This is a genomic window from Kaistella sp. SH40-3, assembly GCF_030686865.1.
Lineage (GTDB): Bacteria > Bacteroidota > Bacteroidia > Flavobacteriales > Weeksellaceae > Kaistella.
Genome location: NZ_JAQYUS010000003.1, coordinates 346,027 through 403,697, shown reverse-complemented (window position 1 = coordinate 403,697; position 57,671 = coordinate 346,027). Strand labels below are relative to the sequence as shown.

Annotated in this window: 23 protein-coding genes (1 of these 23 running past the window's edge); 13 read left to right on the top strand and 10 right to left on the bottom strand. The window is 37.8% G+C overall.

The features are described from left to right. Window positions 1–579: 579 nt before the first annotated feature. The 8 genes from PUH65_RS07600 to PUH65_RS07565 form a co-directional block, all read right to left on the bottom strand. Window positions 580–1,347: a TSUP family transporter gene (locus PUH65_RS07600; RefSeq protein WP_305519303.1), complete on the bottom strand. Its 768-nt coding sequence runs from the start codon at window positions 1,345–1,347 to the stop codon at window positions 580–582. 468 nt (window positions 1,348–1,815) lie between these two features. Then, window positions 1,816–3,174, bottom strand: coding sequence for a PQQ-dependent sugar dehydrogenase (locus PUH65_RS07595; RefSeq protein WP_305519301.1), 1,359 nt, complete (start codon window positions 3,172–3,174; stop codon window positions 1,816–1,818). Between the two features lie 808 nt (window positions 3,175–3,982). Beyond that, on the bottom strand, window positions 3,983–6,019 hold the full coding sequence (locus PUH65_RS07590; protein ID WP_305519298.1) for a DUF4838 domain-containing protein: 2,037 nt from the start codon (window positions 6,017–6,019) through the stop codon (window positions 3,983–3,985). Window positions 6,020–6,213: 194 nt separating this feature from the next. After that, window positions 6,214–7,077 (bottom strand): YaiO family outer membrane beta-barrel protein, encoded by an 864-nt coding sequence (locus PUH65_RS07585; protein WP_305519297.1) that lies wholly within the window; start codon window positions 7,075–7,077, stop codon window positions 6,214–6,216. Between the two features lie 19 nt (window positions 7,078–7,096). Then, a complete protein-coding gene (locus PUH65_RS07580) occupies window positions 7,097–8,548 on the bottom strand; it encodes a glycosyltransferase (protein ID WP_305519296.1) in 1,452 nt (483 codons plus the stop codon). Between the two features lie 10 nt (window positions 8,549–8,558). Then, on the bottom strand, window positions 8,559–9,473 hold the full coding sequence (locus tag PUH65_RS07575; RefSeq protein WP_305519295.1) for a HEAT repeat domain-containing protein: 915 nt from the start codon (window positions 9,471–9,473) through the stop codon (window positions 8,559–8,561). 145 nt (window positions 9,474–9,618) lie between these two features. Next, the gene (locus PUH65_RS07570; RefSeq protein ID WP_305519294.1) at window positions 9,619–10,008 is read right to left on the bottom strand and encodes a PleD family two-component system response regulator; all 390 of its coding nucleotides are present in this window, start codon (window positions 10,006–10,008) and stop codon (window positions 9,619–9,621) included. 123 nt (window positions 10,009–10,131) lie between these two features. After that, window positions 10,132–11,814 (bottom strand): PQQ-binding-like beta-propeller repeat protein, encoded by a 1,683-nt coding sequence (locus PUH65_RS07565; RefSeq protein ID WP_305519293.1) that lies wholly within the window; start codon window positions 11,812–11,814, stop codon window positions 10,132–10,134. 999 nt (window positions 11,815–12,813) lie between these two features. Between PUH65_RS07565 and PUH65_RS07560 the strand changes: the two genes are divergently transcribed. Further along, window positions 12,814–14,244, top strand: coding sequence for an OmpA family protein (locus PUH65_RS07560; protein ID WP_305519292.1), 1,431 nt, complete (start codon window positions 12,814–12,816; stop codon window positions 14,242–14,244). Window positions 14,245–14,537: 293 nt separating this feature from the next. Here the strand turns inward: PUH65_RS07560 and PUH65_RS07555 are convergent, their stop codons facing one another. Together PUH65_RS07555 and PUH65_RS07550 are read right to left on the bottom strand one after the other, a co-directional pair. After that, entirely contained in the window at window positions 14,538–17,096 is a 2,559-nt protein-coding gene (locus PUH65_RS07555; RefSeq protein ID WP_305519291.1) for a M4 family metallopeptidase, read from the bottom strand. Window positions 17,097–17,949: 853 nt separating this feature from the next. After that, complete coding sequence (locus PUH65_RS07550; protein ID WP_305519290.1) at window positions 17,950–18,933, bottom strand: lipoate--protein ligase; 984 nt, start codon at window positions 18,931–18,933, stop codon at window positions 17,950–17,952. Between the two features lie 288 nt (window positions 18,934–19,221). On the opposite strand from PUH65_RS07550, the gene PUH65_RS07545 reads away from it, so the two are divergent. The 12 genes from PUH65_RS07545 to PUH65_RS07490 all read left to right on the top strand — a co-directional run. Beyond that, window positions 19,222–24,060, top strand: coding sequence for a choice-of-anchor D domain-containing protein (locus tag PUH65_RS07545; protein WP_305519289.1), 4,839 nt, complete (start codon window positions 19,222–19,224; stop codon window positions 24,058–24,060). A 794-nt stretch (window positions 24,061–24,854) separates the two neighbouring features. Continuing rightward, window positions 24,855–28,919, top strand: coding sequence for a T9SS type A sorting domain-containing protein (locus PUH65_RS07540; RefSeq protein WP_305519288.1), 4,065 nt, complete (start codon window positions 24,855–24,857; stop codon window positions 28,917–28,919). A gap of 773 nt (window positions 28,920–29,692) precedes the next feature. Next, a complete protein-coding gene (locus PUH65_RS07535) occupies window positions 29,693–36,781 on the top strand; it encodes a T9SS type A sorting domain-containing protein (protein WP_305519287.1) in 7,089 nt (2,362 codons plus the stop codon). A 671-nt stretch (window positions 36,782–37,452) separates the two neighbouring features. Beyond that, entirely contained in the window at window positions 37,453–42,159 is a 4,707-nt protein-coding gene (locus tag PUH65_RS07530) for a GEVED domain-containing protein (RefSeq protein ID WP_305519285.1), read from the top strand. Window positions 42,160–42,476: 317 nt separating this feature from the next. Beyond that, window positions 42,477–46,997, top strand: a complete 4,521-nt coding sequence (locus PUH65_RS07525; RefSeq protein WP_305519284.1) for a GEVED domain-containing protein — start codon at window positions 42,477–42,479, stop codon at window positions 46,995–46,997. 1,390 nt (window positions 46,998–48,387) lie between these two features. Next, window positions 48,388–51,708, top strand: a complete 3,321-nt coding sequence (locus PUH65_RS07520) for a choice-of-anchor D domain-containing protein (RefSeq protein ID WP_305519282.1) — start codon at window positions 48,388–48,390, stop codon at window positions 51,706–51,708. Between the two features lie 468 nt (window positions 51,709–52,176). Continuing rightward, window positions 52,177–52,449: a hypothetical protein gene (locus tag PUH65_RS07515; RefSeq protein ID WP_305519280.1), complete on the top strand. Its 273-nt coding sequence runs from the start codon at window positions 52,177–52,179 to the stop codon at window positions 52,447–52,449. Window positions 52,450–52,511: 62 nt separating this feature from the next. Further along, the gene (locus tag PUH65_RS07510) at window positions 52,512–53,120 is read left to right on the top strand and encodes a sugar transferase (RefSeq protein WP_305519279.1); all 609 of its coding nucleotides are present in this window, start codon (window positions 52,512–52,514) and stop codon (window positions 53,118–53,120) included. Further along, entirely contained in the window at window positions 53,117–53,728 is a 612-nt protein-coding gene (locus PUH65_RS07505) for an acetyltransferase (RefSeq protein ID WP_305519278.1), read from the top strand. Before PUH65_RS07510 ends, PUH65_RS07505 begins: the two co-directional genes overlap by 4 nt. Beyond that, the gene (locus tag PUH65_RS07500; RefSeq protein WP_305519277.1) at window positions 53,728–54,855 is read left to right on the top strand and encodes a DegT/DnrJ/EryC1/StrS aminotransferase family protein; all 1,128 of its coding nucleotides are present in this window, start codon (window positions 53,728–53,730) and stop codon (window positions 54,853–54,855) included. Before PUH65_RS07505 ends, PUH65_RS07500 begins: the two co-directional genes overlap by 1 nt. A 116-nt stretch (window positions 54,856–54,971) precedes the next feature. Then, a complete protein-coding gene (locus tag PUH65_RS07495; protein ID WP_305519275.1) occupies window positions 54,972–56,912 on the top strand; it encodes a nucleoside-diphosphate sugar epimerase/dehydratase in 1,941 nt (646 codons plus the stop codon). A gap of 43 nt (window positions 56,913–56,955) precedes the next feature. Next, on the top strand, window positions 56,956–57,671 hold the 5' portion of the coding sequence (locus PUH65_RS07490; RefSeq protein WP_305519273.1) for a polysaccharide biosynthesis/export family protein. 25 nt of this gene lie beyond the right edge of the window; the window shows 716 of its 741 coding nt (coding positions 1–716); it begins with the start codon at window positions 56,956–56,958; the stop codon falls past the right edge of the window.

Here is a 57,671-nt window from a genome sequence, read left to right as displayed (position 1 = left end):
CCCCTTCAGGGCTGAATTGGAAACGCTTGTATTATCCATAGGGCTTCGCCCTATGCTGGTCGATGTCCCTACTTCGTAGCTGAAACTCCTAAAAGATCACTGCCTGTACTCATGAGCGTTGTGGACTCCGCTGTCGGTCAAAATCAACCCCCTGAAACCTTTTTTATGAACCTTTTTCCAAAACAGAACTTCACACAGAATTCCTTTTTTCTTTTTTCTGGCAGCAATGATTTTAAATATTTATTATAGGTCAGGTGCTCCACGAAACCTCCTTTTGCCCCAGCCCTAAAGGGTGGGAGATTTCTGGAGTTGGATATTAATTTATTACTCTCGAAATATTGTATGTTTCTATTAATAAACCTAATATTTCGATCTTATCTTTGCTAAAAGTCTTTCACCCTTTAGGGTCGGGAAAAAAGACTTTTAGGGCCGGAAAAAAGAGACTTTTAGGGATTTGTGGTAGGTGAAAATCATCCTGAAAATGGTTAAAGTGCTCAAAAGATAGCAAGAGGAATTTTCTATGAATAAAACGCCTGCTCATGATGCCTCAAAAACTTCCTAAACCATTCGAAACAAAAGCTATGTAAACATCACCTCATACCCGAATCTGGCAATCGACAGAAATATGACCAGCATAAACACATAGCGGATAAATCGGTTTCCTCTTTTAATCGCCAGTTTGGCGCCCATAAAGCCGCCCAATGCGTTACATGCCGCCATGGGAAGAGCAATGGACCAGATGATTTTTCCTTTCAGTAAGAATAGCGTAATAGAGCCTGCATTGGTGGCTAAATTAATCAGTTTAGCGTTGGTATTGGCATGAAGGAAATCCATGCCTAAGAGGGTGACAAAACCAAGAATAAAAAACGTGCCTGTTCCTGGACCGATGAAACCGTCATAAAACCCCACTGCAATACTCACGATACATCCGTTGATGACAGCGGTATGCCACGGAATCTGCTTTTCTTTTGCCTGCCCGAAGTTTTTTTTGAAAAACGTGTAAACAGCAAGAGCGATCAGGATGAATAATAGCACGGGTTTTATGAAATCGTTGCTGACGACCGTTAAAAGTTGCGATCCTAAAAATGCTGAAACAAATGCAATGAGCGACATGATGCCCAGCAACTTCCAGTTGATTTTTACATATTTAAGATATTGGCTGGTCGCGATAGCCGTACCGCTGAATGCAGGAATTTTAAGGGTTCCGATTACCGTAGAAACAGGAAGATGCGGTAAAAAAACCAAGGCCAAAGGAGTCTGAATTAGTCCGCCACCACCCACGATAGCATCAATAAATCCGGCACAGAATGCCGCGCCGCAGAGGTAGAATAAGAGTTCTGTTTCCAACAGTTTACATTTTTTTTCAAAGGTAAGTTTTAAAAGCGAAAATCTAAGGGTGGCCTTACGATTCCTATGGTTTATATCCTTACAGTAGCAGATCTTGGTACATGACGGCTGGTTATTTTAGTGAGACGGAAAAGAGTAGGGCTTTTGTGCAACTTTACATCTTTGTATCTCTCAAAATCATCCAATGGAAAGGCGTTAATAAACAGGTCGTTATAGGTTGGGTAGAATTAATGTATATGCATATATTTGAGTTGCTCACCATTATAAACGATGAGCATAATATGGCCGCGACTTAACGATTTCTATACTATTTTCACTCCTCGCACCAACAGGGATTTAATGGTGACAAGTGTATCGAAAGTCTGGCATAAAATGGCTATTAGTGTTAAATAGCGGCACGGATTGCAAATCTGCGCCATCAGACAAGTCTGCGCCATCGGTTACAAATCCCCGCTATCGGACTTACTTTTATTTAATTATTACTTTCTGAGAATAAATTTTAAGATGGTCAGATGAAATGGTAATGAAATAAATTCCCGATTTTAAGGTCGAAATATCGATGCTTAGATCGTCTTTAACCTTGGTTTCCAAAACTTTTCTTCCTTCAGCATTATTGATTTCTGCAGTGTTATTGTTGGTTTTTAAACCATCAATAAAAATCGTTCCAGAAGCCGGATTCGGATACATCTTAAAGGAACGCTGTGGGTGTTCTCCAGTTGCCATCGTCGTGGTGCTTATTTTGTAAATTTTGCCGTTATTTACGGAAGCTGCATAAAGTTCTTTGCCTGAATCTTCTCCGAATGTGGCAAAATTATTCCCTGTAAAGGCAGAGGTCCAAACTACAGAATTGTCTGCATTTAAAATTCCGATTTGGGAGGAACAGTAATCAGCAAAGATATATTTACCAACTAAGTCCGGGTAGGCAGTTCCGCGGTAAACATAGCCGCCTGTTATCGAGCATTTGCCACCGGTGTGATTATATACTGCAATAGGAAAAGTCATGGTGGAAAAGTCTGCACAGCCGGTTGTATTATAGGCACTATTGCCTTCGTAGCAGCGCCATCCATAATTGATGCCCGCCTGCGTTATCGGCATTCTGTTGATTTCTTCCGTCTGACTTTGCCCTACGTCGGCGATCATTGCATTTCCTGTTGCTGCATCGAAAGAAAACTTCCACGCGTTTCTAAGTCCATAAGACCAGATTTCATCCGCACCATCAATTCCCACAAATGGATTATCTGGTGGAATGTTATATGCTGCGGTAGAGTTTACATCAACTCTGAGTATTTTTCCCAACAGCGAATTTTTGTTTTGGCTGTTATTATTAGGATCTCCCGCACTTCCGCCGTCGCCTGTAGAAATCCATAATTTTCCGTCTGATGCAAAATGCATGCTGCCGCCGTTGTGGTTTTCAAAAGGTTTCGTGATATTGAGTACTATTTTTTCAGAAGCAGGCTCTGCTGTATCCGGATCTGCCGAATTCACCGAATATCTTGCAACGGTGATATTGCCCGCAGTGTTGTTGTAATATACGTAGAAATAACCATTGGTGGTATATTGGGGATGAAAAGCCAGCCCCAAAAGTCCTCTTTCTCCACTGAACGTTATTTTCGTGCTGATGTTCAGAAATGCAGTGGAATTGACTGTTCCGTTTGGCTGAATAATTTGGATGATTCCATTCTGCTGAACAACAAAAAGTCTGCTGTCATTGGCATGTGCGATCTCAACAGGACTTGTTAATCCTGAGGCAAATTCGGCAAGTACAATATCTTGTGAATAGAATAATACTGCAGAAAAAATTCCTGATAGAAGGAGTATTTTATTCATAATAAGTTGGTTTTTACGGTTTTGTGAGGTTAGTTGTTATTTTTATAAATAAAATATTAATTATGATTTATTGGGAATTTCCCGAGGTTGCGGATTTATTTTCCCGATGCCGAGGATTTGTAATCCGTGACTTTTTACACAGTATGTCTTTTGAGAAAGTATCTATAAATTATGAAGCAGTTATTTTATCTGCTTTCCGTAGCGGCGAATTGTAAATCCGCGCGATCTATTTGCGAATAACAAAAAAAAGGAACACTTCAAAAACGGATCCTTTTCTTTTTAATCAACTGTGTTTTACCATTACAAATATATTTATTGATTCTGTATCTGGTCAGCGTTAATAAACCTGATTTTAACTATTTAATTTAGTTTTATTTAACTAGTAATTTGAAGTGGCTGTTAAAATAGTGGGTGGATTATGGTTCGTAGTGAAATAAAGTTATTATCTGACGGCAACAATAAAAAAGGAGTTTAAAATTAATTAAACTCCTCAAACACAAATGATGAAAAAAAATATGAGTGTTTTGCAACACGTCATTACTTCAAATATATAAAATTATTTTGATTTGAAAAAATGAATGGAAGGGTAGGAGTGAAACAGGCACGTTGGTGGGTGAGGGATTCGGAGCAACGTGATTTGAAAAATAATTTTAATGTTAATTTCTTTTGTCTTTTCAAGACTTGGATCTCGTATTTTTATGTTTTATTTGTGTCGTCGAATCTTCGATTTCAAGACAAAAGAATATAAAAAAAAACTGTTGCGAAAAACTTTGTTGCGAAAAGTGTCTGACTTTGAACCTTGTTTCTTTCATTCTACCCCTATTTCTGAAACACCCATCAGCGGTTTTTTATTTTTACCCGTTTTCCAACTGGGCAGCGAAGGAATAGCGACAGCCGAAACTTTTAAAAACCGAAAATTCTCCTTTACTGAAAAGCGGGCTTTGTGGGTTCCTGTAGTGTACTCCTCTTCGGTAAGGAACTGAATTTTCTTTGCCAATTCCCTATAAGTCATGCCATCTGTGGAGCCCTGGATATGCACCGATTGTGGCAGAAAGATCCAATGTTTTTGATCTTCCAGAAAGTCAACAGTTATCGTATGCACCTGTTTTTCTTCAGAAAGATCCAGAGTCACTGAAAACCCATTTTCAAACAGCAGCCAGTTGTAACTGAAATCCTGAAATCCGTACATTCCGTCGGTGAGGGTGGCTTGTTTTTTAGCTGGATAATCGGGGATAAACGGAGTATGGAACTGCACGTTTGCACCTAGGGCCTTATTCTCAATAATGCCATTTTCAAAAATACGCTCCCATTCCTTGTAATAATCTGCGGGTGAGGCGCCTCCTTCCGAAAGTTCCTTTACACCAGAAGATTCAGCATTTTTTACAAATCTTTTTACTCTTAAGGGCAATCCTTCTCTGACGTTTAATTTACCGGAGCTGTTTCTTGTGAAGATACCATGTTTTTCAAGGCCGTAAAAGCGTGCCTGCTGTAGGTAAGTGTAATCAAACGCTAAACGAAGTTTTTGAATTCTTTGGCGGATCGTCGTGTTTCCTGCCAATTTTTCTGCCTCATCAAATTGGTTACTGAAGTCCTCCATATTCTCGGGCGTCAGATAGGAATTGTACTCATTTACTGGATTGCCATATATATCCAGGCTTCGGCCCGAGTCCTGAAGCGCTGCTTTCAGTTGGAGCATATATCCTTTAATGACCGGTGCGGCTTTCCCATAATAGCCATTAAGGAATTCATCGGTCAGGTCTGCGTCGCTCAGGTCGGCATCCCAAAGTTTACGGGAAAGGATATAAGTTTTCAATTCATTTTGATCGACGTAGGTGTGCCCGCCCATCTGTGCGAAAATTCCGCTGATCCCTTGGTTTTGATAGTAGGTCATATTCCCGCCGATATTGTGCACGTCCGGAAAAGGTGCTAAATAATGGGTAAACTGGGTATAATAATCCCAAATAAAAATACGGGAAGTCAGGCTTTGCCAACCCTTTAAAATTGTTCTGAAACTTGCTGCAGAAGGTTCTGTAGAAACCGGATGATTTCTGTAAATGTCTATATTACTGAGGAAAACGACAACATTGCTTCTGGGTTTCGTTTTTAGAGGTGGTTGCAGCGCAGCACCATACGCCAGGGTCGTGAAAGTTTTTTCTGGATAATGTGCTGCGACTTTATTCACAAAGCGAGTAAGGGAGCCCTGCGGACCTCCTTCCTCATCATCGGTCTTTCGACAAAGGTCGCATTCGCAGTAATTGTTGTTGTCATTGGGACTTACTGACCAGTATCTGGCCGTTGGATTTTCCTTAAAGTAATGGTCCAGCGTATTATAAGTAAGTTGCAGAACGTCTTCACTGGACAGGCACAGTTGATCCGTACGGCGCTTACCATCGACCAGGGAAAAATATTCGGGATGGCGGCTGAATAGGGAAGAAGGGACCAGTTTGCTGAAGGAGTGTCCCCATAACCCCCATAAATCATCCAGGTGATGTAGTCCGTACCATTCCATATATTCGGGGTCATTTTCTGCGGTGCTGTACACTTCCCGATACTCAAATGAGGGAGTCTTTTCCACGTAAATCGGAAACTGGATTTTCAAATTCGGGATTTTGGGACACTCTGCTTTTTCGTTAGGCGCCCATTTTCTGCAGTGCAGATAATGCGTTATAAAGTAATAAACACCATAAAGCGTACTCTTTCCATCTTCGCCGCGGATCAGAATTTCCTTTCCTTTACTTTTAATGGTAAAACTTTCTGCGGAATTTTCTTTTTCTGGAACAGAAGTCTTCCCAATATTGATGTACGGTTTTGACTCTTCTCTGATTCGGGTAATAGGGAGTTGCACGCGGGTAACCCGATAAAAATAGTGCTGCAGTACTTCAGCAGCTTTCTGCTCTGTGGCAGAAGCATTTTCAGCAAGGAGTATCTGATAGCTGGAATAACCGCCCTGCGCGAGTTGCACGCCCTGTTCGGCAGCTTTAAAAAGACTGCTCATCGAAATGGTTAAGATTAATAAAAAGAAGTAGCGCATCTATTGATTTAGAAATCATAAAATAAATTGAGATAAAAATCGAACTGATTAAATTTTCGACCGATACTGTAATTATTTCTGTTGTAAACCGAGGAGGCTGAAAGTTTGAAAGGTTTTAGGTTTTTTTCATATCCCAAACCTACAAAGAAAGATTCATTGCTGATGAACCCCTCTGAGAAATCAATGTTTTTGCTGTCCGGTGCATTACCAAAGCCGGTCATCAGAGAAAAATAATCTCTTTTTTCATTAAAGAAATTTTTCCAGGATAAGATATTGGCGTAATAAAATTCGTTCTGTGTAAAGGTGAAGAAATTGCGGAACGTTACTAAGTTATTCCCAAATTCCTTGGCCGCACCTATAACGGGTGTAAAAAGACTGAAGTTTTCTGCAGATAAATACTTAACTCCAGTTTCGAGTTCCCATCCCTTCTTCAATGCGCTGTAAAAGGAATAAGAAGCTTCGAAGCCGGGAAACATTTTTTGATCGGAGACGCTTGCCCCAACAAAAGAGTAATGTTTTTTACCGTGTTTGATGTAGGCTTCCAGATCGTATTTGGTACTTGACGTTTTTGCACGCGCCCTGATGTTGACCCTTCCGATGACCGTCACGTTTTCATTATTAATTCTCCTCAGATACTGCACAGAAGTGATGCTCATTGTCGATAAGCCACTGTCATAAACGCTCTGAAGATGCATGATGCCGATTTGATTCTGCTTCTTCTCAGAAAGAGAATCTTTTTGTTGTTTTACAGAAGTTCCTATTAAGGTTGTTCCCTGATTTTGGATAACCATTGCTGAATCAGAAGTCTCGCTTTGGGCGAAAATTGCTCCAGAAATAAACAGGGTGAAAAAAAGAAGTGTTTTACAGTCCATTTTTTTAACTTGATTTGAATTAATTGTTTTTAGAAAATCCCTTTCTCGTCATTTCTCCCCATACCTTTTTCTTACCGATCAACTCATCATAATACCCCCTGAGGCCACAATAGATAATGAGCGGATGATATAAAAAAGGTTCCAGAAAAGCCATCGCGGAGATTCCTAAAGTGGTGCTTCCCGATTTATAATAATTAAATATTTTTCGGTCCATGAACACTGAGGAAAAACTTAAGGCGATATAAAAAGTCATTATGGTAAATGTCGTCATTAATAACCCTACTAAAAGCGTTTTATAAATAAAAAGAAAATAGAAGAAAATTAGAATACCGCTAATTTCGACAAACGGAGATAGAAATTCAAAAAAAAGATTGTAGGGGTAAATGATGAAGCCCATTTTTCCGTATTTGGGATTGAATAAAACCCTGCGGTTCTTTTTTAAAATCTGAAATAGTCCGCGTGCCCATCGTACACGCTGCCTGATAAGAATTTTCAAAGTATCGGGACCTTCCGTCCAGCAAAGCGTCTGAGGGATACTGCGGATACAGTATTCCTGCTTGTTCTCCTGCATGTGAACCACCAGGCGGAATATCAAATCCATATCCTCGCCTAAGGAATGTTTATCATAGCCGCCAATATTTAAAACAATTTCTTTATCGAAAAGGCCCAATCCTCCGGAGATATTGGGCAAAGCATTCATATAAGACCAGGCCATTTTTCCGAGGATAAAAGAACGGATGTATTCCAGTTCCTGAAAACGAACCAGGATATTTTTCGGTGCTTTAATCTCTTCAAGAGTTCCGCGGTTCACAATACTGCTGTTGGACATTCGAAGGGTTGCGCCCACGCCAATGCACCGTTTCTTTTCATTGAGCACAACTTCCATCATGAGATTAAGTGCATCAAAATCTAAAATACAGTCCACGTCGATGTTTAGAAAATAATCATACTTCGCAATATTTAATCCGGCATTGATGGCATCTGCTTTTCCGCCTCCATTGATTTTGTCTACGACAACCAGACTCTTATACGCTAAATCCCGCGAACGGTATATTTTTTTAATAGGCTCACAGGGGATAATGGTCTCGAAAACATAATGGCTTTCAACAAGATCGAATTTTGCAATCATTTTTTCTAATGTATCATCTTTACTTCCATCGTTCACCACGATCAACTCAAATTTATGGTAGTTTAGCGACAGTAGGGAATGCACATTATCAATTATGGTCACTGATTCATTATAAGCTCCCGTAATAATACTGATGCCTGGTGCATCATTCATTACCGATAACTGTAAGCCCTGGTTGAACTTCCGAATAAAAAGAAACCTTCTGATTGCAATATAAGATACGATATTGATGATCAAAAAAGTACTGAATACCAATACTGCTATGGAAGTAATAAAAAGATAAAAACCCTTCGAATATAAAATGTTTTCAATGAAGTCGATGAGATAATTAATAAAGTCCATCAAAATAGTGTTATTGATTATGAATGTGTAATTCCTTCTCCAGGGTCGGGAAATTAACCGATGGGATCATAGATTCCGAAGTGGCCCGCTTTAAAGCAATAATGATCGCTTTTCTTAAATTAACGCTACTTTCTTTTTCTAAGGCTTCTTTTAGAAAATCGGTTACCTGTACTGTATGGTGGGTCATGTATCCAAGGCTTTTAATAATTTCTCTTTTACACCTTATGTCTTTTTCTATGCCATATAGTTCCATTAATATCGGAGGGGAGGTATTATAGTTTAGTTTTCCTAAATTATTAATCATTTCAAACCGAAGTGCACAATCAGGCGTAGTTAGCATTGGGTGTATCTTTTCGGCAGCATTTTGCTGATAATAATAAGAGGCTAAATCCATTGCTAAAATAATGACCGTGGGTTGGTATTCCGGACTAATCCATTGAGCGAAATGAGGTTTCCTAAGGTCAGTTCTGTTAATGATCAATTGGAAATAGGTGAGGTTCTTCCATTTTGTAAATGAATCTTCATTAAAGCTGAAAAAGTCGTAGATGTTATCATTATATATTGTTAACGTATAAGAATTGGCCAGTTCTCGAATCATGCTGTTTTTACTTTTTTGAAACCTTACCATTGTTTCGCGTTTTACCGGTACTTTAAATCTTGTGAGTTCATCTATTGCGTGAATGATCCTGGAAGTAGAGCTGCTCGAGAGTTCTTTTATTTTTTGTTCCTGCAGACCAAGTAAACTATAAATTTTCACGATATTTTTACCTTCATTTCCATCCAGAAAACAGGAGTAGTGCGTGAGGCATTCAATAAAAACTTTCCGAATCCTTTTTTGTCGTTGAACGCCCAATGCTATGAAAGGGGCTAAGTCGTTCAGTTCAATATCGCTCTTATCCAACAGGAGTTCACGAAGTAATTTCATCAACCTGGCCTCTAACTTTTCTTTCCTCTTCTTATAAATTGAGGAAGATAAATTGTAGAGATAAACTAAAATTACCCCCAGTACAATGATAAAAAAATTGAACAGGATCAAATACAACAGATACCGGGGAAAGTCTGAAAGGAATCTATTCACGATCCTCTTTTTTTATGAGTTCATTCAGTTTTGCAATTCTACAGATCATCTCCATTGGCTGAAAAGGCTTCTTAATCATATCGTCAATGCCCATTTGATAAAGCCTGTACATGTTGTCTGCCGTGAAATTATTGGAGATAACGACGATTTTGGTGTGTTGTAAGTCTTCTCTGCTGCGAATTAAACTGATGATTTCGAATCCTGAATAATACTGAAGCAGAATATTAATAATTAAGATGTCGAATTTTTTAGTGTTTAATAAATCGAGTGCACTTTTTCCGTCTGATACGGAAATGGTGTCATACCCTTCTCTTTTTAAAACATGTAGGATGGAGTATCTGATGATTTCATTTTTCTCCACAATTAATATTTTGTTCTTCATAGAATTACGTCAACGCAAATATATTAATACACAAGTTAAGCAATTTTTCCATATCCATAAAAATGAAAAAGAGAAGCCACTTTAGGGGTGACTCCTCTTTTAAAATTATGTATTCTTTCGGAATTATAATTTATGATTTGTATCTGAATAGGTTCCTGTTATCGTAGAAGTCCCATTCTTAGTCACTTTCCCGTGGATTGTAATGGTTGATCCGGTTCCTACAAATTCGATTTTAGAACCTTGGTTTAAAGTAAGGTCGCCGAAAATAGTTACGTTACCCTTAACTTTTAATGTTCCGTTACTGTTCAAAGTCATATTCCCGTACGTCGTTAAATCACCTTCCAGGTTGAACAGTGAACCACTGTTGATATTTAAAGCATTCCAAGGGTTCTGCTGACTTCCTTGGTAGAGTTTCCCATACATATTGAAGGTCGCGTTGCTGTTGACATTTACTCCTTCCGTCGCGGTAAGCGCTCCGCACCAACTTAGCATTTGGTTAACGTTTATCCCTTTAAGGCTTTTGGTGCCTCCAAACTCAAGGGTTTGTCCTGAGTTTACATTCAGCCATTCTCCGCCTGTATATTGTGCATAAGAACTGCAGTTGACCACTCCGTTTTCGGGAGCAACATATTTAATAATTTTCAGTCCTGTTCCGGAAGCCACAAAAATATAGTCACCTTTACTCATTACATAGTTCGAAGAACCCTGTAAATCAATAGATCCCAATAGATCCAGTTGTCCGGCTTTGTTTTCATAGACATATAAACCGGCTCCTCCATTGGCCACAAATACTTTATCTGCATTCACAGAAACACCGTTGGTTACAATGTCCTGCTCATCCACACCCGGTACTGCTGTCGGTAAAGGAAGAGTCTGAATTTTCGTTCCCGAGTTCAAATTATAAACCGCTACGCCATTTTTACCCTGAGAAACCAAGAGTTTTTCGCCCATAAAATCGATGGTTCTCTTTGCTTCTGCGATATCGGTATACGCCGCAAAAGAAGAAACTGGAGTCAGTCCGTTGGCATCAAATACTTTAACGCCGTCTGTTCCGCTCAATACAACAATTTTATTTCCGTTAATTCCTACAGCGCGAAGATCTGGAAGCGAGATGCTGAATTCTATTTTATTATCCGCTTTATTCAATTGGCTTAAAGTTCCCGTGGCGCCAGATACTGCATAGTACCTAGCGGTGTTGGTCGTTACATCGGTCCCTACTTTTCCGGGAAGAGCGGTATTGACGAAACTGTTGCTGAGTAAACCACCGCTAAGCGTCATTCTGGCTACAAATGCGGCCGTTTTAGTGTTGGATACATCTACGTCAGTAGCACCTGCGACATACAATTCCCCGTTATCATAACGAACTGCACTGATGTCAATATTAGGTGTTATCGCCTGCATTACCAATTTTGGGACATTTGGATTGGTGATGTCGATCACCTCAATTGCTCCTAAATAAGAAGGTCCTTCTGTATTGTAGGACACGTAAGCGTAGTTTCCTTCCACTGCCACATGCGTAGCACGAAGTGTTTTTCCTTCATAAACAGGAGGTGCCAATTCAGCCACCAAGACCAATGGGAAATCTCCTGCTCGTGCAACATCACCTCTGTGACCCAACCCCATATTCAGGTTTAGAATACCTGAATTTTTGAAATCGATTCTTTTGCTTAATAAATTAACATCGGAATTGAGGATAAGGTCATTGTTGTTGGACGCTGCATTTTCTAATTCTACTCCGTCCTGTCTACACGATACTGCAAACAGAAGGGAAGTTACTCCCAGAATACTAAGTATTTTTTTTATCATAATGATTTTTTTATTATCTAATTTGCGGATTTGGTACGCTGGTGAAACATGATATGGTGGGTCATGTTTCACCAGTTGTTTTTTTGCGGCCGCAAATATACAGTAAATTTTGATTTAAAAAAAATGCCATTTATTTTTTTTAGATGGTTTCATGGGTATTCTATTCAGACGCGGTAATTTTAGGAATATAAAATACTTTAAACAATAATCAATTTTAAGGACATTTGTTACATTGCTTCGTAGAGTGTATAACGTGATTGACATTCCCCAAACTACGGAACGATTGCATCTTGAGGTCAGGCTTACCTACGATGCTTTTTCTATTATAAAATGCCATTCTGCTCTCCCAAGTCTCCGCTGCTGCACAAAGTCTCTGACTTTGAGCCATAATAAACTCTCTCTTCATAATTATTATATTTCTAAAACAAAGTTCCAAAGTCTCCCGACTCAGGAGCCTTATTTTTGGGAGGTGCATTTTTTTTAAGAAGAGAGTATTACTCTGGCAGATGAATACGGGTACAGTCTATAAATGCTCCGAAGTTAATATGCTGGGGAGAGCGGGGAAGTTCTTTTGTTTGACGACGTCGAATCTCCGATTTCAAGACAAAAGAACTAAAAAATGAAAACCTTTTGTATCGAAGACTATATTGTGTATTACTCCTTTTTTGAACGTTTAACCTCTTACAAGTGAAAAAAAACTTTTGTTGCTTTTGTGATTGAAATTTTCACCCATTAAAAAATGAGTATCCCGAAAGCTGTCATTTTTTCTTGCATCGTTTCACTACATGGGGTTTTGGACTTTTAAAAAAAAAGAAATATGTCGCTTTTCCTTCTTTTAAGAATAGTCTGTATATCTCTTTTATTTCTCTTGTTGTTATGAATTTATTTTGATTTTTAACACAAATTGGCATAGAACTTGAAAGTGGGTTAGGCGCCTTTAAAAATTAAAATAGGATCCTTACAAGGGCAGTAAAATAGAAATTAATAAATAATTTAGATATGAAATTAAATTTAACAAGTTTGGCATTAGCGGTAATTTTACCGACAGCCGTATTTGCGCAGGATTCAATACAGAGTTCTACAGGTAATTATCCCAATGCATATACCTCCGGGTCTGCAGATGTTTCCACTTTCACTCAGGAATCAAAACGATTCAATGACTGGGCAATTTCTGCAGGGGCAGGTATTCCGTTGATGCATTCCGCTGATTTGAATTCTCTTAAAGAATTTGGAGCGGGTAAAAACCTTATCGGATACTCAGCATATTTTAGTGTTGACAAAGCAATTACGCACGCTTTCGGTTTGAAATTACAGTACGACAGAGGAGAAACAAGACAAGGGTTTGTGAACACTAAAGATAATGTGGCTTCGTTAAGTGGTGATGGAGCAAGAACGCAGTACGATGCGATATCGATCTTAGGTGATGTGAATTTTTCTAACCTGTTGAGAAGAGTGGATAACAAATCTCCATACCGCTGGGCTTTACACGGATATGCAGGTGTTGGCACTTTGGCTTACAAAGCCTACCGTCAAAATGCTGGTCCAGCTTATAACCAACAATTGGTGAAAGAAGTGAAACCTTTCAAACTTGGAAGTCTGTTCGGACAGGCCGGTGCAGGTTTAAAATTCCGTGCGTCCCGCTCTTTAGATCTTGAAGCAAGAGGAATGTATGTATATACCGGAGATGATACTTTCGACGGTGCTCGAAGATCAGTAAATGATAACTCGTCAGATAATTTCTTCAATTTGACTTTAGGTGCTACCTTGAATTTAGGAAAACATGCTTCTCACTTATTCTGGCATGATCCATTGCAGGAAATGTATTACAGAGCGGATGTATTGGCTGCTAAAATCGATGATGTTGAAGTGTGTAAATCAGGTGATGCAGACAACGATGGGGTGTGTGATGACTGGGATAGACAATTGGATACTCCTGCCGGAGCGAGAGTTGATGGTGCTGGTGTAGCATTGGATATCGATTTAGATGGTGTTATTGATTTATACGACAAATGTGTTACTGTTCCGGGACCTGTTGAAAACAATGGTTGTCCTATGAACGCTTCATCAGTGGTAGGTGATAATGCCAGAGTGCTGGAAGGAATTGAATTTGATTTGAATTCTGACCGCATTTTACCGTCCAATACGCCTATCCTTAATAATGCGGCCAACTATATCAATTCTTCTGCTGGAGCCTACAACGTGATCGGTGGAACGGATACTTCAGGTAGTGCTGTTTATAATCAGAAACTTTCTGAAAGAAGAGCCAATAACGTTAAAAATTATTTGATCCAAAATGGCGTAAGTTCAGGTAAACTTGATGCGATAGGAAGAGGTGAGACCAACCTTAAATATCCGGAATGTAACCCAGCGAGCAAATGTCCGGAATGGAAAAACAGAGCAAACAGAAGAGTTTATTTTGAAGCAAAATAATATTTTTATGTTTTAAGATTCTAAAGAAAGCCACGATTCCGTGGCTTTCTTTGTTTGATGAATAGTGGTTGGTTGTCTGGATGACTGCTGGACCATCCACCCCTTTCGGATCCCTTTCCAGGGGGAGGGGAATTAGCGATTCTGTGTGTTTAGTGTTTTTTTTGTGATGAATTTGTTTTCTTTATTAGGGTGTTTTACTTGGTTCTTCATCGGGTTACTGGTTCACAAAAAAAATCCGGAAAAGTAAACTCTCCCGGATTGTTATAACGATGATTATTTTTTTAAGTAACCCTTTAATTCTTAATCACTTTTATGTTGCTGCTTTCTTTGTCAGAATTTACTTTTACGATATACGTTCCTTTTGCAAAAGCACTTAAGTCGATGGTGGTATTCTTCATAGAATTCTCTACTTTAAAACTCTTGATCAGCTGTCCTGTCATCGAATAAACCTGCACGGTATTTAGTTTTAACTGACTGTTGTTTTGAATAGTCAGTACTCCTGAAGTTGGATTCGGGAAGACCTGTAATCCATTTTTCAAGGAAGAGTTGCTTACCGCAAGCAAGGGTTCTGTACAGTTGTAAACGTAGATTTCGTCTAGATACCAACCGTCGTTGCCGTTGCAGCCATCTGTCGCCATTTCGAATCTGAACTTGATATTTGCACCGGAATTAACGCCAATTTTTGACAAGTCGATGACGCTTTGTCCCCAACTTCCCATTAATGAGCCCCCATCAGTTCCGCTAAATGCAACCTGCCCTTTGAGTGGATTGTCGCTTTGGGAAGAGCCGTCTAGCGTGGTATTGTATGGATTTTGAGTGAAAGCAGTTCTCGGCAGCAACTTCCAGTCTCCGCCATTTAAACTGTACTTGATATTTCCACCATCCCATTTTGCTTCTGTTGCAACATAATGGTTAAATGCCATTTCGTATTTGCCAGCAGTAAAAGTTGGGAAAGTGATTAAAGGACTGTCTAAACGCAGAATTCCGTTTTGCATACTGGTGGTGCAATTTCCATTGACGGGATCGGCCCCAAAAATACCTTTACCTGTTCTTCCTTTTGGTAAATTAGATTGCACCATCCAGTTTCTTTGTTCCCAAGATGATGGATTGGTTGGTACATTAGAAACCGTCCAGTTTCCTAAACCATTTTCCCATGTTTCTGTAAATATTGCACCCATTGTAGAAGCGTCACACAATGCCGGAGTTGCTTTCAAAATCGGTTGATAATTACATTGCGTGTTTGGTGACATTCTTAACTGTACCGAAAGTAGGGCGTTTTGAAGATTTTGAATATCACTGGCTGACCAGGATTCCCCGCTTAATCCTGCCGGTACGTTGCTTGTTGATAAACCTTGTAAATTGATGCCGATTAAATCCGTCGCTGCGGCTTCTAGGGCATCTGCGAAAATAGCAAAATCGCTGGTTGGTGTCAAATAATTCTTTTGGGCTCTCCACCATAAATGGGCTGCCTTAACAAAGCCAATTCCAGAAATCGTATAGCCATTATAGGTGCCGCCATCGACCAACAAAGCATATAAATGATTGGTTACCCCAGAGTTTTGATGTACACCTCCGGAGTCAGTTGTGCCGCAGAAATAATAACCAGTATCTAAAACACGACCGGCATTATTATTACAGTTCGGATTCCACATGTCCCGGATTGGACTTCCAAAAGCAGTTGCTTTTTCACCCATTTTCCAACGTTGGGTGCCTGAGCAAGTGGTGGTGGTTCTGATATCTAAATTTTCGCCATCGTCATCATAACCGTTTAGTAAATCGATGGTTTCGCCCCACACGTCGGAGTACGATTCATTCAGTGCTCCTGACTGGTACTGGTAAATTAAGCCACTCGTGTATTCGGTGTAAGCATGTCCCCACTCGTGTGCTACCACATCATCAGATGCAGTTCCTGTACAGTAGTTAGCAGTGACTCCATTCCAGTTAGCGTTAGGACAAGAAATATTGGGATCATTGTTCACGGTAATCATCGAGGCATCTGCGTTATTAAAGGAGGTATAATTAAATGCGTTCTTGAAGAAATTATACACATGTTCAGAAGTAATGACTTCACTTTGTTGCCATTTATCTAAAGTTCCTGGAAACGCATCCCCTTCTTTCCATTTGAGGTTCGCCGCAGTACGGCTTTTTTCATACAATTTTCTATCGATAGGATGGATGCCGGTAAATTGCTCTACCAGTTCTCCTGTATGGGCATCGATGAATAAGAATTCTCTAACATCGTTTTGGTTGGTGACTTCAACTTCATAGGCGAGATAAGAACTTACCTGTCCGCCCTGTACCAGGTTTTTTGGAAATATTAAAAGATTGTTTTTACCAATTTGTAAAGGATCACCTGAAAGATTGAGTTCCTGCCCGGCTACTAAATTCTTCGCAATGACCGCTGCTTCAGTTTGAGAAACGGTCGGAATTGTATTGACTTTAATTGCAGAAATGGTATTTCCGTTAATGGAAGTTAGTTGTTCTTTTTCATTAAAATGAAATTTCAAAAGACCATCATAAACTGGAACGCCTTTAAAAACCTGTCTGTAAATGACATTCTTCAAGCCATAATTGTCTGTTCTTGCTTCCACAAAAACCATATCCTTTTCTGATTGCAAATTAAATGCGTTAAAGTTGGTTTTTAAAAACTCTTCTACTTTGGCATTCGTTTGCGCTGATTTCAGTTGAAGTCCGCCTGGATTTTCGAATCGTATAAAATTGGGGTTAGAAGTGCTTTTGCTGATGCTAACAGTAGCATTGCCTTGTTGCTTTAACTTTACTAATTGTTGCGATTCCTGTGAAAAACCGTAAACAAAAGACAAAGACAAAGCGGAAAATAATAGTCTTTTCATAAATACATTGATTTGTGACAAATATAAAGGTTTTGGTAAGTAAATGTGTATTTTATTAACAGAAATGAAAATAATTTAAAGGAATCCTGTCGTAACAATAAGAGAGGCTATATTATTATGTTTTAATTGATGTAAAATGAGTGCTTCGTGAGGAATTCATAAGGTTTAAAATTTCCCGAAAATGATTGAGGCGATTTGAAATGTGCTGATCAAAAAGATTTTTATCAAAATTTCCGAAACATTCTTTTGCCGACCCTTACTTCGACGAACTCAGCATGAAAAAGGGTGGGAGGTTTTTTGGGGTGGATTCTGATTCAGAGTTGAAAAAAATCTTTCACTATTTAGGCTGACAAAAAAAGACTTTTATTTTCTTGTTAATTTCTTTTGTCTTGAAACAAAAGAAACAAAAGTTCAAGACTGGATTCTTTTGCTAAAAAATTGAAATTTCTTTAACAAAATCCCCAAACTCGGGCGGAAATTTGATGGGTTTTTATGAATGAGATGTTTTGCCGCCACTCAAACAGTGGGGATTTTTATGCGGCTATAAGTTAGGTAATTTATGTGGAAGAAATTACAATTTTTATTTACGCAAAAGTCTCCTAAGTCGATATTGGTTAATTTAATTAAGACCTCCTGGTGGCTGAGCCTGTCGAAGCTACGTGATTTAAAACTAATTTTAATATTAATTTCTTTTGCTTCAATCTTTTATTATTAATGGAATCAGCGAACCATTAGAAATGGTTTGTCTTGAAGCAAAAGAACCAAAATTGACTCTCTTATATTATATTATATTTTTATTTGAATCTTCGAATCTTCGATTTCAAGATTGGATCTTTTTACTCAATCAAAACCTTTATTTAAACCCTTCCAACACTTCCTCCAAAGTTACTTTTCCAAAAAACTCTGTTAAATCAATTGTAGAAAAAAGTTCTTTCAGATTCGTAATTTCATGTTTCTTGCCAATCAGCAGTTCTTCCAGTTCCTCAATTGGTTTCGAGGCAAAGAAGTCTCCGAATATTTTTGCTTTTTGAATCATGCCGTGCTCCACATCGAGATGCACTTCAATAAAACCCGCCGGAATTTTAATGGCTTTCTTGAAATTATAATTGGGTGAAAAACCGAAATTCCAGTCCCAAGTTTCATACTTTTCGGTCATAAGTTGTTGAATGCCCTGCAGATCTTCTTCTGTTAATTCATAACGTTTGGCATCGGGATTATTTTTCATAATCTCCTCGGTAAGCAATTGTTTAAGATCGGCTGTAGTGGTTTCTTTCGGTAAATAATTGATGAGGTTGGTCACTCGCGAACGGGTTGATTTAATGGCTTTGTCGATGAATTTTAAAGGATTCACTTTTAAGGCTTCCCCTAAAACTTCCATTTCAGAATCGAGGAGGATGGTACCATGCTGAATCATTTTCCCATGACGGGCGAGTTTAGCGTTTCCGCTGAATTTTTTACCGTCGACCAACAAATCGTTTCGACCTTGTAAAACGGCGGGTACGCCTAATTGATTGAGTACATTTAATACGGGTTGTGTAAAAAAGGAGAAATCACCAAAGTCATTCTGACCCAAAAGGGTATGAAACGAAAAATTAAGGTTGCCTAAATCGTGGTACACGGTACCGCCACCAGACATTCTTCGTACCACCTTAATTTCTTTTTCCGTCACATAATCCAGATTAATTTCTGCCAGGGTATTCTGAAATTTCCCGACAATAATCGAGGGAGCATTTACATACAATAAAAAGATATCTTCAGTGGGAAATTTATGAAGTAGATATTCTTCAGAGGCAATGTTGAAATATGCGTTGTGGGAAGGGGAGTCGATGAGGAGCATAGGTTTTTCTTTGGTGCAAAAATAAGAGAATTATTTGAGATGGATGCGTGTGAGTAGTTCGAGTTTCGAGGTATCAGAGTTGGAAGTTTGAATGAGTCTTTTATATGATTATCTTTAGTTTTATTGGTGTTTTGGAAAACTAAAATAAAGATAAGGTTTTATTAATCTTAAATCTAGAGTTGTAAGTGGTTTTTAAGATTAAGTTTTTGATAATTAACTACTTAAATTCTTGAAGTGATTGTTGTTTTATAAAAAAGATGTAATTTTATCTTTCAAAAACACACAATCATGAAAAAATATTTACCTTATTTTTATAAAATAGTGGTGCTCTGTGCGGTGCTGTTTTTTATCAAAGGATCTGCACAAACGACATTAGCACAATGGACTTTTCCAAATTTAGGTACAGTACTAACTCCAGATGTTTTTTCCCCCAATAATGCGTTTAAATTACTTAGTTGTACTCAAACAATAAGTGATGTAAGTGGCAATGGAACTAAAGCAGCTACTGCCAGTGGATGGGTTGATGGAAGTGGATCTAAATACTGGATGATTGAAGTAGATACTCAAGGTTTTAGTGATGTTAAAATTTCATCTGAACAACGGTCATCGGACACTGGTCCTAAAGATTTTAAATTACAATATCGAATTGGGACAGGAATATGGAATGATTTACCATTTGGTTCTATAACGGTCGCAGATAATTTTACTTCAGGAGTGATTGGTAACTTGCCTATTGCTGCAGGTTCAGACTTGTCTTCGCTCTTTGTTAGATGGGTTATGACTTCTAATAGTGCTGGTAATGGTACTACGGTTGCAAATGGAGGAACAAGTAGGATTGACAATATAAAAGTTGTAGGTACTGCAATTACAGCAACAAAACCCGAACCCTCCAATTTTCCGACTAATTTCTCTTGTGGTACTGCCACTCATTCAAGTATTGCGCTGTCCTGGATTGATGGAGTGGGGGCGACTGTTCCCGACGGTTATTTGATTAAATGGAGTGCTGTTTCTTTTGCTGAGATCACCAATCCTGCTGATGGAACCCCAATAGCAAATGGTGCAAATGTTCAAAATGTCGCGAAAGGAATACAAGGTTTCACGGCCACCGGACTGTCGCCTAATACTCCTTATTTTTTTAAAATCTGGTCCTATACCAATTCGGGAAGTACTATCGATTATAAATTGGTAGGCGAACCACAAACGAGTTGTTCCACACTTGCTGCTCCTTGTAGTTTTTTAGAAGATTTTTCTAATTCAAATGCTACTACGAAATATGCTAATGGCTCTTTTTTAGGTAATAATTCAATTTTATGGACTTACACTGCTGCAAGAGATGAAGATGGAGACTCGAACAATTCCGGAATAAATGGAAAAGGATTAATGCTTCGTCGTATATCTGATAACAGTAAAATTAGTTCCGCAATAATAGGCTCTGGTATTGCCAACTTCAGTGTAAAACTCTACAAGGGGTTTACAGGTAGTGGTAACAGACAGGTAGAATTGCTCATCAATAATATATCAGTCGCAACTTCAATTCCATTTGATGATTTTTCAGAACATGTTTTTAGTGTTAATAATATCAATGTTTCAGGAAACGTCACCATTGAATTACGTAATGTTACTAACAATCAAATCATTGTTGATGACCTCCAATGGACTTGCTTCACCGGAACGCCAGAGCCCAACATTAACATTCAGGGTAACAGTATCACCATAATTGATGGGGACACCACTCCATCCACAGCGGATGGTACGGCTTTCGGTACTACAATTATTTCTGGATCAGACGTTGAAAAAACCTTTGCCATTCAGAATCTTGGCTCGGCTAACTTGCTTTTGGATACCCCAGCGGTGGTGCTGCTTGATGGTGCCCAAGGCTTTACTGTTTCAGTGCAACCCACGATTAATCCTATGACGGGTTTTACAAACCAGACTTTTAAACTCAAATTCAATAATACTGTTCCAGGTACTTACACTGAAACCGTAATGATAGGCAGTAATGATCCAGATACTTCTGTCTATGCTTTTGAGGTGAAAGCGGTTGTGATTGCCCCAACAATAACGGTAGATAAAACTTTGCTTACGGGCTTTACCTACCCTTTTGGGCAAGGGCCTTCTGCCACACAGAAGATTGTGATTAACGGCAGCAATCTGTCAGGAAATATTAATGTAACTGCTTCTACAGATTGGGAAATCTCCACTAACTTAACCTATGATGGAGGGAATATGTCTCCCTGGAATACGATTGATATTTCGAAAAATGCAAGCAACGCAGTAACCAACCAATCCATTCACGTGCGTTTGAAAGATGGACTTGCTGTAGGCAATTACGGCGGAGCCATTACCATTACATCTCCCAATGCTGTAACGCAAACAGTAGCGCTAAGCGGTGTTGTAACTGCAGGAGTGCGCGACATTAAAGTAACCGGGAATGGGACTTCTATTACTAATGGAAGCGTAACGCCACTCGGACTCAATAATACTTTGTTTGCGGGTCTGAATTTAGGAAACTCTCAAACCAAAGCGTTCGAAATAAAAAACCTGGGTGGTGAGCCGCTTACCATCGGGAGTATAACGCTTTCGGGAGTTGATGCAACTTCATTTTCTATTATGAATGGTCCTGTCGTAGGGAAAGTATTAAACCAGAATGAAATAGCAACCTTTGAAATTAAATTTGAGCCCACCACAATAGGCACGAAAAATGCCACCGTCAGTATTGATAACAATGATCCTAATGATTATTCCTATTTATTTGCGGTGAGAGGTGGAGCGACTTATTGTTCCTCTTCAGGTGAGTTAGTTGTAGCGCGTCAGGATTTTGAGATCAGTCCGGCGATTCCTGTATTGAATTACACGCTTAACACTTTTGGAGTGATCTTACCTGGACCCAATACCGGCTTTTCGTCCGGAAAAAGTTTAAGTACTGATGCGCCAAAAACCAATAATCTGTATTCTGAAGGAGCCAGAGGATACCGGATTCAAGGTGCAGATCCTATTTCACAAACTCCTTCTGGCGTTCGTTTAACTTTTGATAATGTTAATACTTCGGCTTACACTGATATCAGTCTGTCATTTAAGGTCGCAGGTTTTTCTTTGGGTAGTGCCAGTAATGGCATGGATGATTTGAATGCTGCGAATGAAAGTACATCCATTCATGATGATAAACTGGATTATGTATTGGTTGAAATAAGTCCAGACGGAGGCGTAACGTGGTATCAGCAGGCGAAAGTAGTTTCAGGTCAATTGAATCTTCCGTGGAGTTTTGGCAGCGCAGGAACAGTTGCGGGAAGTAGAATATACAATGCAGATAATAATTTAACCTATTTTAATTCAACCTCGGCAAACCGCTATAGCGCAATTAATGTCACCGATCTTCCTGCTGTAAGCAATCTTAAAGTTCGTATTTCTGCGCAAAATAACGCCCTCAACGAATCTTGGATTTTAGATGATGTTCGGCTTACCAGTACAGGCCTTGTCCCAAAAGTTTGGAATGGATCGGCTTGGTTGCCTTCTCTGCCTCAACCTTCCGATAAAGCGATTATTAATGCCGATTATCATTCTGGCACCAATGGTAGTTTTAAAGTCTGCCAATGTGAAATCAACAGTGGAGCAACTCTTACTGTTGGTGGTAATACGGAAGTAAAGGTTTCTGATTTTTTAAATAATAATGGAAATGTAGTCGTAGAGTCTGATGGAAATTTCATCCAGACTAATGAAACCGATACCAATTCGGGAATGGGTACTTTCAAAGTTTTACGGAAATTAAATCTTTCTGCTACAAGGGAACAATATAATTATCTTACTTCTCCAACACAAGGTACCAGTTTGAAAGATATTTATAAAGATGCAGTTGGCAATGCGGTCAATGTGCCATTTATCCTTTACCATAACGAAGCGACCAATAAATTTCTGAATTCTTCTGGGGTCTATATTAAAGGAAGAGCATTGGCGGTTAAAGAGCCTACCACTGCCACTTTTGCAACTTCGGTTATGACTGCTGCTTTTATGGGGCAACCTGCCAATGGCAGTTTTAACTATAACCTGGTTAATTCTAGTTTTGCGGATCCGAACCGCGGTTATAATTTAATTGGAAATCCTTATCCATCCAATATCGATTTGATTAAATTCTACGCAGATAATTCTACAGCTGGAAATCTTAGTCCGACTTTTTATTTCTGGGATCATACCGCCAATACGCAAACGGTCCAGATGGGTGATTTGTACAACGGCTTGGCTTATGCCAACTTTAATGCTGCCACCCCAACTGGAACTGGAACGCCAACAAAAGCTTTTGGTGACCCAGGTGCAGCGGGACTTAAATTTCCGACAAGATATGTGAAAGTAGCCCAGGGATTTATGGCAAAAGTCAACAATACTCCAACCTTCAATGTAACCTTCAGTAACAGTAGTAGAAAAGCAGATTCTGCGGAAGGATTTTTTGGTAAAGGGAAGTCGGTTGAAAATGAAACTCCTGTTGATCGCTACTGGCTTAATTTGATTACGCCTGCGAATTTAGCCTCGAATATTGCTGTTGTTTATTTTGAGGAAGGCAACGATGCATTTACCAAAGATGATTCCCGTTCAATGGGTGGTTCCGATGCAATCTACAGTTTGGTAGAAAATGAAAAAGTATCCATCAACGGAAAAAGCAGTTTTACTCTTATTGATCAAGTCGATTTGGGAACTTCGCATTTTTCTGCTGGGACGTATACTATTGCGATTGATAAAGCAGAAGGGGTTTTTGCCAACGGGCAGAATATTTATCTAAAGGATCATCAAACCGGAACGGTTACCAATCTAACAGAAAGCAATTATACCTTTGAAGCCAGTCCAGGGGAGACCGCTGGCCGCTTTCAAATTGTTTATCGTTCAGAAACTGTTTTGGTAACAGAAACTAAAATGAAAGGGGGTATGGTGGTCTACAGAGATGGAAATGATTTCGTTATTAAATCACCAAAAACACTTGCGAGTGTAGAAGCGTATGATCTTTCCGGTAAACTGATAATGGTTTTAAAGCCTATCAGCAAGAAGGCTGTCTTAGATGCTTCTAAAATCACTAACGGAATATATGTGCTTAAAATTACAAGCACCAGTGGCGAAGTTACCACTCAAAAAATAGCCAGATAAACGGTTAAACATAAAAATCGGCTAAGACTATTTTTGTTAATGATCAGTACTAAAGTTTTGATTCTAGACAAGCGGAAGGTTAGTGGTGTTTTGTGTTTTCAAAATGATTCAAAACGTTCAACCTGCTTGTAAGGATATTATCAGATAACATTATTAGAATCTAACCCCTAAAAAAAGCCGAACAGCCTGTTCGGCTTTTTTGTTTTCGGTTGGGATTAAAATTCATTATTAAAAAGGATTACAAGGGTGATCCATTATGGTAGCTGCGTCGAATCTTAATACATTTACCTTGACTCTTCTCTGTAATTTTCCATTTAAAATCTACAATAAGAAGAAGATGTTAGAGTTTTTATAAATACTCTATAATACCTTAAATATTTGATGAAATTTCAATTTACAAATTGAAAATAGAGGCGCGGTTTGTGTTTTAGGGATTTAATAATAATTAACTCAACTTATCATAGGATAAGAAATGAAGTTGTTTCTGTTTATTTTAGCAAAAAAAGCAATTTGTATTGTATTATTTCGCAATAGTTTTCGATGTTATAATGTGTATATAGGATTATTTTGCTGTTTTATTAATAATATGTATCTTTGCAGCCGCTTAAATTGACATGTGTAGTTTAAGTATTTCGCAACAAATGAAAAAAATAATATAAAACACTTCACTTTTTACTTTCCTTTTTGCCGTATTTCTATTACAACTCTTCCGTGTCTTTTAAACCAAAACGATATAATTCCTTATCATGTAGATCATGATATTGTCATTTTAAAAAAATATTGAACATTAAATCATGAAAAAACTTTTACTTTTATTTTTATTATTGCCTTTTTTAGGGTTTGCACAAGTGGATGTCGATCTTGCTAATTGGTCATTAATTTCTAATGGGGATGTGACTGCAAAGCGAAATTTTATAGAAGCATCTACTTTTAGAACGAGCCAAAATCCAATTACTTTTAATTCGACGGGAGCTAACATTACTGGATGGAATAATAGTAATTTTGAGCATTATAGGTATTTTGAAGTTTCAATTGCTCCTACAAATGGAAATTTTATCAAAATTTCTAATCTCTTCTTTCAGCAAACTAATTCTGGGTCTGCGGGTCCGTTGACCTATATTGCTAAGTATTATATATCCGAAAATGGAAATTTACCTGATACTTCTGAATTTTTTAATAAAGCGGAAGACTTGATTAGCGAAGAATCAATCAATAATAACCCTATCAAGGAGGTTAAGATTAATCAATATTTGAATCCAAAGCAAAAATTAACTGTACGTTTTTATTCTAAGGGTAATGATTATAATAATATCTATTGGCAAATTTTAGCAAATACTTTAAAAGTTACCGGATACCAAATAACAAAGCCACTAGAAGGAAATTATATAATTGGTAGTGCTGATAATTGTGATTTCCCAAATATTACCAGCGCCATAAATGTTTTAAATAATGTTGGCGTTTCTGGGTCAGTTACTTTTTTATTAAATGAAAATCAGACGGTTACTTCTCAAATTACGATCAATCAATTCTCAGAAACTGTTAAGAAAGACAATAATACACTAACAATTAAACCTAATTTCGGAAAAGAGATATTAATTTCTGGAAAAATAGGAAATGGAGCTGTAATAGCATTGAATGGAGCGGATAAGGTTATCATTGACGGGAATAATGGATTTAATGATCATAAATTGACGATTTACAATAGTTATGATGTTTTTGGAAGTTATGAAAAAAGGGTGGGAATTTGGATGTATAATGGAGCGGAAAATAATAAGTTTCAAAATCTTATTGTTCAGTTAAATATTTTAGGAGTAACTGTAGGAACTTACTCCGCGGGAATTTATTCCGGAGGTAATTCGATAGGTGGAAACGGGAACAATAGTTATAATAGTATTTTAAACACGACTTTTAAAGATGTTAAACAAGCTATAATTATTGATGGTTCTAATCTTGAAAATACCAATTGGATTATTAAAAATAACATAATTGGTTCTTCTGATGATAATCGTAAGCCTTTTTTAGGAATATATATTAGGAATGTTTCTTATTATAATGTCTCTAATAACGTGATAGATGGCATACAATTGCCAAGCGGTTTAGGTGGTAGTTCAAATCATTCAGGTATTTATTTGGATAATGCTGAAAAGGGAGCCATTACAAAAAATGTAATTGCTAATATTAGAAATAGTGCCGGTAATTCCTATGGTTACGGAATTTTCATCAAAGGAAAAATCAGTCAAATTGATGGGAATATTATAAAAGATTTGAACTCAAACTCTACCAATGATGGTAGTTATGGGATTAGATCGGAAGGGAATGATATAACGATTTATAATAATGATATTGCAAATGTTTTTAGTTCTCAAAGTAAAAACACAAATGGTATCTATGTATCTGGAGACAATCAACTTATCTATAATAATTTTATAAATGATGTAAAATCAGTTGGAGGTGGTGGAACTGACTCTGAAAATGGTTTTGGAGTTTTTATTAATAAAGGGAAGGGCGTTAAATTATATTACAATACTGTTGCACTGAAGACAAATCAAAATAAGGGAGTTTCCGCTGCTTTATTTATAAAAGATGGCTCTGAATTGGATATTCGTAATAATATATTTGTTAACCACCAAAGTGGAGGCGCTCAAAGGTTTGCGATTTATTCTAAAGTTACTAATTCAGGTAATTTTATCCATTTAGATTACAACAACTATTATTCTTCACAATACGTGGGCTCATTAGGTGAAGGTGATGCTAACAGACATAGCACATTAGCTGACTGGATAAAAGCAACAAAAAAAGATACAAATTCTAAAAATTCTCAGCCTGGATTTGTTTCCAGCGATGATTTACATTTAAAAAACGATCGTGCAAACGATAATTTGCAAGGGGTTTCTATTTCAGGAATTTCCACTGATATTGATGGGGAATTTCGTGTAAAACCTTATATGGGAGCGGATGAAATAGTATGTGTCTTACCTACGGTTAGTGCGGGTGGGTCATTTAAAATTTGTACAGGTAGTACTACGCCTCCCATGGGTGGTTCAGTAACCGGTGGCCTAAGTGCTCAATGGACGGGTGGAACTGGAACCTGGACGAATGCTGATGATCCCGCAAGAGCGACCTATACTGCTGGCCCGGGTGAATCAGGTCTTGTCACCTTAACTTTAACAAGTACCGGATCATGCGGCAGTGTCTCATCAACCGCAACGGTAACTATAGGAGCAATCTCAACTTATAACGGGACTGAGTGGACTAATGGTAATCCAAATACAGAAAATAATGGTCTTAGTATAATCATTGCTTCAGGTACCTATAAGACTTCTCAGGACAATAATATAATCGCTTGTAGTTGTGAAGTAAAAAGCGGTGCAAGCCTTGTGATTAGTAGTGGAACTTTTGCAAAAATTGACAATAATCTTACTATTAAAGACGGTGGTAACATTACTGTGGAATCCGATGGGAATTTAATTCAGGTACAAGATTACCCCACTCCATCCAATTCCGGTATTATCACGGTAAAAAGGGATATTAAGGTGAGTGGGAACCGACAACAGTATAATTATCTCGGATCTCCTGTAGCATTCACAGCAGATCAAAGTTTCAAAACTATTTATCCAGGAACCACTTTTGTTCTTTACCACAACGAAGCCAATAACTTATTTTATAATTCTTCTGGTGCGAATGTTCCGGGAAGAGGATTGGCGGTAAAAGAACCGACCGGAAAGGGAGAAGAAACCGTAACTGCTGTTTACAAAGGGTCGCCGCAAAACGGTGTAATTGAATTCGGCATGATTAATGGGAATGTCTCCAATCCTAACCGGGGATATAACTTACTTGGGAATCCTTATCCTTCCAATATCGATTTAAAAAAATTATATAAAATCAATGGGGGTGATGAAAGAAAGAATATCGATGCCAATTTCTATTTCTGGGATAATACAGCGAATGAAATATTTGATCAGAAAGGGGATAATTACGAAGGCGAAGCTTATGCTATTTTTAATGTTCTTGCAGGAACTAATGGTACGGGTACGAAAGCAGCAACAGTTGGAAAGGGTCATGTGCCGACCAACTATGTAAAAGTTGGTCAGGGGTTTATGGGAAGATCCCTGAAAGCGTCCTATAAATTAATATACAATAACAGTATCAGAATAGATTCTGAGCCGCCAGTAGATTTTTTTGGAAAAAACAGTACTGCAAGTCAGGATGATCGGTATTGGTTGCAAATGACAACGCCTTCTGGAATAATTTCTACAATGGCGATTGTGCATTATGCAGAAGGGAACGATTTGTTCGGACTTGAGGATTCCAGAACAATGGGTGGCTCAGATGGTATTTACTCTATCATCGATAATGAAAAATTGGCCATTGACGGTAGAAGCAGTTTTCAAAATTCGGCGGTCATTCCATTAGGAACACAGCATTTTATAAATGGTAATTATACCATTGGTATCGAGGGTTCTGAAGGCATTTTTGCCAATGGGCAACCTATTTACCTAAAAGACAAACAAACTGGAACAGTAACCAATGTGACTGAAGGCGATTATGCTTTTGCTGCCAACGCAGGATCAAGCACCGGCCGTTTTGAAATTATCTACCGACCAGAAACCGTTTTGGTGACCGATACTAAAGTGAAAGAGGGCATAGTGGTTTACCGAGATGGAAATGATTTCGTAATTAAAGGTCCAAAAACCATCGCCAGTATTGCGGTCTATGATCCTTCTGGAAAACTCGTCACAATCCTTCAACCTAACAGTAAACAAGGAGTATTGGATTCCAGTAAATTAATACGCGGAATGTACTTGCTTAAAATTACAAGTGCCGATGGTGAAGTCACTAGTAAAAAAATAATCAAATAGTAAAAAAAATCCTCTTCTGAGGATTTTTTTGGATTTAGTCAATATGTATAAAGGATTCAGATCATGATTTGCTCGCGATTTTCCCCAAAAAAGGATGAGTGGGTCTTTGGTTGGTTGCTTATTTTACCCATGATTTGTTTGGTTTCAATTTAAAAAGGATCCATGATTTTGACTTTGTTAATGATTTCTTTAAACAACTGTCAATTATTTTCTAAGGACTCATCATTTTTAATTAATTCAGGAATATTTTATTTTTTGTAAATTAATTTTATTCGTATTTTAGATTCATTTGATGGGTCTTTTTCCTTATATTATATTAAAAGTAAATAATTTTCAGTGTGCCAATTTTTTAGTGGGAAAAGGTTTCTATTTTGTTTAAGTATTGATAACAATAAGCAAAAAAAATTTGTTAATTGTTACCAATAAAGATATATATTTGCAACATAACATAAAATGATGGATAAAATATAAACTAAAATGATTTATATGAATAATCCTCAAATCCTTACTCAGTACGCCAATTATCTTTTTCCAAAAGATAGTTGTTTACCAACGATTTTACAAAGTTTTACTTTTTTCTTGGTTGCTTTTCCGGCGGTACCCTTTTTAGTTTTTAACCGAATCACTTTTTCCAGACGAATTTTCTGTTAAATATTACGTGCTTATCCTTGGCCAAATTCTATTCAGTTAGAATATAAAACTTAATCCACGCTCTTTTACAGGTTCAATCAAATCCACATGATTTGGACTCATCGTTAAAAATTTATTGTATTATGATCAAATCTCTCCTTTCTCAATTTGTGTTTTTTGTCTTTGCAGCACTAATATTCATTGGAACACCTTTGGATGCGCAGCAAACCGTTTTTACGGAAAACTTCAATACTCCTGGAACTCCTCAAAGTCCAAATTTTACAACGACAGGACCAATCGGAACTTCGAAATGGGCCGTTACCCGAAGTGGTGGTGATATGGGCGCCAAAATTGATGGCGGAATGTTAACTCTAACCAATGATGCAACCTCGGCAGCGAATGCTCAGGGTTGGGTGACGGCAAGTACATCTACTTCATATTTCAATTCGCTTTATAAATCTACTTTAAATCAGAATGTTGGAGTGGTTTCTTGGACTTTTAATATGAGACAGATAAGACCAAATCCAAGTGGTTTAGGTGGTGGGAAATTTGGGTCTGCTTTTATTTTGGCAGGAACCCCCGGAACTACTAATAGTTCTGGTAAAGGATATGCTATTGCATTAGGACAAAATACAACTATAGATCCAATAAGATTAATTACATATACTAACGGTTTAGCATCTGGAACTAGTGTGAAAATTACCTCTTCGACGACAGGTTTAAAAGATTTTGGGGCTGAATATACAAGTATTCGTGTGGATTATAATCCAGCAGGAAATAAATGGTCCTTGTATTTAAGAAAAGACAATCAAACTTCATTTAATGATCCGAAGGAGGGAACTTTAGTTTTTCAAGACGAAGTTGTAATCACTGATTTTGTTAATGAACCTTTGACTATGATGGGAGCGTATTGGAACGCAAACAAAGCGAAAAACAGCACTGCATTTTTTGACAATATTTCAGTGAGCGTTGAAACGCCTGAGCTTATCTCATTAGATCCAGATTCTAAATTCGCCAACACTGGTGCATTTACTTTAACTTTAAATGGTGAAGGATTTTTACCATCAAGTAAAGTATATTGGAATGGAGCATTGAGAACTACAACCTATGTTTCCGAAACAAAATTGACGGCGGCTATTGCTGCGGCAGATATTGCTTTCCCAGCCACTGTGCAGGTTACTGTTTTGAATGGATCCTTTACGTCTAACGCATTGCCATTTACGATAGAATCCTCGGGAGTTCCGGCATTAACATTATCTGCTACTTCGCTAAATTCTGTTTCTACAGTAACTGGAATTGCTTCTGTTGCGACAAATACGTACACAATAAGCGGAAGTAATTTATTGGCCGCCGCAACCGTAAATGCTCCAGCAAATTTTGAAATTTCAAAAGATGAAATTAGCTATGCCGATAATTTAACATTGCCATACAATGTTGGTTTTGGCACTCTGACAGGACAGCCAATAACATTGCGTACACGTCTTAAAGCCTCTGCTTTGCCAGGAAATTACACAGGAAATATTTCTCATACTTCTCCGAATGCATTAACTAAACTAGTTGCGGTTTCCGGACGAGTTTACGCTGCGGAACCAACAATCAATGCTTCTTCTATTACTTTTAACCCTATTACCTCAACTGGATTTAAAATAAATTGGGACAATGGAAATGGAGTCCAACGATTAGTACTGGTTAAAGAAGCTGGTGCAGTTACAGCATTGCCTAAAGATGGGATTACCTATAATGCAAATGCTGCTTTTGGAACGGGCTCTCAAATTGGAACTGGAAACTTTGTGGTTTATAAAGGCGCTGGTAGTTCAGTTCAAATCACAGGTCTGCAGCCAAGCACAGTTTATCATATTTCCATTGTAGAATTTAATGGTCTTCCTGCTACCGAGAATTATCGTTCAGATGGCGCAACTGGAAACACGACTACTTTAAATAGTCCAGTTGGTTTGCAAGTTAAGTTAGCAAATACCTCTTATAAAATAAACTTTGACGATACGGTTGATGGAGTCAATCTTGATACGTTTCAAGGAATTGGAATGTCTAAAATTGTTGAAAGCGGACAATTGGATTCCAATGCCTGGGCATTTTCAGGTTTTTCAGGTGGAAATATTGCTTTTGCTGGAAACAGCGTAGAAGACAGTAGTTACGAAAATGGTCCTTCTGATGGTGAGGAAGACGATACTGGAATCTACGCGTTTAATGTTGGAACTTTTAAGAATCCAAACTACACCTTAGGCATTCAACCTGGTGGTACTGGAACTTCTGCTGATTTTAATCCAGGATCAATTACTTTAAGAATTCAGAATCAAAATGACGCTGCGATGACCAGCGTAAATATTGGCTATAAAGTTTATGTCTATAATGATCAAGAGGCTTCTTCAAAAATTACTTTCAGTTACGGAGCAACGCCTACGGGAACTTTTACAGATCAACCTATAGTAGAAGTAATTTCACCACCGACCGCAGATTTAGCACCTAGCTGGAAAGCCTATTATCGAGTTGTGACGATACCTACTGGAAATATCGCGAAGGGTGGCTATTTTTATATCAGATGGTCAGGATCATTAGTTTCAGGAACAGGCGCACAAGATGAATTCGCTATTGATGATATTGAAGTTATTGCAAACCCCGTGTCACCGAACACAGTTTCCTTTGATGGTATTGCTGAAGATTTCGTTTTACAAGGAAATGCAAGTTTATCAAATGATTTATCCGTTCAAACGAGACTGAAATTTAACGGTGGTAAATTGTCCATTAAAGATAAAACACTTACGATTGCAGGAACTGTAGATAATGAGGGCTTTCCAGCCGGATTAACCGGTGGGTCAACCAGTAAATTGGTTGTAAGAGGAATTCAAAATCCAACTTTAAGTTTTGATCAGACCACTCCTGGAGCAACCAATCTTTTTGACTCTTTCAGTTTAATAGGAGCGACTGCAAATACAGTTAAGGTTGCAAATCCTTTTTTAGTAAACCAACTTCTACAAGTTGATGCTTTACAAACTTTAGATTTAGTTACCATTCCATTAGGAGGAACTTTAACTTCGATTCAAAATAATGGAACAATTCTAACACAAAACACATCTGCAATACCATTTTCATCTGGTAAAACTTGGAACGGTACAGGTATTTTGAATATGAATGCAGCCTCGATAGCTCAAACATTAGTTGCTGGAAATTATAACAATTTAACTTTATCCGCAACTGCGGGAACAACTGCAGTTGCTAATGTAACTGTAAATGGTAAACTAGATTTACCAGCAGCAAATGCTAGCTCAACAAAGGGAAGTTTGGATATGGCTTCTTTTACACTAACAATGGGACCTGACGGAGCAAATACCGGAGTTGGCGAAGTAACTGGAATTATTAAAAGAGATGGATTCGTGCCCAATAAATTGTACACTTTTGGACATCCAAATTCTTCAATTATTTTTCCTCCAGCAGGAACACTTCCTACTTCGATGAGTGCTAAATTGACAATTGGCGCGGCACCATCTTGGAGAACAGGCGCAATTCAACGTTTCTATGATATTATTCAAACTGGTGGAATTAGTACAAAAGCGATTATTCGTCAGCATTATTTAGATAGTGAATTGAATGGAAATACAGAAACTAAATTAGTATTTTGGGGACATAAAGTAACTGGTTCAGTAAATTTTGAACAAGGAAAGTCAAGTAACAACCTTACTGACAATTGGGTAGAAATCTCTAATGCAAACGTTGGGGAATACTTTGAAAATCAATTTGACAAAGTGTATATAACATTAGATGATACTCAGGGTATTGGTCAGATAGTTTGGAACGGTTCTGTTAGCGATTCTTGGACAACAATTGAGAATTGGACGCCAAATGTAAAACCTGGTACTGATACAAAAGTTATTATTCCAGATGCTACGACAACTAATAATGATCCTACATTAAATCCTTCTGAAACTATAGGTTCTTTAGTTATAGAAACTGGTGCTATTGTAAACTCTACAGATACTTCACAGTTATTTCTTACTGCTGGGGCTGGAGTTTGGCAAAATAATGGAATTTTCAATCCGGGAACAGGCACGAGTTCTGTAACATTCAATAATCTTGATGCTACTATTTCTGGAAGTACCACATTTAATAATGTAACTATTCCAGTAGGTGGAGGAATTCGTCCATCCGAAGGAAATTATATGAGCATCGCTGGTACTTTGACAAATAACGGAACTATGTTTACTGCCTTAATTCCAAACACAATAGAATTTAAAGGAATAAATCAAGTAATTCCTGCTCCGGGTGGAGAAGCATTTGGTGGTTATCATCATTTAATAGTTAATGGAACGGGAGTTACATTTGCTTCAACAACTTTAAATGTAAGAGGAAATCTGACTCTAAATCAAACTGTTCCTTTCACAGGAAAAACAATCAATTTGGCTGGTGTTTCTGATCAAACAATAGTTGGAACGGCTGCGATTAACTTTAATAATTTAATTGTAAACAAAGAAACAGGCGCAGTTATTCTTGCGAAAGACATTAGAGTTGACGGTACACTGACCCTTACAAAAGGAAATATTGTAATTGGTGACAAAAATTTAACGCTTGGAAGTAATCCAGTTTCTGGAACTTTTAGCACAAATAATATGATTGTTGCAGACGGAACGGGTGTAGTTCGCAGACCATTCACAGGAATCGGAAGTTATTTATTCCCAATTGGTGAATTAGATGGAGCGCCGAGTTATGCACCAATCACTGTAGAATTAACTGCAGGAGATTTTTCGAATGCTTTTGTAGGGGTGAATGTCACTCATTCAAAACATCCAAACAACAATAGTGTACAGAGCTATTTAGATAAATACTGGAATGTGCAGCAAACCGGTATTTCAAATGCGGTTGCCACAATAACTGCAAAGTATGATCCTGCTGATATTTCAGGCCCACAAGGCGAAATCGCAGCGGCACAACTCAATGGAGTGTTTAATGTTGTGACCAATCCTTGGAAGAAATTCGGGGTATTGTCTAATAATACCTTAGTAGCAGAAAATGCGATCTTAACAAGCGGGCAAATTTCTGCCTTCACCGGATTAAAAGCTGGAACTATAAGTCTTGAGGTTTATGGTTATGGAGATTTTTGTCTGAATTCTACCCACACCATGAATGCAGTGACGTCTGGCGGAGATGCGCCTTTTACGTATGAGTGGTCCAATGGTTTACCTAATGCAGTACAGGTTGATATTCCAACAACGACCGTTGGCAAAACAGATTATACCCTTACTGTTCGGGATGCGAATGGGTTTTCTGCGACAGATACCAATATCCCAGTTTATATTTTCCCGCAATCTAATGGTGGAATTATCGCAAAGAGTACACAGCAAATTTGTGCGGGTACTGTTCCTACTGAATTAAAATTAACAGGAAGTGTTGGGAAAATTTTGCACTGGCAAAAATCTACAGATATCAATTTTAGTGCTAATACTGAAAGTAATCCTAATAATGTTACGAACCTTTCCAATTTCACAACAACTCTTTCTGGAGCAGAAATTGGACCTGTAACTGCGACAACTTATATTAGAGCAGTTTTACAAAATGGGGACTGCGCTGAGAAATATTCAAGTGTCGCAACAGTGATCATTAAAACTACCACTTGGAATGGAGCAACTTTAGGCTGGAGCGATGGTTTGCCAAATGCAACAACTTCTTTAATTTTTGCAAAAGATTATACGACTTCCGCTGCGGAGAAACTTGAAGCTTGTAGTTGTGAGGTGAATAATGGTGTTGTTTTAACGGTGAATCCAAATACGAGTATAACGATTAAAGATGGTATCATTAATAATGGAAGTGTGATTATTGAAAGTGATGGTAATTTGATTCAACTTAATGATGCTGCAATAAATTCAGGAAATGTATTGGTGAAGCGTACACTTACGTTCAGAAATGCTGATAGAAAGGAATATAATTACCTTATTTCTCCCGTGGAGAATGGTAATCTGAAAACTGACCTTTACAGAAAAGATGATGGATCAGCAGTCATTGCGCCGTCGGTTCTTTATTATAATGAAACAAATAACAGGTTCTATAATTCAAGTGGTGCCTATATTCCAGGAAGGTCACTGGCGATAAAAGAGCCGGCTTATAATTCAGGTGCAGTTCCGATTGCATTTTTCTATGGTAAACCGGTTAATGGTAAAGTTGCCTATAGTTTGGCCTTTTCAGGTGAGTCCTTTGGTTACAATTTAGTAGGTAATCCTTATCCATCTAATTTAGATTTAAATGTGTTGTTTAAAGATAACAGTACATCAATAGAGCCTACCTTCAGATTTTGGGATAATACTGTAAATGGTATTTATGAGCAATTAGGAAGTAATTACACTGGGAATGCATACGCTATATTTAATGCAGTTACAGGAACTGGCGGAACAGGAGTGTCTGCTGTTGGAGTAGGAAAAATCGCTGGAGAAAGTCCTAGAATACCGAATAATATTGTAAAAGTTGGACAAGGTTTTATGGTTAAGGCTGTTGGAGAAAATAAAGTATTAAACTATTCCAATCATATAAGATTAGAAGATAATACGGGTTCTGTATTTTATGGTAAGTCAAAGCAGGATGATCGATATTGGCTGCACATGACTGCGCCATCGGGAATAAAATCTACGATTGCTGTGGTTTACTTTGCGGGCGGAAACAATCTATTCGGTGCAGAAGATTCCCGAGCCTTAGAGAATTCTGATCTGATTTATAGTATCGTACAAGGTGAACAAGTCTCGATCAATGGTCGCAGCAGTTTCCTTAACACCGATGAAATTTCATTAGGAACTCAACATTTTACTGCTGGGAATTATACGATTGCTTTGGGAGACAAAGAAGGAGTATTTAATCAGGGTCAGAACATTTATTTGAAAGATAAACAAACGGGTATGGTAACTAATCTAAGTGAGGACAGTTATGTTTTTGCTGCGAATTCAGGAGCAAGCACTGGAAGGTTTGAAATTATTTATCGACCAGAAACTGTTTTGGTGACTGATACTAAAGTGAAAGAAAGTATTGTCATATATAGAGATCAGGATGATTTTGTTGTCAAATCACCAAAGATTATGTCCATGATTCAAGTTTATGATTCATCCGGTAAATTGATAACCGTCTTAAAGGCAAATGACAAAAGGGCAATCTTCAATGTCTCTGGAATCGCAAACGGAATGTACGTGCTCAAAATCACTACAGTTGATGGTGAAGTTGTCAACAGAAAGATATCCAGATAAACTTTTAATTGAAATCCTCTTCGGAGGATTTTTTTGTATCTGAATGTGACTGCAAGTGGCAGCAATGAAGCAATCTCGATTAAACCGTCTCATTGAGTGCGAAGTGAGATTGTTTCATCATTCGTTCCTTTTTCCTCAAAAATAAACCGTTGCTGCCATTGCAAAGGTGTATTTGTTTTTAATAATTATGTAAACTTTATTTTGCTGCTTAAGCACTCAATTAAAACAGTTCATTAAATACTATTTTAGATTATTTCGTCGTTCATTCTTTTCTTTTCGCAATGATGGTGTGTCCTCATTTTGACGCAGCATTTGTTTCTGGAAATTATGCTGATTTATGTTGCTGCTGAATTAACTATTGAAAAAGCGGTGAGACTGCATCGTTATTTGTTCTATTCTCCTCGCAATAATAGCCTTTTTTATACTTTCTCTTGGGTTCGTAATTTTTTTGTTATTAATTATAATCCGCTAGCTGTCAGGGTTTAATCACTTTTTAGTTATTTTCTATTGAAAAAACGATTAATATAAACATTTGTCTATAATAATATGTTTTTTGTAAATAAAACATACAAATGTTATGAATAGGGAAACTATTTTATAAATTTGTTATAAATATGGAATGTAAAATTGGTTTTCTTTTAATTCTGTATTAAACACAAAATTCTATAGTCATGAAAAATAATTCTACCTTTTTTAAAGTGACAAGACCTTTATCGTTTTACTTTGAGAATTTTACCAAAACTTTACTCATTGCTTTATTTACTCTTTTTGGGGTTTCTACCAATTTGTATAGTCAGATTGCGGTAAGAGCAAGCGCAACGAATAATAGTACTAATACAGTGCTAACCATTAACAGGCCAGCTGGCTTAGTTAATGGAGATGTTATGTTGGTAAGCATTTCAAAACAAGGTAATATTTTAATTCCACCTTCTTTAACAGGATGGACTCTTGTGGATGGTAGAAGTTTAGAAGGAACAACTTTGCGATATGGCGCAGTTTTATATAAGATAGTTACTGACATTAATATTGAGCCAAATAGTTATGCATTTGCATTGGGTAATAATACGGTTAGTGCTTCAGGTGGAATTGTTGCATTTTCTGGTGTTGATGTTTCAGGAGCAACCCCTTTTGATATGGCTGCAGGTTTGATTTCTGTTCAAGGTAGTCAAACTGGAGTGATTGCAACTTCGTTAACAACTGTTTCACCCAATGCTGCAGTTGTCATGTTAGGACAGGCTGCAGGAAGTAACCGCTCATGGGATAACTGGAGTACAATAACATCTCCAGGTGCACTAAGCGAATTGGTGGATATTCGTCAAGGGGATAATAATGATGGTTCTTCTGTTGGTATAGCGTGGGCACTGAAACCATCAGCAGGACCAACAGGAGCAGGAGTAGCTACATTGTCAGGCGCAGAAAGAAACGGTGGTATCCTGGTAGCATTAAAACCAAAGCCAACTATACCACCAACCATTACTCTTACTACTAATAATATTGCAGCAGGAAACCTCACCCAAAGCACAACAAACAATATTATTTATAGTTTTAGAATTACTACTACTGTAGCAAGTGCTACATTAACTGGCTTAAAAATAACAACTGCTGGCACTTATATTGCAAGTGATGTGCCGAATCTGAAAGTGAGATATTCTGCAGATGCTACTTTAGATGTAGCAGATGCTACTTTGAGTACTTATACCAACCCTGGAGTTACTGGTTCAAAAATTTTTCCAGGTTTTAATAGTCAAACCATTGCAAAAGATGCAACTGGCTACATTTTCATTACCACCGATACGCCTTGCGCTGTTATTGGTAATACGATTTCAGCAAGTGTAGTTCCAGGTGATACTACTTTCTCATTAGGTACCGCTACGGGAACTCCTGCTGCTGGAAATACACAAACTTATATTGCAACTGTGCCAAATAATGTGACAGGAGCGGTTGCGTCTGTAGCCAATGCATCATCATCAGTTTCCTGGACTGCACCAACAGGTTGTTATTCTGAAATAATGATTGTAGTATCTCCCGCTGCAAATACAGGTGGGGCACCAACTGGAAATGGTTCAGTTTACGGAGGTAATTTAACTTATGGTAGTGGTACCAGTTTTGGAAACGGTTTTGTAGCATATAAAGGAACTGCTTCCCCACAAACCATTGTAGGTTTAACAAACGGCACACCATATTTTTATAAAATATTCACCAGAAATGGTACGCTTTGGAGTACGGGTGTAGAGGTTGCTGCTATCCCTTCTTTGCTTTATTGTACACCTACAGGTTCAACAGGATATTATATAACCAATTTTAAAACAACAGGAGGTATTACCAATATTAATAATACTACAGTAAATAGCAATATTTACGGAAATTATACGAGTCAGGTTCTTACTGTTGATGCAGGTGCAGTAATAAATATGGCTATAACTACAAACAGTAATTTCATTCCAGATTTATTTTGGGGGTGGGTAGATTGGAATAGTGATGGAGATTTTAACGATGCCGGAGAGACTATTTTTTCGACAACAATTTATGCAAATAATTATGCCGCAGATTATACAATTCCATATGAGCAGCCTGCAGGTTCATATCGGTTGAGAATTGCAAATAGCGCTAATGGGCAAATTACATCTTGTACAACTGGTGGATATAGTGAATATGAAGACTATACCATTATCATATTGCCCTCAATTCCAATCACTATAACTTCTTCTGCAGCCTTGCCAATTTGCCGGGATCTTTCTACCAGTTTAACTGCAGCAGGAACAGCTGTTCCGCCATTTACCTACACGTGGAGTCCGACTGCAACCTTAGATGTAGCAACGGGTCCGACTGTAGTGGCTACGCCTACTCAAACAACCACTTATACTGTAACAGGGAGAAGCGGAACAAGGACTACTGTCAAAAAAATTGACGTTTCTGTTCGGCCTACTCCAAAGAATTATACCATTCAGCAAACGCTGTCACCAACGGGGTCAACTTCCTGCAGTGAGGATTATGTACAACTTGATATTGTGGGAATGCCTCCTGCTGTTCGATTTGAAGAAAATGGAACACCCTTGAGTTATGGCTGGACAAAATATGGTTTGTCAACTGGAGGTGCTAATCCTGTGAGTTTAGGCGTTGATATGGTATTGTCAAATACGAATCTAGCAGGTGGTACGGCAACTGAGTTTCAATTTGTACGAGTCAATAATGGATATAATAGTGATTGGTATATATGTCCTAATTCTGGATTACCGCAGAATTATCTTCCTATTTCACTAGACGGTTATTCGGCTGCTAATCTCACTTTTAAAAGTAGGTTTCAGGCAAGGAATAATAATTTTACTAGAAATATTTATATGGAAATTTCAACCGATACTACAAACTGGAATATTCTATGGTCAACTCTAGGTATTGGTAATAATGTTGATGTTTCTGTTTCTCCTATAGTAGATTTATCATTTTACGCAGGTTCTACGGTTTATATTAGATTTAGATATTCTGGAGACAGTGACGGCTTAAATACCTGGTCACTTGATAATATTAAAATTGCAGGAACTATTCCTCCTGTAGTATGGTCACCCAATGCCGGACTTTATACCGATGTTTCTTTAACTGTACCTTACAGCGGTGGAAATGTTAGTACGCTTTATGCTGCGCCAAACGGTTCGCAATTGTATACGTTAAGTACAAGTATTTCCCCATGTGCTAAATCTACGACTTCTACAATTGTTCATAACAAGAAAAAATTCACTGCAAATTTAGGTAATTGGTCTGTCGATAATAACTGGTTGCCTTTAGGTGCACCATTAAGCCCAACTTATACGGATGATCGATGTATAAACATTCCGAACGGTAAAAATGTGGTTGTAAATGTTCCTACCGCAATAGCGAAATCTCTTACAGTTGATTCAGGTGGTAAACTGACCATCAATCCAAACCAGACCTTAACCGTAACCGATGCAATTATCAATAATGCTGGTGATGCGAATTTTGTTGTGCAGAGCGATGGAAATCTACTCCAAATAAATCCTTCCAAATTAATTAACAGCGGAAATATCACCGCAGAGCGCAGTGTGACCAATATCGATTACAATCCAGGAACTTTTATCGATTATGTGTACTGGAGTTCTCCGGTTGCAGGTCAGCAAACAAAAGGGGCAGGTGGTTTTTCACCAGGTACGCCGAATAACCGGTTTTATGATTACAGAGAATCTAATGACCGGTTTTATGAAACACCGGATCTGACCTTTACTGCTGCGAAAGGTTATGCAGTACAGGCAGAAACTAACTTAGGTACTTCTTACGGAAAAACATATATGTTTAAAGGGGCGCCAAATAATGGAGATTTCAGTATTGCACTTACTAAATCCGCAGATAATCCTGTTGGAGTGGTTCATGGTTATAATTTAATTGGGAACCCTTATCCATCAAATATTGATTTTAATGAATTGTATTTGGGAAATTCAGCCTTGATTTATAACAGCGCCTGGTTCTGGACCAATATCTCTTATGAACAGTACCAAATGGGTTATGGGTATGGTGGCAATAATTATGCAGTGCTTAATGGAACTGGTGGAGTGCCGTATACCGCAAATGGTAAGGTGAGTGTTGGGCAGGGATTTATCGTTCAAGCCAAAGCAAATGGCACCCTTACTTTTAAAAACTCTTATTCTTCTGGCCATGATTTAAGAGTAGGTTCTTCGGCAACTTTCTTCCAGAAAGAGAATGCGGCGAAAAATAGATTTTGGATTAATTTAACCGCACCTTCGCAAATCGTTAATTCACAGTTAATTGGTTATGTGGTAGGAGCAACTAATGATTATGAGCAGGATTATGATGCGGAAGCGTTTGATAACTATTCAGATTTGTTTTACTCTATCTTGCCTGATAAAAAATTGTTGATCCAGGGTAAAACTGAACAATTCTCCGTAGAGGATCGAGTTCCAGTGGGTGCCAACTTCTTCCAGAATGGAACTTATGCCATTTCGCTTGGAAATGCGGAAGGTATTTTTGAAGACACTCAAAATATTTACCTTCTGGACAAAGAAACTGGAACGATTACCAATCTGAGTCAGGGTGCTTATGTTTTTACTGCGGTAAAAGGCGATACCAACGGTCGTTTCGAAATTATTTACAAACCGGAAGTTGTTCTGGTCACTGATAGTGCATCGAAAGAAGGAATCGTGGTCTATCGCGATAGTGATAACTTTGTAATCCAGTCGCCAAAATTGATTGCCAAAGTAGAAGTTTATGATGCCTCCGGAAAACTGATGGCAGTTCTGAAACCTAATAAAAAACAGGGAGTTCTGGATGCGTCTGCCATCACCAACGGAATGTATGTGCTGAAAATAACCACCATTGACGGTGAAGTGACGAACAGAAAAATATCCAGATAAACTTTTAATTAAAATCCTCTTCGGAGGATTTTTTTTGTGAACAGTTATAGCGGGAAAGAAGAACCCTACGGTCTCCCCGCCATCCCTCTGCAGAATCCCGATTGTTTTTCCTTCCGCGAGTACTTTTTGTGGTGATTCTGAAACAGTTGACTTATTGGGAATATTTAAACCGATTTTAAAATAATAACGGTTAAAGTATCGGATTCTTTGAAAAAGATTTATATTTGTCCCACACAACACAATGATGATTATAAAAAATAAACAAACACATTTTTTATATGAAATCACATTTGCATTTTCCGACAAGCAAAATATTTATGTTTTGTTTTTACCTTTATGTGCTAATTCTTTCCGGGAGCTTTTTAAAAGCACAAACATGTAATTCGGACATTTCAAACCCCAACGCTTATGGAAGCGGTTCCTGGATTGGACATGTATATGATCATAATGGAAGTGGAAATCCTGTAACCACACCATTTGCCACCTACAAAGGGTATACTACACAGGCAGAGATTTTTGACCAAGTTTGGGGAACTGGAAAACCATCCTGTGCAGCCGGAAATGACAATTTTGCCGTTCGGTATAGAATGAATAAAACTTTTAATCCTGGTAATTACACGTTTACCATTGGTGCTGATGACGGGGTGCGGTTAAGTATTGATGGAGGAAATACTTGGATATTGAGCGACTGGAGTGATCACGGTTATCAAACCACTTCTGTTCGCGTGCCGCTGTCCGGAAATTATAATCTTGTACTGGAATATTATGAGAAAGGAGGCGACGCAAGGGTTTCTTTTAATTATACAACAGTTTCTACGACTGACTATAATATGCCCAGCATGAATACCACCAGTATAATTACGGCATGTACAGGAAGTTTATATGATTCCGGAGGCTCAACTACAGGTTATTCGAATTCAGAAGACCGATCGGTGATTATTAAACCGGGAATTGCTGGGAATTTGGTACAGGTTAGCGGTTCAATTATTGCAGAAAATGGTTTTGACTACCTTACAATTTATGATGGTGAAGGAACAACAGGAACCGTTCTTTGGGGCGGAAAGGCTCATGGTACGGGCAACAGTTGCGGCACATTTACAGTTCCTGTCGTAATGTCTTCATCAGGTTCTCTAACCGTAAGATTTAGGTCGAATGGATCAAATGTTTGTGTTGGTTTTAATTTGTCACTGTCATGCAATTCAACAACAGCCTGCACAGGAACACCTACTGGAGGAATTGCTGTTCTAACGCCTGCTACTGGTGCACCTTCAAGTGCATTCGTCGCAACGGTTACGGGAGGTTCAACTGGTTCTGGTTTATCTTACCAGTGGCAAATTGCAAACAGTTCTGGCGGGCCGTGGACAGATATTTCCGGAGCTACAGGAACTATTGCTAATTTAACAGCAATATCGTTGCAAGGTGCTGTTAAGTATTACAGAAGGAAAATAACCTGTACTAATGGGGGAGCAATTGCCTATTCGCCTTATCAAACTTTCACCACTTCCTCGCCGGTTTATTGTAGCCCGACCGCCAGTAATCCAAATGGATTATATATCAACAGTTTTAAGTTTGTGGGGACCTTAAATGACCAACCGGCAAACATTACGGTTGCAAATGGGACAGGTTATGCTGACTTTACCGCGCTTACCCCTACTGAACAGCCAGATGGATCGGTGATGAATGTTGTTGCAAGCGCGCTTGGTACTCAATTAACGGGAAAATGGAAAGCATGGGTAGACTGGAATGGTGATGGCGACTTTGATGATGCCGGGGAGCAAGTATATTCTATGACTAAGTACACTACTGAAGCGCTCACGTTTGGATTCATCATTCCCACGGGTCAGGCACCAGGTAAGTACCGTTTCAGAATTAGGGCAAGCAAAGGAGCGGCAACAAATTTTGGACCTTGTACTAATTTTTCGGACGGTGATACGGAAGACTATTCTTTTATAGTAAAATATAACTGTCCTGCGACAGTAACTGCAATTAATACCGATACGGTTCTACACGGTCACCGTTGCGGATCCGGATCGGTAATGCTTTCAGCAGCTGGTAATGGTGTAAGTTACAATTGGTATGATTCTCCAACTTCAATTACACCTGTTGCGACAGGAAGCACTTATTACACGCCAAGCATCTCAGCCACGACTATTTATTATGTTACAGCAGTAAGCTCAGGTGGTTGCGAATCAGCATACCATACTCCAGTTCCTGCGCGTATAGATCCGTCTCCAGTGGTCACATTGTCGAGCGCACCATCTATCTGTGGAGCGGAAACATCCAGTTTTCTGATTACTGGATCGGGAGACAAGTTTGAAGATATTATATTAAATGAAAAGTTTGATAGTGGAACAGGAACCTTTTCCAAAAGTACTTCAGGCACAGGTTATTATACTGGTGTTGCGGGCAATTGGCAAAACAGGCCAAGTCCATTTATTCCTCCGACAACCGCAACTCCACCTACAGATCCATATGAAGGTTTAGCCCCAGCGTTGCAGTCAGGATATTTTGGAGGAAACTATGCAGCAATAGTTACAGATATCAATAGATCAACTCCTATTCTCAATTATCTTACTTTAACAAACAGCATCGATATCAACGGTTTTCAAAATTTGAAACTGGATTATGACCTCTATTATTTTTCTGTCACCAACAGAGAAAAATACGGCTACGTTAAAGTAGAATATTCTAAAGATAATGGTGGTACATGGATTACACTCCGTACAATAACTACAGAACAGGGAAATCCAAGTAATTGGGCAAAGCTCAGTGAAACGATTCCAGGTCCTTTTAATACCGCACAGTTTAAAATACGTTTTGTTCTTTATTCGGCGTTTCTAGATAGTGCTGATACGACGGTGACGCCGAATGAGCCGCCAGGGTGGAAAGAAAGCATCGCGGCAGTAGATAACGTAAGGATTTACGGAGATAAACCGCTGACTACTCCTTTTAAATGGTCAGGTGCACCTGGAATTTTTTATCAGGCAGACTGTACGTCCGCTTTAGGAAGTGGTGCTTCCAATACCGTATGCGTAAAACCATCGGCATCGCAGATAGAAAGTGATATTTCTTGGAATCTAACAGCTTCCGCATCTTTTAGTAACGGATGTCCTGCAACCGCTTCAGTTGTAATCACTAACAACTCTAAAGTTTACAATACCACTACCTCTACAGACTGGAACATTGCAGCCAACTGGAAACCGGATAATTTAGTTCCAGATGCAACAAAATGCGTCATCATTAAAAAACCAGTATTCCTTTCAACTGGTGACGGAAGTGCCAAAAATGTCACCATAGAACCAGGCGGTACCTTAACCATCAATAAAGACAGAACATTAATAGTTACCGATTACATTAAAAATAATACCACGGTTGATAATGCGAAAAATTTTGTGGTAGAAAGCGATGGGAATGTAATTCAATTCAATAATGGTGCTGCGAACAGTGGAAACATGACGGCGAAAAGGGAAGTGAAAAATCTCCGCTACATACCGGGCACAGCAGTTGACTATGTCTATTGGAGTTCGCCAGTAAGTGGGCAAACAACAAAAGGTCCCGGTGGATTTTCACCTAATACCCCAAATAATACGTTCTTTTATTATAGAGAATCCAATGACCGGTTTTACGAAACTGGAGATCCTACCTTTACTCCAGGAAGAGGGTACGCTGTGCGTGCTGAAGGTGTTGGTACTACGCCAACTACTTACACAAAAACCTATGAGTTTAAAGGAACGCCGAACAACGGAAATATCTCGTATCCAATTATAAAATCTGCAGATAACCCTACGGGAGTTGTCCACGGTTATAACTTGGTTGGGAATCCGTATCCGTCCAATATTGATTTTAATGAACTTTATCTCGGTAATCTTAATGGGGATTTAATTTATAACACTGCTTGGTTTTGGACGAATAATATATATACCCCTTCTCAAATGGGTTCTAATTATGGGGGGAATAATTATGCTATTTTCAACGGAACTGGAGGAGTTGGTGCGACTGCTCCTTATACAGGAGGACTTACACCCAATGGTATTATAAAAGTGGGCCAGGCTTTTATCGTTCAGAAAAAAGAACCAGGAACGGCTCCTTTAGAATTTAGAAATACGTACGGTGATGAGCATGATTTACGCAAAACAGGAACTGAATCTATTTTCTTCCAAAAAAATAATAGTGGTAAAAATAAATTCTGGATCAGTTTAATAGGTCCTGCACAAATGGTCAATTCTCAACTTATTGGTTATGTGTCTGGAGCAACGAATGGTTACGAACAGGATTTTGATGCAGAAGCATTTGACGACTATTCCGATTTGTTTTATTCGGTACTGGAGGGCAAAAAATTAGTTATTCAAGGGAAGAGCGATGCATTTACAGTAGAAGATCGTGTGCCTCTTGGTGCCAATTTCTACCAAAACGGTGCCTACACTATTTCACTTGACAATACTGAGGGAATCTTTAATACAGGTCAAACAATTTATCTGAAAGACAAGCAAGCCGGTATTACGGCTAATTTATCTGAAGGCAGTTACACTTTTCAGGCAACCAAAGGCTTAAGCAATGGTCGCTTCGAGATTGTATATCAACCAGAAATCGTTTTGGTAACCGATAGTAAAGTGAAAAATGGAGTAGAAGTGTACCGTGACAGTGGTGACTTTGTAGTAAAAGCGCAAAATAAAAAAATCACGGCGATTCAGGTATTTGATGCTTCGGGGAGATTGGTTTATTCTGTAAGTCCAAACAGTTTGCAAACGGTAATCCCTGCCGGGAAGTTATTGAACAGTATGTATGTTTTAAAGATTGACCAGGGCGGAATCATCACCACCAGAAAAATCATCAAATAAAGAAAAGGACTTTACTCCTCTGTAAAGCCAGACATTTGTCTGGCTTTTTGCTAAGGTCTTTCTTGCAGTTTCCTTCGGGACTCCTTCGGGAAGCCTTGCCAAAAACACCCTTTTTCGGGAACAATTGGCCACCGCTCCGCAAGGATTCCGCACCAAAGTTGATTTATAAGAAGACATGAACGAACAAAGAGTGACATTGACTGAGCTTTAATTCCCTTAAGAGATTTCTGTAATTATCATCGGTATCCTTTCGCTTTGTTTTGGCGTGAAAAACACCGGTGGAAAAATAGCAAACACGAACATCTTTTTACACGATTTAACAGCCTTTTCTTTTTTTTAATTCTTCTTAAAAGAGGATTTTAAAACAAACAGACCTTATTGCTTTAGTCAACAATACGTATCATTGGTTCAAAAAAAGGAGAATGATGATAAACCTTTTAACTGTAAATACACTAATGTATAGTTCATTTAGGATTATCATTTATAAGTGTATAGTTATATCAGGATTTATCTATTAATCTGTATATAGTTATTTCAGGACGGGTCAGCCCAATTTATACTTCATAGATCCTCCCTGGATAAAGCATGAATAAAGCATGGATAGTTCATGAGGAGTTCATGAGATCAATCTCTGAAAAAATAAAATTTTTACAAAAAAAACCTCACCAGGTACCAACAAATATTTAAGAGGATATTCTAAATACTTAGAAGACTCCTGGCAAGTCTTTTATTTACCTAGTTCCTAATTTTGTTCGGCTTTTTTGATCTCTCATTCAACTTTTATATTTTCTTTGACGTTTAAGAATGATTATTAAATCAGAAAAAACAAAAAAAACCTATGTTGCGTTTGGTGACATTCGCAAAAATAAAGATAAGGAACTGAGATTTTATAATGTGTAAAAGGTGATTAATAGATGGGTTTTTCTAAATGATCATACCATGTATTTCAAATTTAAATCAGTTCTCGTTTCTTAATATATTGAACTTCAACCTTTGAGGTAAGTGTTTTTTTTAAAGATAGATTTTATTTATCTGAAAAATATTCTTAGATTTGCTTCAAGGTCATGTAATAGATAGATTCTATTTATTGCTGATTTTATAAAACACAAACACACAAAACACAACCTGATGAAAAAATTAATGCAACTTTTGTATGCATTGCCGTATCGTGCAATGTCATCTTCTCCACCCATTCCATACCGTTTTACAGATTTAATTAAACCTTAATTTTTCATTAAGGAAGAATTTTCGTGTTGTTATCCCTCAGATTTAAGGGGGAGTATCGGCGGCGAAGAATTCCTGTATCCTCTACCTGGCAAAAAATCATTGATTCCCTATCAACAGGATCACTATTTTTTTGAAGTTCTGAATAATAAAAAACACAAATATTATGAAAAAGAAATTACTAATTTTATGGGCGTTACTGTTTGGGATCTTCTCATATTCACAAACGACAATAGTAACGCAGTTTAATTTTAATTCTACTGCAACTGCGCTTAATCCTACGGTTAATAATACCATAGGTCTTCCTTTTAATATGAAACTTTTTAATGCTTCTAATGTTCAAACTGCACCTAGTGTAGTTGGAGGGATGCTTGAATTATCAACGGTTCAAGAAGGTTCATATCTTGAATTAGAGTTTAATGCCACGAATTTCTCTGATTTGAATGTAGATTTTTATGGAGAATTGGCAAATACTATTTTTGGATCAGGAAAATGGACCTTACAAGAGTATAATTCTACATCTGGTAACTATACACCTTTAGGATCTTTATCTTTAAATTTTTTAAATAAAGGTAATACATTGAATAGGAATCTAAGTGCAAATGCAAATAATAATCCTTCTGTAAAAATAAGAATAGTAGCTGAAGAGATTGATCAACTTATTTTAGCTTCTAAATTACGACTAGATAACCTTGTTATAACAAGTAAAAGCCCTAAAATTAATGTATTTGGATATAATACATCTAATGCTTTGCAGCAGATTGTGGTAAATGCACCCGCTGCAACTTCGTACGGAACTGATTTTGGTATCGTGGTTACAGAGAATCCTGCCGCGGCAACAAGAACTTTTAGAATTTCAAATACAGGTACGGCTGCTTTACAAATTTCAAGCATCAATTTTACTGGCGATAACCCTGACGATTTTTCATGGGTGACTAATCCAGCGACACCTGTGCCAATTCCTGTCCCAACTAATCCTATCAATTCCTTACCGATAACTATAAATACAGGGGCGTATAAAGAATTTATTGTAAAATTTAATCCGTCTGAGGAAGGCAAACGCTCTGCACTATTGAATATTTCCTCAAATGCAAACCCGTCTCCTTTTAGTTATTATGTTGAAGGTAGAGGAGCCACTTGTAAGACAGAAGACTTAGTATTAAAGAGAAATACGTTCGAAACATCACAGCCGGCTAGTGAGTTGTTAGCAGCAAATCTCGTTTCAGGTACTTTTAATATAATTTCAGGCAATTCTATGGCTAATAATACTACCAATTCAAATAATTTAGGAAGTGGAAATGGAACACGTCTTTATTGTCAAGTAGATACTAATTTTCCACTGTATACTTCATCCAATAAATCTTGGTATGTCAGAAATTCTACATCCACCATGGAGTTTGGACCAGTTAATGTCGCTAATGAAAAAGGGGTTTATATCTCGTTTAATCTTGCTGCTTTTTCTACTGCTATAGGCACAGATTTTAATACTAATGATTATGTAGAATTGCAGGTTTTAAAACCAGGAACTACGGGAGCAGCACCTAGCGACTGGTCACCTGAATTAAGAGTTAGGGGAGGTACTGCGTCAAATGGAAATTCAAGATACTCGTTCAATGGAGGTGCAACTGCAACTACTTTATATGATGGAGATAATACTGCTGTTTTATTTACGAATGGAAATAACTTGGCAAGTAAACATGCAAAAGTTCAATTAAAGTTACCTGGAACTGCCAATTTTCAGAATGTGATTTTTAGAATTGTTGCTTCTAATGGCAGTGATGAAAAACTGTGGCTGATTGATGATGTTGCGGTGTATTCTGCAAATGCAGTATTCAGAACATATAAGGCAGATGGAACATGGCGCGATTCGGGGAACAATATTGTTGCAGTTCCTAACGAAGCAACACAAACCTATAAAAATTTCAAAGCAATTTTTGAAAATACCTATACTGTTCCTCCAACAGGTATAACGATTTGCGAATGTGAAGTTAAAGAGGGTGTTAGTTTAACAATTCCAGCAAATACAAAACTTACTGTACAAAGAGGAATTATCAACAACGGCAACGGCAGTAATTTCATCATCAACGACGGCGGTAATTTACTTCAGGTTGAAGATGGTGCAGAAAACACCGGAAACATCACTGCGCAGAAAGTATTCACTTTCTCCTCTGGAAGACAGCAGTATAACTTTGTTTCTTCGCCAACGGTGGATACCAATGTGAAATCTATTTATACCGGAGTTTTAGATAATTCGCTCTCGGCATTGTATTATATCGAGTCCAATGACCGTTTCGGGGTTTCTGGGGGAAATTATATTGCAGGCAGAGCTTTAGCACTTAAAGAAAAAAGTACCGGTACCGAAGGAGGAACATCTGGAAATCCGGCTAAGTTTCAAGGAGTGCCTTTTAATGGCATTGTTAATTATCCTTTGGCTTTTACTGATGTTACGCATGGTTATAATCTTGTCGGTAATCCATATCCTTCTAATTTGGATATGGAAAATCTATATAATTCTAACACTACGAAAATAGATGCTACTTTTTATTTTTGGGATAACCGAGGAAATACACAATACACTCAACAAGGTTCAGGGTATTCTGGTGACAATTATGCTAAGTATAATGCGGTAGCTGCAACTGGTACAGGATCAGGAACAAAGGCAACTGGTGCTCCAGATGCAACAAGAGTTCCTAATCGCTATGTTAAAGTAGGAACTGGATTTTTAGTACAAGCAAAAAGTGCAGGGAAAACATTGGATTTTAATAATACGATGAGAAGTTCAAATAATTCTGGTCCTGGATTCTTAGGAAAATCAACTCAAAACGAAATGAAAGATCGGTATTGGCTTACTTTGAAAACACCAACGGATATGGAATTTATGAACGCCGTGGTTTATCTTCCTAATGGAAGCAAAGCAATAGGTCCGGAAGATACTGAAACCTTTGGCGGATCAGATGATATCTTCACCATCGTTAATGATAAAAATTTGAATATTCAAGGTAGGGATCAATTTGAAATCAATGATCGATTAGATTTAGGAGTTTCATTGTTTCAAACAGGAATGCATACGATTTCAATTTATGATGCAGAAGGAATCTTTGCCAATGGGCAATCCATTTACCTGAAAGACAAACTCACCGGAACCATCACCAATCTTTCACAAGGTTCTTATACTTTCGAAGCCAACAAAGGGGTAACTAACGCACGCTTTGAGATTATTTACAAACCTGAAACTGTTTTGGTAACCGACAGTAAAGTAAAAGATGCGATAGTCGTTTACCGCGACAGTGATCATTTCGTAGTTAAAGCTCCGAAAATCATTGCGACCGTAGAAGTCTACGATCTTTCCGGAAAAATGATTACGGTTTTGAAAGCCAATAGTAATCTGGCTGTTTTAAATGCCGCTTTCTTTACAAAAGGAATGTATGTTTTAAGAATTAAAACTATTGATGGTGAAATCACCAACAAGAAAATCGTGAAACAATAAATTTATGGATGGAATGTTGTTTTCGTGGTTTATTGAAACTGTACCATTCAACTCTAATGATTAGGAATATATCAAAAAATCCTCTTCGGAGGATTTTTTTGTGCTTGTCATTCTGTATAATATGAGTGTTGTATTATGGTATTTATTAAAAAATTTAAAATAGATATTAAGTAAAAAGGCGACTGAAAGCTTATGTGCGGATACTGAAATCAAATGATTCCAAAATTCATGAGATTGAGGTTTGCTATATAACTATTCGAATTGTACCATAAAGTTAAAGGTTTAAGTACATAAGTTAAAATAAATGCTTTATCAATAGCAAATGTTCTGTATATTTTCAAGATTAATAGAAATAATGCAGTGACTATTAAAAAAAAATATTAAAGTAATCCATTGTGTTTTGTATATTTGTCGTAATTAAATAATTTTAAGCACTTTCGGGAGCATTAAGAATTAACAGTTTTACTAATGAAAAGATTTTTGCTTCTCACTTTTTTCTGTTTCTTTACCATCGTTTTTGCGCAGGATAACACGAATCGCTTTGATGATGATTCACAATCTGCCTTTGAAAATACGAACAGAGAAACTGCGGATCCTAAAAATGAAGGTCCAATTGCGAATAAAAACCCAGGTAATCCAGGTGCTCCAGTTCCTATTGATCAATATGCCGCAGGCTTATTAATAACCGCCTTAGGGATCATTGTTTATACAACACGCAGAAAACGAAATTTGCTATCCTAAACTAATAACCTTTAAAATACGTTTTCCTACTAAACGTTTTTTAGCCAAATAGCATTTTATTCATGTATCGAAACGCGATAAAACCATTGTCAGACTTCGTAATCGCAGGTGTTCTTCTGTTGATTTTACTACCCGTATTTCTGGTAATCATGGTTTTGTTGTGCATTTGTAATAATGGAAATCCATTTTTTGTACAAAAAAGACCGGGTAAAAATGGGGTTATATTTCATATCATCAAATTCAAAACCATGAATGATATGAAATGTGAAAATGGGATATTGCTTTCTGATTATCATCGCCTAACCTTTATGGGGAAGGTGGTGCGTAAAACCTCTCTGGATGAACTCCCCCAACTAATTAATGTCTTAAAAGGTGAAATGAGTTTGATAGGACCAAGACCCCTCTTGCCAGAGTATCTGGAATTGTATAATGATGAACAGAAAAGACGACATGCAGTGAAACCAGGAATTACGGGCTGGGCACAAGTGAATGGTCGCAACGCACTATCTTGGGAAGAGAAATTTCAATTTGATGTAGAATATGTTGAAAAAGTTTCAGCACAACTCGATGCTAAAATAGTTTTGGTAACTCTGGAAAAAGTACTGAGAAGACATGGCGTGAATGCCAATAACTTTATGACCATGGACGCTTTTAAAGGAAATGCAGCATGATATTGTATGGCGCCAGAGGGCAGGCAAAGGTGATTTATGATCTGATTCTGTCTAATAATCAATTGTTGGAATATCTGGTTGATGATCATCCACCCGCCACCTTCCCTCACCATCTTGAAGTATTTTTACCGACCAAAGAACTTCTTCTAAATAAAAAAGTTATTATCGCTGTTGGTGATAATAAGATCCGGGAGAAAATCTACCATGAAATAAAAGAATGGTGCGAATTTGAAACTATGGAGCATCACAGTGCTTATGTGTCTCGTTTTGTTGAAATAGGGCAGGGCACCGTAATCATGCCGAAAGTCTGCATAAATGCTGAAGTGAAAATTGGCATGCACTGTATCATCAATACCGCAAGCGTCATCGAACATGAATCAGTGATTGAGGATTTTGTACATATTTCACCCAATGCTGCTCTGGCTGGCAATATCCTTATTAAAAAGGGAGCGCATATTGGTTTAGGAGCCAATGTCATTCAAGGGGTTACAGTCGGTGAGAATGCTATAGTTGGTGCTGGTACGGTGGTGTTAACAGATGTTCCCGATTATGCAGTAGTTGTAGGAAATCCCGGAAGAATTGTTAGATTTGTTGGAGAAGAAAAATAATGGATAAAAAAATATGGCTTTCGTCCCCACACATGGGTGGAGGTGAGATGAAATATATTCAGCAGGCTTTTGATGAGAACTGGATTGCACCTTTGGGACCGAATGTAAATGGTCTTGAAAGTGATCTGGAAGCCTTTTTAGGAGAAGATGTTTATGTGGCTGCTTTAAGTTCTGGTACCGCTGCGTTGCATATGTCATTGATTTTATTAGGGGTAGAAACTGGTGATTATGTAATCTGCCAAAGTTTGACGTTCTCCGCTTCTGCCAATCCAATTATTTACATGGGAGCCCATCCGATTTTTGTCGATAGCGAAAAGGATACCTGGAATCTTTGTCCGAACGCCGTAGAAGATGCGATTAAGTTCGGGATTTCAAAAGGTAAAAAACCTAGAGCCATTATCACCGTTAGCCTTTACGGAATGCCATACAAGACAGAAGAAATCAGTGAGATTTCTAAACGCTATGATATTCCAGTTATTGAAGACAGCGCCGAAGCGCTTGGAAGTAGTTATAAAAATCAGAAATGTGGGACTTTTGGTGATCTTGCGGTTATAAGTTTCAATGGCAATAAGATCATTACAACGTCTGGTGGTGGCTGTCTTATTCTAAAAAATAAAGAATTTAAAAATAAAGCCGTTTTCCTGTCAACCCAAGCTAAAGATGAAGCGCCACATTATGAGCATACCAATATCGGGTATAATTACCGTATGAGTAATATTTGCGCAGGAATCGGCAGAGGACAAATGGAAGCTTTAAACGAACGTGTTTCGCAAAGACGCGCTAACCATCAATTTTATAAAGACTTGTTTCAAAACAGTGAAATGTTTACGCTGCACACAGAGCCGAATTCTGATTATTTTTCCAACCATTGGTTAAGTGTAGTTTGTCTTTCTCCGCAGGTTGAAATTACCAGAGCAGCATTAATTCAGAAATTTACTGAGAAAAATATAGAAACACGTCCTATCTGGAAGCCCATGCATCTGCAGCCAGTTTTCAAAAATGCCGCATATTTTGGCTCTGACTTATCGGAAAAATTATTTTTTAAAGGACTTTGCTTACCATCCGGTTCCAATTTAACAAATGTCGATAAAGATAGAATTAAATCTGTCTTTAATGAGATGCTTTAATAATATAAAATGTCACCTATTTAGCATAAAATTTGTAAATTTGCGTAATCTTAAAATTAGCTAATGATACAACTATCGTAGAAGTATGAACGTTTATTTTAATTGATTATTTAAAAATGAATATTCGTAGAAGCATAAACAAAAAAATATATAGTGGTGATAATTTGATGAGTATTTCAGATGTTCGGTATTTGCCCAGGTGGGTTATTCTGATTATCGATATTTGTTTTGTTGCATTGGCAATTTACTTTTCCTGTTACATCATAGAAAAGTTGAGTTTTAGTTCATCACCTGTTTTCCGAGAAGGTAATGTGATTTTTTTGCTGATTATGGTAGTCAGCGTGATTTCTATGTTTGCATTTCGAACCTACGCAGGGATTATTCGACATTCCACTTTTATTGATCTGTTCAAATTATTTCTGGCAATTTTCAGCACTACTGTTATCGTCGGTGCAATCAGTTTTTTATATTATATAAAGACTGGTGAGCGGATAATCTATATGTCGGTGCCTTTTCTCGTGATTTTTTTTACTGCTTCTTTTATGTTGCTGTTTTTATTCCGGTTGGTTGTAAAGGAGTTTTTTCACTTTGCCCGGGAGTTTAGAAGAAGTGCTTCGCGCAAAAGAATCTTAGTATTAGGTATTGATGAGCAGTCTGTAGCGATAGCACGTGCAGTATTAGATAATCCAAATTTGCCCTATCTGGTAGTCGGTTTTTTGACACAGCGACATGATTCTCAAAGAGCGAGTTTATTAGGCAAACCTATTTACACAAAGGAAAAAATTGAGAAAAACTCCAAAGAGGATTTAGTCTTAGATGGGGTATTGATCATGAGTGAATTGATGACCAAGGATGAAATAAATTATTGGGTTAATTTATTTCTCGAAAAGGACTTGCAAATCTTTAAAGCACCTTCTTTGCAAAAACTGCAAAGTAACGACCAGGAAGCGACTATAAAAACGTTACAGATAGAAGATTTACTAAACCGTAAGCCTATTAAAATAGAAAACGAAGATGTAAAGCAAAGGCATCATAATAAAACCATTCTTATTACTGGTGGTGCAGGCTCTATTGGTAGTGAAATTGTAAGACAGGTTGCCTTATTTAATCCCACATTAATCGTGGTTTTGGATCAGGCAGAAACACCACTTTATGAAATCGAGATGGAAATGAGAAATACTTTCCCAATGATTTCTTTTAAGTTTGTTTTGGCTGATATTTCTAACAGGCATCGTGTTGAGCCTCTCTTTCAGAAATACCATTTTTCTATGGTTTACCATGCTGCTGCCTATAAACATGTTCCTTTGATTGAAGAAAATCCACATGAAGCAATCCTAGTGAATATATTAGGGACAAAAAATTTGGCTACATTAGCTTCTCAATATAAAGTAAACCGTTTTGTAATGGTTTCTACCGATAAGGCAGTGAAGCCGACGAATGTGATGGGAGCCTCTAAAAGAACAGCTGAACTTTTTGTGCAAGCCCTTCAGGATACTGAAAATAATGTTACTAAATTTATAACCACCCGTTTCGGAAATGTTTTAGGTTCTAATGGGTCTGTAATTCCACACTTTAAAAAGCAAATCGAAAAGGGAGGTCCGATAACAATTACCCATCCAGATATTACCCGCTATTTCATGACGATTCCTGAGGCTTGTGATTTAGTTCTACAAGCGGGAACCATGGGTCAAGGTGGTGAGATCTATGTTTTTGATATGGGCGAGCCAGTGAAGATTGTGGACTTGGCACACCGGATGATTAAACTTTCGGGGCTTGAACCTCATGTTGATATTCGAATTGTTTACACGGGCTTACGTCCGGGAGAGAAATTGTATGAAGAACTTTTAAGTGACGATGCCACCACAATGCAGACTCATCATGAAAAAATCCTGATTTCTAAAGATCCGGTCATGGATTATGTTCGCATCGAAAAATATTGTAACCATATTGTTAAAGCTGCATTGAGGAGAGAAAAAGTTGAAGTCGTACAGATTTTAAAAGAAATCGTCCCAGAATTCAAAAGCAACAATTCTGTTTACGAACTTTTGGATAAGTAATATAGAATTGTATATTTGCAAACTTTACATTTAAACGGTACTCATGAATAAAAATACATTTGGTCTTCTTTTTTTAATAGTCCTTACCCTTACTTCTTGTAAAACCAAGGAAAAAGCAAGTGAACTGAATTACATGCAAAATGTGGAGCAGGTTGCTACTGAAACGTCTCTAAAAAACGCCTTAAACACTATCCAGAAAGGAGATCAGTTGGTTGTTTTTGTGAGTGCTGAAAATATGGAGGTCGTAAAACCCTTTAACAATACAGAAAAAGTATATTTGGTAGATTCTGATGGAAATATTGATTTCCCTGTTCTTGGGAAATTGTCGGTAGAAGGAAAAACACTGGAAGAATTCCGTAAAGAATTTACAGGAGATCTTACTCACTATATTAAGAATCCTACTGTTTCTGTAAAATTGGCCAACTTCAAAGTGACTTTCTTGGGAGAAGTTGCACGTCCAGGACAAATTTCTATTCCCGAAGGACAAACTACTTTGCTGAATGCATTGGGTTTAGTAGGTGATGTAACGATGTATGCTAAAAGAGATGATATTCTTCTTGTGAGAAATGTTAATGGTACTATCGAAAAGGCAAGAATTAATTTGATGGATGCGAATTTCATTAACTCCCCTTATTTTCAGCTTAAGCAGAACGATGTAATCTATGTTTCTGCAAATGAAAATAAAGAGAAAATAGCACGCCAAGATCCGAATACAGGGATTTATATGGCAGTAGCAGGTATGGTGATTGGATTGGCGGG

What these genes read in the sequence shown, in the direction of transcription:
- PUH65_RS07595 (WP_305519301.1), bottom strand. Translation starts at nt 3,174, where the DNA reads ATGAATAAAATACTCCTTCTATCAGGAATTTTTTCTGCAGTATTATTC.
- PUH65_RS07585 (WP_305519297.1), bottom strand. Translation starts at nt 7,077, where the DNA reads ATGGACTGTAAAACACTTCTTTTTTTCACCCTGTTTATTTCTGGAGCA.
- PUH65_RS07580 (WP_305519296.1), bottom strand. Translation starts at nt 8,548, where the DNA reads ATGGACTTTATTAATTATCTCATCGACTTCATTGAAAACATTTTATAT.
- PUH65_RS07575 (WP_305519295.1), bottom strand. Translation starts at nt 9,473, where the DNA reads ATGAAATTACTTCGTGAACTCCTGTTGGATAAGAGCGATATTGAACTG.
- PUH65_RS07570 (WP_305519294.1), bottom strand. Translation starts at nt 10,008, where the DNA reads ATGAAGAACAAAATATTAATTGTGGAGAAAAATGAAATCATCAGATAC.
- PUH65_RS07565 (WP_305519293.1), bottom strand. Translation starts at nt 11,814, where the DNA reads ATGATAAAAAAAATACTTAGTATTCTGGGAGTAACTTCCCTTCTGTTT.
- PUH65_RS07560 (WP_305519292.1), top strand. Translation starts at nt 12,814, where the DNA reads ATGAAATTAAATTTAACAAGTTTGGCATTAGCGGTAATTTTACCGACA.
- PUH65_RS07555 (WP_305519291.1), bottom strand. Translation starts at nt 17,096, where the DNA reads ATGAAAAGACTATTATTTTCCGCTTTGTCTTTGTCTTTTGTTTACGGT.
- PUH65_RS07550 (WP_305519290.1), bottom strand. Translation starts at nt 18,933, where the DNA reads ATGCTCCTCATCGACTCCCCTTCCCACAACGCATATTTCAACATTGCC.
- PUH65_RS07545 (WP_305519289.1), top strand. Translation starts at nt 19,222, where the DNA reads ATGAAAAAATATTTACCTTATTTTTATAAAATAGTGGTGCTCTGTGCG.
- PUH65_RS07540 (WP_305519288.1), top strand. Translation starts at nt 24,855, where the DNA reads ATGAAAAAACTTTTACTTTTATTTTTATTATTGCCTTTTTTAGGGTTT.
- PUH65_RS07535 (WP_305519287.1), top strand. Translation starts at nt 29,693, where the DNA reads ATGATCAAATCTCTCCTTTCTCAATTTGTGTTTTTTGTCTTTGCAGCA.
- PUH65_RS07530 (WP_305519285.1), top strand. Translation starts at nt 37,453, where the DNA reads ATGAAAAATAATTCTACCTTTTTTAAAGTGACAAGACCTTTATCGTTT.
- PUH65_RS07525 (WP_305519284.1), top strand. Translation starts at nt 42,477, where the DNA reads ATGTTTTGTTTTTACCTTTATGTGCTAATTCTTTCCGGGAGCTTTTTA.
- PUH65_RS07520 (WP_305519282.1), top strand. Translation starts at nt 48,388, where the DNA reads ATGAAAAAGAAATTACTAATTTTATGGGCGTTACTGTTTGGGATCTTC.
- PUH65_RS07515 (WP_305519280.1), top strand. Translation starts at nt 52,177, where the DNA reads ATGAAAAGATTTTTGCTTCTCACTTTTTTCTGTTTCTTTACCATCGTT.
- PUH65_RS07510 (WP_305519279.1), top strand. Translation starts at nt 52,512, where the DNA reads ATGTATCGAAACGCGATAAAACCATTGTCAGACTTCGTAATCGCAGGT.
- PUH65_RS07505 (WP_305519278.1), top strand. Translation starts at nt 53,117, where the DNA reads ATGATATTGTATGGCGCCAGAGGGCAGGCAAAGGTGATTTATGATCTG.
- PUH65_RS07500 (WP_305519277.1), top strand. Translation starts at nt 53,728, where the DNA reads ATGGATAAAAAAATATGGCTTTCGTCCCCACACATGGGTGGAGGTGAG.
- PUH65_RS07495 (WP_305519275.1), top strand. Translation starts at nt 54,972, where the DNA reads ATGAATATTCGTAGAAGCATAAACAAAAAAATATATAGTGGTGATAAT.